Raw genomic sequence first — 56,407 nt, 5'->3', positions numbered from 1 at the left:
TACGATGGCCTCGATGTAGACGAGGATCTGCTGCCAGGGCACGAAGGCGTTGATCTCCACGCCCGGGATGGGCGTGCGGCCCATGCCACCGCCGACGAACACCTGGAAGCCCACCTCGCCGGCGGCGTTCCTCTTCAGCTGCAGGCCGATGTCGTGCCAGCCGATGGCGGCGCGGTCTTCGGTGGCGCCGCTGACGGCGATCTTGAACTTGCGCGGCAGGTGGGCGAACTCGGGATGCAGGGTGCTCCACTGCCGCAGGATCTCGCAGTAAGGCCGCGGGTCGACGATCTCGTCGGGGGCGATGCCGGCGAAGGCGTCGCTCGTGATGTTGCGGATGCAGTTGCCGCTGGTCTGGATGCCGTGCATGTCGACCTCGGCCAGCAGCTCCATCACGTCGGCGCTCTTGTCGAGCGGGATCCAGTTGTATTGCAGGTTCTGGCGTGTGGTGAAGTGGCCGTAGCCGCCCTGGCCCTTGAAGGGGCCTTCGGAGACCACGTCGTACTCGCGGGCGATGCGGGCCAGCTGGCGCAGCTGGCGGCTGGAGAGTTCGCCATAGGGCACGGCCACGCGCAGCATGGGCGCGTGGCGCTGGATGTACCAGCCGTTCTGCAGGCGCAGGGCGCGGAACTCGTCGGTGCCGAGCTGGCCGTTCAGGTGGCGTTCCAGCTGGTCGCGATATTGCGCGGCGCGGGCATGGACGAAGCGGCGGTCGAAGTCGGTGTACTGATACATGGTTAGTGGATGACCTTCCAGCCGGCCATCAAGAGAGAGGCGCAGAGCAGGCTGCGCACCACGCCGTCAGGCAGGCGGCGGGTGAGCTGCGCGCCCAGCCAGATGCCGGGCAGGGAGCCGATGAGCAGGGACAGGAGCAGGGCCCAGTCGACGTTGCCGAGACTGGCGTGGCCGAGGCCGGCGACGAAGGTCAGCGGCACGGCGTGGGCGATGTCGGTGCCGACGATGTCGCGGGCCTTCAGGCGCGGGTAGATCAGCAGGATGAGCGTGGCGCCGATGGCCCCCGCGCCGATGGAGGAGAGCGACACCAGCACGCCCAGGAGCACGCCGCAGGCGACGGTCAGGGCCGGCTTGCGGTTCTCCGGAATCCAGCGCTCCAGCCTGAGGCCCAGGGCCTGCCAGCTCTGCTTGAAGGCCACCACGGCGGCGGTCAGCAGCAGGGCGATGCCCAGGGACAGTGTCAGCGCCTGCGCCCAGCCCTTGGTGACGCCGCTGAGATGCATCAGCGCGATGGTGGCCAGGGACGCCGGCACCGAGCCCGAAAGCAGGCGCCGCACGATGGCCCAGTTGACGTGGCCGTGGCGGGCGTGGGCGACCGAGCCGCTGACCTTGGTCAGCGAGGCGAACCACAGGTCCGTGCCGATGGCGACGGCAGGGTTGAGCTTGAAGACGGACAGCAGCAGCGGCGTCATCAGCGAGCCGCCACCCACGCCGGTGATCCCGACGATCAGGCCCACGGCCGCTCCACTCGCAATCGCAATCCCGTCCAGCACTCCGGCTCCCAAAGGTGGCCCCTGCCACCCGAGGGCGCGACTCTAGGGAATGTTGCAGTGCCGCAGAACTACAGAATTTTTGGGGCCATATGCTCAGACCGAATAAGCAACCTCAATTTGTGGCGAGGAGCTTCAGGGCCGCGACCTGCTCGGCGATGCGGGGCGGGACGGGCTCGCGGCCGTCGAGGATGGCCTGAATCCATGCCGCGTTGTCGGCGGGTTCGCAGGCCGGGGACAGGGGCCAGTCGAGGTCCGCCGTGTCGGCGGGGTGCAGGGGCGCGGCGGTGCCGTCCTGGAAGCCGATCAGGTGGGCCTTGCGCCGCAGGTGGGCATAGGCCTCGCCCTCGCTGGCGCGCATCAGCAGCGCCCGGCCGCCACTGGCGGTGAGCGCGGGGAGGGCTTCGGCCATGCTGTCGAGGTACTCCGGGTGCGTGACGGCCACGACCCGCACGCCACGGCTGCGGGGGAAGGGATCGAGCAGCTTGGCCAGGCTGTGGGCGCTGTTGCGCACGCCCAGGCGGGGCCTGAGGGCCATCAAATCGTTCAAGCCTGGGTTCAGCAAACGCAAAGGCAGGACGGCCAGGCGCTCGTCGCGCAGGCGGCCTTCGGCGTCGGCCAGCGTCGGGCTGGCGGGCAGTCCGAGCGCATCGAGCAGCTCGAAGGGGCTGACGCGGCTGTCGAAGTCGTGCCGGCCGAAGACGAGCACGGGCACTCCCTCCCGGGCCAGCAGCCGGGCCACCAGCGGCATCAGGTTGGCCTGCTTGCGGGCGCCGTTGAAACTCGGCAGCAGCACGGTGCGCGGCCCCGCGGGCGCCTGCAGCGGCGCCGTGCGCACCTGCATGGCCGCCAGGAAGCCGGCCACCTCCTCGGCGCTTTCGCCCTTGACGCGCAGGGCGATGAGCAGGGCGCCCAGCTCCATGTCGGGCACCTGGCCGTCGAGCATGGCGCCGAACAGGGCCTCGGCCTGTTCGCGGCTCAGGTCGCGCGCACCCCGGGCGCCTCGGCCCAGCTCCTTGATCAATGACGGGTAGTCCATGGAGCGCGAGTGTAGGAACGACAAGGACCGCGCGTGGCCGAGAAGGCCGTGACGCACATGCCGTTCAGTCGGCAAGGTAAGGATTCACGCCCGGGGCTCCTGTGGGTGCCCACCGTTATCGCGCCCGCAGATACTCCACCCATGACGCGCCTCAAGCCCAAGACGCTCTACGTGACGCTGAGTCTGCTGATGATCGGCCTGGTGGTGCTGGTCTACGGCGTGCTGCTGCTGCACGAGCGCTCGCGCAGCGATGCGCTGATGCTGCAGCAGGCCGGCGCGGCGGCCCGGCGCATCGGGCGGGAAGCGGCGGCCGTGGTGGAGGCGGAGCTGCGGCCGGCACGGGTCAGCGTGGGCCTGCTGGCTGCGCGAGCGCCGGCCAGGGGCTCGACCGAGGCCGAGCGGCTGGCGGCCGTGCCGCAGCTCGCCGCGGCCCTGCACGGCAACGCCTCGGTGTCGGCGGTCTACGTGGGCTCGGCGGACGGCTCCTTCGTGCTGCTGCGCCGGCTCGACGACATGCCCACCCGGCGCCGCATGGATGCGCCCGCCGGCGCTGCCTACGCCCTGCAGAGCGTGGACCGCGATGGCGGCGCGGTGCACGGCAGCTACCGTTTCTACGACGCGGCATTGCGTGAGCTGCAGCGCGTGGACCGGCCCGAGTACGACTTCGACCCCCGCACGCGGCCGTGGTTCGAGCTGGCCCGGCGGGCCCGTGACGGCCGCGTCGTGCAGTCGGCGCCCTACCGCTTTTTCACTACGGGCGAGCCCGGCGTGACGCTGGCGCAGGCCCATGACGACATCGTCGTGGGGGCCGACGTCAGCCTGCACGCCCTCGGCGAGATGCTGGCCCGGCCGCAGATCAGCCGCTCGGCGGAGCTGTTGATCGCGACCCAGGGCGGCGAGGTGCTGGCCGAGGCCAGGCGCCCGGGCGATCTGGCCCTGAAGGACGGCCAGGCGCTGCCGCGGGTCGGCGAGGCGGCGTCGCCGTTGATGCGGGTGCTGTGGCAGCGGCGCGAGGCCGCGGGTCATCTCGCGCCGGTGCAGGAGGTCGACGGCCGCGAATGGGTCGGCCACGCGCTGCCGCTGGAGAGCGGCGTGCAGGCCGGCGCGCCGCTGGTGCTGCTGATGGCGGCGCCGCGCGACGAGCTCCAGGCCTTCCAGATCGAGAGCCGGCGCCACGGCTTCTACATCTCGCTGGCGCTGATGCTGCTGTTGCTGCCTGTGGTGCACGTGGTGGCCGACCGGGTGTCACATCCCTTGCGCGCGCTGGCGCGCCAGGCCGAGGCCATCGAGCGTTTCGAGTTCGACGGCCCCGACCCGCGGCGCAGCCTCATTCGCGAGGTCGACCGCCTGGCCATCGCCATGACGTCGATGAAGCATTCGCTGCGCCGCTTCCTCGACATCAGCGGCGCGCTGAGCGCCGAGCGCGACTTCGACGCGCTGATCGACCTCATCCTGCGCGAGACCATCGCCGTCACCGGCGCCAGCGGCGGGGCCGTGCACCTGCTGGCGGACGACGGCCGCACGCTGGAGCCGGCCTCGGCCCGGCTGCAGGGCCGGCTGGCGCCCGACGTTGGCCGCACCTGGGACCTGGCCGAGCCCGACAGCCTGGGCGCGCCGGTGCGGGCCTTGCGGGCCGACGATGCGGTCGAGTTGGAGCTGGGCTGGGAGGACCCGAGCCACCTCGCCGCCTACCAGCCGCTGTTCTCGGGCCTCGGCGTGGCGCGCCTGCGCCTGCTGTCGGTGCCGCTGAAGAACCGCCAGCACGAGGCCATCGGCACGCTGACGCTGAGCTTCGCGCTGCCCGACCAGGGCCGGCCCGAGCCCCTGGGCGCGGCCCACGTGGCCTTCGTGCGGGCGCTCTCCGGCACCGCGGCCGTGGCCATCGACCACCAGCGGCTGCTGCGTGGCCGCAAGGCGCTGCTGGAGAGCTTCATCCAGCTCGTGGCCGGCGCCATCGACGCCAAGAGCCCCTACACCGGCAGTCACTGCCAGCGCGTCCCCGAACTGGCCAAGATGCTGGCCCGCGCCGCCTGCGACGCCACCGAAGGCCCCTATGCGGCCTTCACGATGGATGCCGACCAGTGGGAGGCCCTGCACGTGGCCGCCTGGTTGCACGACTGCGGCAAGGTCACGACGCCCGAATACGTCGTCGACAAGGCCACCAAGCTGGAGACCCTCTACAACCGCATCCACGAGATCCGCACCCGCTTCGAGGTGCTCAAGCGCGACGTGCTGATCAGCCGGCTCGAGGCCGAGGCCGGGGCGGCCGCGGCGGCCCGTGCCCGCGAGGATGCCGCGCCGGCCCAGGCCGAGCTGGACGAGGAATTCGCCTTCGTCGCGGCGAGCAACCTGGGCGGCGAGCATCTCGACCCCGCCGCCGTGGAGCGGCTGCGCCGCATCGGCGAGCGCCGCTGGCTGCGCACGCTGGACGATTCGCTGGGCCTGTCGGCCGACGAACTGCGCCGCCAGCCCAGGCCCCGCCCGGCCCTGCCGGCCACCGAGGCGCTGCTGCAGGACCGGCCCGAGCACGTCGTGCCCCGGCCGCTTGGCGACCGGCTGGCCGAAGGCAACCGCTGGGGCCTGCGCATGCGCCAGCCCGAGCACCTCTACAACCGCGGCGAACTGCACAACCTGGCGGTGTCGCGCGGCACGTTGACGGACGAGGAGCGCTACAAGATCAACGACCACATCGTCCAGACCATCAAGATGCTGGACGAGCTGCCCTTCCCGCGGCACCTGCGCGAGGTGCCCGAGATCGCCGGCGGCCACCACGAGCGCATGGACGGCCGCGGCTACCCGCGCGGGCTCACGGGCGACCGCATGAGCCCCCAGGCCCGGATGATGGCCATCGCCGACGTCTTCGAGGCGCTGACGGCCGACGACCGCCCCTACAAGCCGGGCAAGCGCCTGTCCGAGGCGCTGGAGCTGATGCAGCGCATGGCCCGCGAGGGTCATCTGGACCCGGAGTTGTTCCAGCTCTTCCTGGACTCGGGCGTCTGCCTGGCCTATGCGCGGCGCTTCATGCCGACGGGCCACGTGGACGTGGCGGAGGTCTCTGCCTACAGGCCATGAAGTGCAACCTGAAAGGCAACCACAGAGGCACGGAGGCACAGAGGAAACACAGAGCTTTCCTCTCTGTGGCTCCGTGCCTCTGTGGTGGCACTTTTCCGCGTTCGCTTCATGCGTCTCTGGTGGCGCCCAGCGCCATGGACAAGTGAGATGGCGGGCTGCTTGGGGCCGCTTTCACGCAGCCTTCAGGGCAGCGTGCAACTGGCCCGTCAGGCCGAGTTCTCCGAAGAGGTTCTTGGGGTCGGCCATGCTCGGCACCAGGTCCAGCGGGGCGCCCAGGCCCAGCTGGGTGCTGAGGTCGTGCAGCAGGCGTAGGGCGGAGAAGTCCTCCAGCGCGAAGCCGACCGAGTCGAAGACGGTGACCTGCGCGGCGGACTCGCGCCCCGGCGCCTCGCCGGCCAGCACGCGCCAGAACTCGGTGACGGGGAAGTCGGCCGGCATCTGCTGCACGTCGCCCTCGACGCGCGACTGCGGCTCGTACTCGACGACGACGCGGGCCATCTCCAGCACGCCGCGGTGCAGCTCGGTCTTGCCGGGGCAGTCGCCGCCGACGCCGTTGACGTGCATGCCGGGCTCGATCAGGTCCGGCGTCAGGATGGTGGCCTGGGCCTTGTCCGCGGTGACGGTGGTGACGATGTCGGCGCCGCGCACGGCCTCGGCGGTGGAGGTGCAGACGGTCAGCGAGAGGCCCGGCGTGCCGTCGAGATGACGCACCAGGCGGGCGGTGGCGGCGGGGTCGATGTCGAAGAGGCGCAGCTCGCGGATGCCGAGCAGGTGGTGGAAGGCCAGGGCCTGGAACTCGCTCTGAGCGCCGTTGCCGATCAGGGCCATGACGCGGCTGTCGGGGCGGGCCAGCCGCCTGGCCACCATGACGGAGGTCGCGGCGGTGCGCATGGCGGTGGTCAGGGTCAGCTCGGACAACAGGGCAGGCGCGCCCGTGGCCACGTCGGCGAGCACGCCAAAGGCCATCACGGTCGGCAGGCCGACGCGGTGGTTTTTGGGGTGGCCGTTGACGTACTTGAAGCTGTAGAGGCGGGCGTCGGCGATGGGCATCAGCTCGATGACGCCGTCGGCCGAGTGGGCCGCGACGCGGGGCGTCTTGTCGAATTCGGCCCAGCGCAGGTAGTCGGCTTCGAGGTAGGCGACGAGGCGGCGCAGTAAATCGGGAAGTCCCACCCGCTGCACGAGGGCGGCGACGTCCTGGGTGGTCAAGAGCGTGGTCATGCGATGTCTCCTGGAAGGGTATGCAGCCGATTCTTCCGAGGCGGGCTGCCAAACAGAAGGTCAAAACCTGCGAAGTAATGGGGGCTGGTTTGACAAAACGGCAATGAAAATTGACGATCTGATCAATGGACGCCCTCGACCAGCAACTCCTCGCCCTGCTGCGTGCCAACGCGCGCGCCAGCGTCGCCACGCTCGCCGCCAAGCTCAAGGTCTCGCGCGGCACGGTCGCCAACCGCATCGCCCGGCTGGAGGACGGCGGCGTCATCACGGGCTACACCGTGCGCCTGCGGCCCGACGCCGTGCCCGACCAGATCACCGCCTGGATGAGCATCACCGTCGACGGCAACCGCACGCGCGAGGTCGTGTCCATGCTGCTCGGCGAGCCCGGCATCACGGGCCTCTTCGACACCAACGGCCGCTGGGACCTGCTGGCCGAGATCCGCAGCTCCAACCTGCAGGAACTGGCCGAGGTGCTGGAGCGGGTGCGCCTCATCAAGGGCATCGCGGGCACCGAGACCAGCATCCACCTGCAGAGCTACAAGCTCGGCTGAAGTGGAACTGCCCCCGGCCCAACCCCGCGCGCTGAACGCGGCGCGTGTCTGGTCCGCCCCCCGCGGGGGCGGCGATGCTTGCGGCATTGAGCCGCAAGCACATCGCCAGGGCGGGCCGGCTCGGGAGCGGCCCAGCGCTCGGCCCGCAATACCTCCGTTTCATGCGTCGCGGGTGCCGCGAACGCGGAATGGACAACTGAGATGATGCGCGCCATGTTTCGCCGCCTTGCCTTCCTTGCCTTCGTGCTGGCCCTTGCTGGCTGCTCGGTGCTGCCGACGTCCACGCCCCAGCCTCCCGTCGTCACCACGCCGCAGCCCGATGTCCAGCCGCCGCTGGTCAAGCCCGCACCCAAGCCCCCTCGCCTTGGCCTGGCGCTGGGCGGCGGCGCGGCGCGCGGCTTCGCCCACATCGGCGTCATCCAGGTGCTGGAGGAGAACGGCATCAAGGTCGACCTCGTCGCCGGCACCTCGGCGGGCAGCCTCGTCGCCTCGCTCTATGCCTCGGGCAAGACCGGCAAGGAGATGCAGGCCCTGGCCGAGGGCATGGACGAAGGCGCGATCACCGACTGGTCTTTCCCGCTGCGCGGCCTGATCCGCGGCGAGGCCCTGGCCCGCTTCATCCGCGACAAGACCGGCGGCAAGGGCATCGAGCAGATGGCCCTGCCGCTGGGCATCGTGGCGACCGACCTGTCCGACGGCTCTTCCATCCTCTTTCGCAGCGGCGACACCGGCACGGCCGTGCGGGCCTCCAGCGCCGTGCCGGCCGTCTTCCAGCCGGTGCGCATCGGCCAGCGCGAATACGTGGACGGGGGACTGGTGTCGCCGGTGCCCGTGCGCTTCGCCCGCGAGATGGGAGCGCAGTTCATCATTGCCGTCGACATCACCTCGCCGCCCGAGAAGGACCCGCCGGGGGACGCCTTCCGCATGCTGATGCAGACCTTCTCCATCATGGGCCGCAGCATCAACACCTTCGAGCTGCGCGAGGCGGACGTCGTCATCCGTCCGCGGCTGGACGGCGTCAGCAGCGCCGACTTCACCGCCCGCCGCCGCGCCATCCAGGCCGGCCGCGAGGCCGCGCTGCAGGTGCTGCCGCTGCTGCGCCAGCGCATCGCCGAGAAGACACGTTAGGCCATGGACGCCGCCGAGACCCCGCTGTTCCCGCTGCGCTCGGTGCTCTTCCCCGGCGGCTATCTGGCGCTACGCGTCTTCGAGCCGCGCTACCTCGACATGGTGCAGCGCTGCCACGCCCGAGGCCAGCCCTTCGGCGTGGTGGCCCTGACGGCGGGGCAGGAGGTACGGCAGCGCGAGGGCGAGGGCTTTCGCCGCGAGGCCTTCCACGAGATCGGCACGCTGGCGCGCATCGACGAACTGGAGCAGGCCGGCCCCGGGCTCATCCACCTGCGCGCCACGGGCACCGAGCGCATCCGCGTGCGTGAGCCGCGCTGCCTGAGCCATGGGCTGTGGCTGGCGCAGGCCGAGGCCCTGGCGCAGGACCCGGCCGTGCCGGTGCCCGAAGACCTGCGCCTGGCTGCCCGCCAGCTGCAGGACCTGCTCGCCGGCTGGGCGCGGGAGGCGGCGCCGCATGAGCTGCCCGTGCAGCCGCCTTATGCCTGGGAGGACGCCGGCTGGCTGGCCAACCGCTGGGCCGAGCTGCTGCCCATGCCGCTCGAGCAGCGCCAGCGGCTCATGGCCCTGGACAGCCCGCTGCTGCGGCTGGAATTGGTGGTGGACCGGCTCGACGCCCTCGGGGCGGCGGGCTGAATCCTGCCTCGACCGTGCATAGTGCCTCCCCGGCCCTTGATCCGGGGGGCGAGGGAGGTTACGGTGCCGCCGAAGATTGACAAGGGCCTGCGGCGCCGCACGGCTGCGCGCGAGCCGGCCCTGCGCGGAGGGGTACGGATGCAGGGCAGGCGGGCGGGGATCGCAGGCCGTTGGAGGGGCTGGATGGCTGGCTGGGTGGCCGGACGGTTGGTGGCCTGGCCGCAGCGCCTGTGGCTGTTCCTTCTGCTGTGGCTGGCACCGCTCGGTGCCTTCGCCGGTCCGGCGCGGCCGGACATCGGCGCGCCGCAGGACCGGGTGGAAGACGTCGCCCTCTTCATCGACGAGAGCGACGCGGCCACCATCGAGACGATCCAGGCCCGGGCCTTCCAGCCCGCCAAGCCGGACCTCTTCATCGGCAACCAGAGCCACCCGGTGTGGCTGAGGGTGAGGCTGCGCGCCGCGCCCGAAGGCACGCGCTGGCAGCTGTCCCTGTGGCCGCCTTTCATCCACGAGGCCACCCTCTACCAGGCCCGCGATGCCGGGCCGTGGCAGTCCACCACCATCGGCAGCCGCCATGCCTACGTCGACCGGCCCATCGGCTCTCTGGGCCTGGCCTTTCCGCTGGTCGTGCGGCCCGAGGCCGAGGCCACGGTCTTCATCCGGCTGCGCACGCCCACGCCGGTGGCGACGGTGGAGGTGGTCCAGCCCGAACAGCTCGTCGCACAGGAGCAGCTCGTGCTGGCCGTGTTCGCCGCCTTCATCGGCGCCGTACCCTTGCTCCTGCTCACGTCCGTGGTGGCGTGGTGGGTCACCGGCGTGCGGATCTGGCTGGTGTTCGCGGGCTTCGACCTGATGACCACGCTCAGCGTCGCCTTGCAGAGCGGCCTCGCGGCACGCTTCGTGTGGCCGCATGCGGAGGGCCTGCTCGACCAGCTCCATCCCGTCGGCGTGTTCGGCCAGGTGTTCTTCGCGGCGGCCGTCTTCGTGCAGTTCTGCCAGTTCATCGGCGCGCCGAAGTGGCTGGAGCGCGGTTTCCTCGCGGCCATGGCCGCGTTGCCGCTCAACCTGGCGCTGCTGGCTGCCGGCCAGCTGGTGCTGGCGCTGCGGCTCAACAACCTCACGGCCATCTTCCTGGTCGTGCTGTCCTTCCTGCTCGTCTTCGTGCCCAACCGTGGCGACCGCATCGTCGGCCTGGCCGTCAAGGTGGCGGGCGGCTTCTCGGCGGTCTTCCACGGCATGTTCTTCCTGCCCTGGATGCCTTTCGTCGAGCGTGAGCACGGCTATCTGTTCATGCGGTTCTCGACCATGCCGACCGTGTTCGTGACGGCCTGCATCACCCTCACCATCGCGCTGCGCCAGACCCAGCTCGCGATGCGGGAGCGACAGCTGCTGCAGGCCAAGGCCCTCGAGGCGGAGCGCCAGCGGGCCGCGGCGCTGGAGGCGAGCGAGGCCAAGTCGGCCTTCCTGGCCTACATGAGCCACGAGATCCGCAACCCGCTGCACGCGGTCATGGGGCTGGCCGACCTCGCTCGCGACCCCGACCTGCCCGAGGGCGTCCGCCGCGAGCATCTGCAGATGCTGTCGGCCAGCGCCCGCCTCCTGTCCCACACCATCTCCGAGGTGCTCGACTTCTCCAAGATCGAGTCCGGCAAGATGCGGGCGGATGTCGTTCCCTTCGACCTCGACGCCCTGCTGGCCTCGGTGTTCGCGGTCCACCTGCCGCTGGCCCGGCAGAAGGGCCTGGACTTGCGGCTGACGCCCACGCCGACGGCCTGCGGCTGGGTCCGCGGCGATCCGGGCCGGCTGCGGCAGATCCTCGGCAACTTCCTCTCCAACGCGCTGAAGTTCACCGACACCGGCGACGTCACGCTGACCGTCAGCCATGACGAGGCCCAGCTCTGGCGCTTCGAGGTGCGCGACTCGGGGCAGGGCATGTCCGCGCAGGAGACGGCCAGGCTGTTCAGCCCCTACGTGCAGGCCGGCGGCGTGGCGGAGCGTTCGATGGGTACGGGCCTCGGGCTGGCCATCAGCCGGGAGCTGGCGCGGCTGATGGGCGGCGACGTCGGCGTGTACAGCGAGCCCGGCCGGGGCAGCCGGTTCTGGGTGGACCTCCCGCTGCCCCAGGCCGTCGCCGCCGGCCCCGCGGAGCCCCTGGCTGCAGACGGCCTGCCGGGCGAGGCGAAGGGCGAGAAGAAGGGCGAGGTGAAGGGCGAGGCGAGCGGCAGCATGGCGGGCCGACGCATCCTGGTGGCGGACGACGTGGCGTCCAACCGCACCCTCATGGACGGATGGCTGCGCCGCCAGGGCGCCCAGCCGACGACGGTGCGCGACGGCGCCGAGGCGGTCGAGGCCGTGAGCCAGGCCTTCGGCTGCGGCCAGCCCTTCGACCTGGTGCTGCTGGACGTGCACATGCCCGTCATGGACGGCCTGGAGGCCACCCGCCGCATCCGCGCCCTCGGGCCGGCGGGCACGCTGCCCATCGTGGCCGTGAGCGGCGGGGTGTCCGTGGAGGAACGGGCCCGGGCCAAGGAGGCCGGCATGGACGACTTCCTCGCCAAGCCGCTGTCGCTGCGCCGCCTGTGCGACTGCGTCGCCGAGCTCCTGCCGGCCGACGCCGTCGCGGCGCCTAACGATTCAACCAGGCGATCAGCGTCGCGATGACCTCGGCCTTCTCGGGCTCGTTGAAGATCTCGTGATACAGCCCGTCCCAGGGCCGGGTGGCGACGACGTTGGCCGGCGCCGCCGCGGCGAAGGCCTCGCTGCCGCGTGGCGCCACGCAGCGGTCGGCGCCCGCCCACATCAGCAGCGTGGGCACTTGCCACCGCGGCGCATCGGCGATGGCGCGGTGGCCGGCGTCGACGATGAAGCGGGTGAGCCGCGCGGTGATGCGGTCGTGCACCAGCGGGTCGGCGGCATAGGCCTGCACCACGGCCGTGTCGCGGCTGATCCACTCGGGCTTCAGGCCGTTGCCCACGGCCAGGCCCGGGGCCAGCCGCTCCGCCACGGCCAGGGCCAGCTTCTGCGCTCCCGACAGGCCGGGATCGAGTGCCGGCGAGGACAGCACCAGCCCGTCCAGCGGCCGGCTACAGGCGGCCGGCCGGGGCGAGAGGGCTTCGGCGGCGAAGCGCGCGGCGACGGCGCCGCCCATGCTGTGGCCCAGCAGGACGAAGCGTCCGCCCGGGCGGCGCACGGTGTCGATGACGCGGGCGGTGTCGCGCAGCAGGGCGTCGTGGTCGGGGATGTCGCCGCGCGGCCCGGGGCTGCGGCCATGGCCGCGGTGGTCCCAGCCGTGAACGTCCCAGCCGGCGGCGTTGAGCGCGGCGGCGACGTGGGCATAACGCTCCACATGCTCGCCCAGGCCGTGCACCAGCAGCACCTGGCCTCGGGCAGATGCGGCAGCGGGCCAGTAGCGGGCGTGGAGGGGCAGTCCGTCGTCGGTGGTCGTCGTCATGACGCCATTCTGATGCGGCACGCCTGGCCGCAGGCGCCGGGTGGTGCGGGGCTTTCCCGGGGCGGGCATGAAAAAGCGCCCGGCGGGGCGGGCGCTCGAACGGCCGATCGGAACGCGCGGTTAGGGGCGAACGGCGATGTCGTTGCGCACGCCCTTCACGCCGGAGGTGTTGCGCGCCAGCTTCTCGGCCATGGCGCGCTCGTCGCTGCTCTTGGCGAAGCCGGAGAGCTGGACGACGCCCTTGAGCGTCTCCACGCTGATGGACATGGCCGAGACCGTCGGGTCGGCGGCGAACTTGCCCTTCACGCGGGTGGTGAGGGTGGCGTCGTCGACGTACTCGCCGACGCTTTCCTGGTCACGGGTCACGGCGCAGCCGGTGGTGGTCACGACGGTGAGCGCTGAAGCGAGGGCCAGCAGCACAGCGGAAGCTTTCATGGGTTTCTCCTGGTTGTTGAACGGATGTCTCGGGCTCTATCGGCGCATCGGCATGGCGTTCATGCATCGATGCAGAGAAGTGTGGCCAGCCGCGCCCCCGGTCTGCGTCAGCCAATGCCTACTCATGCTGCGGGCAACGCCTGACACGCTCAGCGCACCCGGGGCCCGTCGCAACGCCGCAGCGCCGCCACCCACAGCGTGGCCGCCTCCTCGGGGTCGAGCAGCCAGGTGTGGCGCCAGGCGACCATGCCGTGGTCCACGCGCTGGGTGAGGGTGAGCTGGGGTTCAAAGAGGGCCAGGCAGGCGGTGAAGGCTCCCAGCCAGCTGGCGTCGAGGGGCGGGGGGTGGCTCAGATCGATGGTCAGCATGGTGGCGAACTCCTGGCGGGTCGGGATTCACGCCCGCTTGTGGCGCACTTTGGCCGCGTGCGGCATGCCCCCGTGTAGGAGAGCTGGGCGCGGGGTCGTCGGCTCAGTTCCCGACCGCGGCGGAGCCGGCGGGTGTGTCCTGCCGCGAGCCCAGCACCCGCGCATAGGCCCAGGTGAACTCCGCGCCGAGCAGCAGGATCTGGGCGGAGAAATACACCCACACCAGCATGGCGACGACCGATGCCGCGGCGCCGAAGCCCGAGACCACGCCGCTGCGCTGCAGGTAGGTGCCGATGGCGTAGCGGCCCAGCGCGAACAGGCCGGCCGTGACCAGGGCGCCCAGCAGCACGTCGCGCCAGGCGATGCGGGCGCGCGGCATCCACTTGAAGATCAACGCGAAGACGGCCACGACCAGGCCCTGGCTCACCAGCGTGTTGACCATGCCGGCGATTTGCAGCCAGTCGCCGAACCAGGGCTGCCAGAAGGCCTGGGCGGCCGACAGCATGGCGTCCAGTAGCAGCGAGACCAGCAGCAGGAAGCTCAGGCCCAGGATGAGGCCGAAGCTCAGCATGCGGGCGCGCAGCCAGTTCAACCAGCCCTGTACCGGCCGCGCCGGCACGCGCCAGATGGTGTCGAGGGCGTCCTGCAGCTCGGCCAGCATGGTGGTCGCGCCCACCAGCATCAGCCCCAGGCCGAGCAGGGTGCTGAGCCAGCCGCCGGCCGGCCAGGACACCGTCCTGAGCATCTGCTCGATGGTGGTGGCCGCGGCCCTGCCGAGCAGGGCCTGCAGCTGGTCGACGAGTTCGCCGCGCACGGCCTCGCCACCCCAGACCAGGCCGGCCACCGAGACGACGATGAGCAGCAGCGGCGCCAGCGAGAACAGCGTGTAGTAGGCCAGGGCCGCGCCCATGCGCGGGCCCCGGTCGTCCAGGAAGCCTTCGACCGTCAGCCGCAGCACGCGGCCCAGCGGTTGAAGCGGTGCCAGCCGGTGCATCCACGCAGTCTGGCGGTTGGCACGGCCTGCCGCTGTAGGACGGCAGGCAGCGCGGCCTGGCCTCTGCTATCCATGTAGCCCGTGAGGCCGGCGTATTGCGGGCCGAGCGCTGGGCCGCTCCCGAGCGGGCCCGCGCTGGCGATGTGCTTGCGGCTTGATGCCGCAAGCATCGTCGTCCCCTCGGGGGACCGACCGGACTCGCTCGCGTTCAGCGATGCGAGGTTGGGCGAGGGGCAGTCAGAACAACAGCCGCGCGCCCATCCGGTACTGGCGGCCCAGCACGTCGTAGAGGAAGGGGTTGATGCCGTAGCCCGTGCCCGTCTGCGGCGCGGCCACGGGGTCGACGTTGGTGAGGTTGTCGATCTTGAAGTAGAGGGTCAGGTTCTTCGAGTACTTGTAGGAGCCGCCGAGGTCCCAGTAGAAGGCGCCCTTCATCTGGTTGTTCGCGATGGTCGGGTGGATGGCCGTGGACACCGCGCAGTTGGACTGGCACTCGATGTACTCGTTGCTGTAGACGCCGTCGCTGATCCAGCGCTGGGCCAGGGTCAGGTTGAACTTGTCGGTATCCCAGGACTGCGAGAACTGGCCCTTCCACCTCGGCGTGCTGCCGGCGTTGGGCACGTTGGCGACGTTGACGCCCGCGGCCTCGGTCGGGATGGTGCCCACCACGCCCGAGTCGATGAGGAAGCTGATCGTGCGCGTGGCCAGGGCGCGCAGCGTCAGCTTGCCGGGCAGGCCCGCGCCGCCGAGGTCGAAGCGGTAGACGCCCTCCAGGTCGAAGCCCTTGTTGCGCATGGAAGCGAGGTTGAAGGCCTGCACCGTGACGTACTTGGTGGCGCTGGTGAGGTCCATGGCGGCGCAGATCTCCTGGTTGCCGGCCACGCACAGGTCCACCTCCTGCTGGGGCGTCAGCGTGGAGATCACGCCCTTGACCTTGATGTCGAAGTAGTCGACCGAGGCACTGAAGCCCGGCGCCCAGCTGGGCTGCGTGAGCACGACGCCGAAGGTGGAGTTGCGGGCCGTCTCGGGGCGCAGATTGGTGTTGCCGATGGTGCGCTGCTGGATGGTGACCGTGGAGCCTTGGTAGTTGACCGTGTTGTTGACCACCAGCGGCGCGGCGTACAGCTCGCTGAGGTTGGGAGCGCGCACGTCCCTGGAGGTGACGGCGCGCAGGCGCAGGCCGTCGACGCCGGTCTTCCAGGTCGAGCCGAGCTTCCAGCTGTCCACGCCGCCCGAGGTGCTGTAGCTGGTGTGGCGGCCGGCGACGTTGAGGTTGGCTTCGCCCAGGGGCGTGCCCTTGAACAGCGGCACGTTGAACTCCAGGAAACCCTCCTTCACGTGATAGCTGCCACGGGCGTTGTGGTAGTTGCCGGCGTACCAGTTGTTGCCGATGGCGGTGTTGAGCAGCGGGTCGGCCGGGTACTCGGGCGTGTTGGGGCTGTCGGCCGAGACGCCGTTGCCGTAGGGGTCGCCGGTGACGTAGTACTGCTCGCGACGGGCCTCGGCGCCGAAGGCCATGGCCACGGGGCCGGCCCACAGCGAGAAGGGCTCGCCGTTGACGCTGAAGCTGGCGACGGACTGGCGCTGGCGCGAATGCTGGTGCGGCCCGTTCGCCGGCTCGATGTAGGACATGGCGGCGGGGTCGGCCGGCACGTCGCCGATGACGTTGAGCGGCACGCAGCCCGAGGCCGCGGCCACCGGGTTGCGGCAGACGATGCGGCCGTCGGCCAGGCGCACGGCGTCGATGGCGGCGTTGTAGCGGCTGTTCAGCGACATGTTGGCCACGTTGATGTCGATGGTGTTCTGGCCGTGCGTGGCGTAGGCGTCATAGGTCCAGTCCTTGCCGAAGGCGTCGAAGCGGCCATTGGCGCCCAGCACCAGGCGAGCCTGGGTGCGCACCGGGTTGACCTCGATGTCCTTGGGGAAGTTGGCGTTGGAGGTGCCGAACTTGAAGCTCGTGATGCCGTTCGTCGCGCAGGCCGCCTGGATGGACGCCGGCACGAAGGGGTTGTCGCACTGGATGGTGAGGTTGTCGTTCTTGAAGGCGCCGGGGTTGGGCGTGAAGCGCGAGTCGACGCGGCCGTAGTTGAAGGTGAAGAAGACCTCGTGGTCAGGCGTGAGCTCCAGGCTGCCGCGCGTGTAGGCCACCTGGCGGGTCATGTTCATGCCGAGGGTGGTGCCGCCGCCCACGGTGCCGCTGAGGTCGCCGCCGACGCAGAAGGGCGTGATGCAGCCCGTGACGGCGCCCGTGCCCGTGGGCACGCCGTTGGAGCCGTAGACGAACTTGAAGGGCACGCCGTCCTTGCCGAAGGCCGTGCCCTGCAGCGGGCCGTTGGTGATGAGGCCGTACTTGGCGTACTGGAACTGCTGGGCGTTCTCGATGGGGATGTACTGCGGCTTGCCGTCGTTGGTCTGGCCGATGGGGCGGACCTGGAAGGCCGGGTTCTTGAACCAGGTGCGGCCGTTGGCGCCGGCACCGCCGAAGCGGGGCGAGGGCACGCCGCCCTCGCGGCTGTATTCGACGCTGGCCGTGAGGTGGGCGCGCCCGTCCAGGAAGCCGCCGCCCCAGGCCGCCTGCAAGGTGTGGTTGCGGTCGTCGTGGTAGTTGGTCTCGCCGGCCTCGACGTTGGCCTTGAAGCCGGTGAAGCGCTTGTCGGTGACGAAGTTCACCACGCCGCCGACGGCGTCCGAGCCATAGGACGCCGAGGCGCCGCCGGTCACCACGTCGACCTGCTTGATCAGCAGTTGCGGGAACTGGCTCACGTCGGTGACGCCGGTGACGTTGGCGCCGATGACGCGCTGGCCGTCGATCAGCGTCAGCGTGCGGATGGGGGTGAGGCCGCGCAGGCTCAGCGAACTCAGGCCCTGGATGCCGCTGCTGGTGCTGTTGGTGCTGGTCGTGCGGCCGGTGCTGCCCTGCAGGGCGGGCAGCTCGGCCAGGGCGTTGAAGAGATTGGGCTTGGCGGCCTTCTCCATGTCGACGGCATCGATGCGGGTCGTTGGCGTCGGCTGGGTGAAGCCGCGGGCGTTGATGCGCGAACCCGTCACGACGACCGGGCTCAGCACGTTGGAACCGACCTCCTGCGGCGGGTCGGAGGCCGGCTGTCCGGGCGCCGCCGTCTGGGCGCGCGCCCCGAGGGCCAGGCCGGCGCAGGCCGCCAGGGCGGCGAGGTGGATCAGGGTCGGGCGACGGGAGGGGTGCATCAGAAGTCTCCTGGTGTGGCGGCTGCTGCGCCGCTTTTTGCTGTCAACGATGAAGCCGGTCCGGATGGCGTTGGAATTGGATAGCGCTATCCGAAAAATCCAAAAAAAGAGGGGTCAGGGCACCCCCGGGCACCGCCCCCGGCAAGGGCGCTCCCCACCCCGGCGAGGCCCGGATGAGTGGGCCGGTTTCATGGGTGGATTGCGCTATCCTAGAGCTTGGCCGAACCCCGCGATATGGGGGATAACATGGAGCCATGCCCAACTCGAAAGCCGCTGCCGCGCCTGCCCGTCGACCCCGCGCCACCGGCCGCGTGACCCTCGCCGACGTGGCCCGCGAGGCCGGTGTCAGTCCCATCACCGTGTCGCGTGCCCTGCGCGGCGAGCGGGCCGTGGCGGCCGAGCTGTGCGAGCGCGTGCACGCCGCCGCCGCCGCTCTGGGCTACGTGCCCGACCCCGCCGCCCGCGCCCTGGCCTCCAGCCGCAGCTCTCACGTGGCGGTGCTTATCCCCAAGCTCAGCAACACGCTCTTCGTCGAGCTGCTGGACGCGCTGCAGCGCTGCCTGACGGCCGCCGGCTACCAGACACTGATCGGGGTGACGCACTACGACCCGGCCGAGGAGGAGGCGGTGCTGCGCAGCTTCCTGGCCCACCGCCCGGCGGGGCTCATCGTCACGGGGCTGGACCACAGCCCCGCCGCCATGGCGCTGATCCAGAACAGCGGCGTGCCCTGCGTGCATCTCATGGAGCTGGCGGACGACCCGGGCTGCTACAGCGTCGGCTTCTCGCAGCGCGAGGCCGGCCGCGCCATCACCCGCCATCTGCTGGACGCCGGGCGCCGCCACGTCGTCTATGCCGCGGCCCAGCTCGACCCCCGCACCCTGCAGCGTGGCGAAGGCTACGAGGCGGCGATGCAGCAGGCGGGGCTGGAGGGGCAGGTCCGCAAGCTGCTGCGGTCCGAGCCGTCGTCGATGGCGCTGGGCGGCGAGATGCTGGAGCAGCTGCTGCGCGAGGCGCCGGACGCCGATGCCGTCTTCTTCTGCAACGACGACCTGGCCCAGGGCGCCTTGCTGGCCGCCCTGCGCCTGGGCGTGAAGGTGCCCGAGCAGGTGGCCATCGCCGGCTTCAACGACCTGCCCGGCAGCGACCAGATGCTGCCGCCACTGACCACCGTGGCCACACCGCGCTGCGAGATCGGCGAGCAGGCCGCGCAGATGCTCATACAACTGATGCGCGGCCAGCCCGTGGCCCGGCCCCAGCTGGACCTGGGCTTCGAGATCGTCAGGCGCGCGAGCGCCTGAGTGCAAGAGAACACAGCCACAGAGGCACAGAGACACAGAGGGGGCGTCATCCCGCCTTCTCTGTGCCTCTGTGGTTGCCTTTGAGGTTTCAGTTCAGGGGAGCTCCACCTCCAGCCGGTATTCGCGCCCGGCCTCGATGCCACGCACCCGGCCGTCAGGCAGGGGCTGGCCGTCGAGCCGCACCTGCATGGCCGGCACGCCGGTGCGCCGCACCTGCAGCCGGAAATGCGCGCCGCGGAACTCGCGCTCCGCCTCCAGCCCGTCCCAGCCCGTCGGCAACTGCGGCTGCACCCGCAGGCCCTCGGCATCGCCGCGCAGGCCGCACAGGCCCTCGATGACGCAGCGGTAGGCCCAGGCCGCCGTGCCGGTGTTGAACAGCTGGCTGGAGCGGCCGGCCGTGCGCGGGTACTGCCTGTGGGCACCGCGGTAGTAGTTGGGGATGAACACCGGCAACTGGCCGCGCTGCAGCAAATCGGCGGCGTCGGGGCCGGGAATCATCTGGCGCAGCAGCCGGAAGGCGCGGTCGCCGTCGCCGGTCTCGTACAGGGCATGGACGTAGAAGCTGGCCGCATGGTTGTAGACGGCGCCGTTCTCGGCCGAGCCGGGATGCTTCTGCGTGACGCGGCCGACGTCGTCGCGCATGCGCGAGTAGGGCGGGGCGAACATGGCCACGCCGTGGGGCGTCTCCAGTTCCTCCTCGATGGCCTGCACCATCAGCTGGCGTTGGGCATCGCTGGCGGCGCCGCTGAGCATGGCCCAGGCCTGGGGGTTGAGGTAGATGCGGCCTTCGGCGTCCGCCGCGACGCCGAAGGCGACGCCGTCGTCGGTGATGCCGCGGGCGAACCAGCGGCCGTCCCAGAGGTGGCGGTTGGCGGCGTCGTTCAGGGCCGCCGCCGCCGCATGCCAGCGGGCGGACGCGGCGGCGCGGCCCGTGTCGTCGCAGATGCCGGCCCACAGCCGCATCGCATGCGCCGCGGCCACGGTCAGCCAGCCCGACACGCCGCGGCCCTTGTAGCCCACCATGTTCATCGGATCGCACCAGTCGCCCTGGGCGATGAAGCTCAGGCCGCGGGCGTCGCGGTCCTGCTCCAGCCAGGCCATGGCGCGGTCGATGCGCTCGGCCACCGTTAGCTCGGCACCCGCGGTGTCGCGCACGGACTGGTCGAGCAGGGCGAAGTCGGCGGTCTCGTCGAGGTAGGCCTGCAGGCAGACCGGCAGCCAGACGCAGTGGTCGGTGTGCGGCACCTGGTTGATGTACTTCAGCTCGGCACCCTCGACGAGGAGGATGCCGTCAGGCATGGAGCCGTTGGCCGACTGCTGGCCCAGGGCATGCAGCAGCGCGCCGCGCGTCACCTGCGGGGCGATGTAGGCCATGCCGAGGCTGTCCTGCAGGTAGTTGCGCGTCTGCGGGTCGGTGCTGAGGCGGTTGACGTCGCCGTGATAGAAGACCTGGCGCGGCAGCCAGTGGTTGACGAAGTTGTCGAAGGCCGCGTCGGGTGTGCGGATGCGCAGGCAGCCCCGGCCGCGGTCGATGTAGGCGGCATAGGCCTGGGCGGCGCGGGCGAAGCCGGCTTCGCTCAGGTAGGCGGTTCGCAGCCGCGCGATCTCGGCGTCGTCCAGCGCGGGGCCGAACAGGAAGCGGCAGGTCTCGGCCTGCCCGGCCCCGAGCGCGAGGCGGTATTGCACGCAGGCGGCGGGGGTCTCGTAGCGGGCGTCGCCGCCGGCCAGGCGCTCGGCCTGCAGCGCGCTCGGGCGGTGCAGGCCGCCCTCGCCCTCGAAGGCCGCCTGGCAGGCCTCCCAGGCATCGGGCCGGCGCTCGCAGAGGAAATAGGTCTTGTCCTTGAGGTGCAGGTTCTTGAAGTAGTCGGCCACCTTCTGGTAGGGCGTCACGGAGCTGGCCACGATGCCGCCGAGGTCGTCGCGCCACTCGGCGGACTGGTTCATCCACGACATGTAGCCGATCGGGAAGTAGGGCACCACGCTGAGGCGCCGCGGCCGGCCCGACAGGTTGGTGACCTTGAGCGTCCACAGCTCGACGACGTCATCCGTGGGCAGGCCGAGCTGCAGCTCCACGCGCACGCCCAGGTGCTCCACGGTCCAGCCGAGGTCGTGCCGCCCGGCGCGGAAGGCGAAGGACGCCAGCGGTGCGCGCACCGGCTCGTAGGGGGCCGAGAACAGCTCGCCCGTGTCCTCGTCCTTCACGTAGACGAAGCGGCCGGGGTGGTGGGCGTAGTAGGCCTGCTCCGGCTGCATGAAGGTCTTGGCCTCCAGGTTGGGCGCATGCGCGTACTTGGCCGGTTCGGGCTGCATGAACTGCGCGGTGGCGTAGCCGCGGCAGGTCACCTGGATCATCATCCGGCGGTTCCAGAGGAAGCCGCCGGCCTGGGGCAGGGCGGTGGGGCTGGCGAGTTCGTAGCGCTCGCCGCCGTCGATGGGACCGAACATGGTGTCAGGAGGTCGAGGTGGAGGATTTGCGCGCGGCCAGGTCGGCCTGGATGCGCGCCATGGTCGGGTTGTCGAGGCTGTAGAAGACCATGATGACCGCGGCCAGCAGCGTGAAGGCGGCCGGAATGACGGACATCAGCCAGACGATGCCGCTCTGCGACTGCGCCGACTGCGTGGCATTGGGCACATAGCCCAGGGCCGAGAACAGCGCGCCGATGACGGCCACGGCCATGGCGGTGCCGAGCTTCTGCGCGAAGGAGCTGGCCGCGAAGGTCAGGCCGGTGGCGCGCCGGGCGTGGCGCCATTCGTTGTAGTCGGCCGTGTCGGCCAGCATGGCGAAGGACAGCGGCGACTTCGGGCCGAGGGCCAGGCCGAGGGCGACCTGCAGCACGTACATCAGCAGGATCTGGTCGCTCGGCACGAAGAGGAAGGCCGTCGACAGCACCGTGGACGCGAGCATCAGGCCGATCATCAGCCTGCGCTTGTCGATGAAGCGCGTGAGCAGCGGCGTGAAGGCCGTGCCGGCCGCGGCGGCCAGCAGATAGGCCGGCACGAAGCTGCCCAGCAGCTCGGGGCGGTTGACGACGTACTTGAAGTAGTAGGCGGCGCTGGTCATGCGCAGCGTGATGCCGCCCATGATGATGAGGGCCAGGAAGAACAGCAGGATCCACGGCCGGTTGTTGCGCAGGTCGGCCAGGTCCTGCCTCACGCTGGACGGCTGGGCCGGTGGCGGCTGCACGCGCTCGGTGGTGCTGGTGAAGGTGAAGGCGAAGATGAGGGCGGCCGCGAGGCCCCAGAACGCCATGGTCAGCGTCCAGCCCAGGGCAGGGTCGCTGCCGCCGAGCCAGGCGACCAGGCGGGGCGATGCCGCCGTGACGAGGGTGCCGCCGGCGAAGCCGCACACGAAGCGCGAGGCGTTGATGGCGTTGCGCTCGCGCGCGTCGCCCGACAGCACGCCCGACAAGGCGCTGTAGGGGAGGTTGGCGCCGGTGTAGAGCGTCATCAGCAGCAGGTAGGTGACGCCGGCCCAGGCCAGCTTGCCGGTGGGGCCGAAGTCCGGCGTCGAGTAGGCCGCCACGCCGACGACGGCCAGCGGCAGCGGCAGCACGAGCAGGTAGGGCCGGAACTTGCCCCAGCGCGTGCGCGTGCGGTCGGCCAGGGCCCCGATCATGGGGTCGGTGAAGGCGTTGAAGATCTTCACGACGAAGAGCATGCTGGCCGCCGCCGCCGCGGTGATGCCGAACACGTCGGTGTAGAAGATCAGCAGGAAGGTGGAGATGTTGGTCCAGTAGAAGTTGAACCCCATGTCGCCCAGGCCGTAGCCGACGATCTCGCGCCGCGTGAGGGGCGCAGGGCGGGCGGGCGTCATGGCTTCAGCCAAGGACCGAACCCAGGGGTTGCCGCAGCCACTGGCTCACCTGCTGGCGCAGCTCGTGCAGTGGGCGCTGGGCGTCCAGGCGCAGCACGCCCGGTTCGCCGAGGGGCGACTCCAGCGTCGCGAACTGGCTGTCGATGAGGCTGGCGCTGAAGAAATGGGTGCCGCGCGTCGCCACCCGGCGGGCGGCCTCGGCCTTGCCGATGTCCAGGAAGGCGAAGCGCAGCCCTGGCGAGGCACGGCGCAACTGGTCGCGGTAGCCGCGCTTGAGGGCCGAGCAGGCCAGCACCAGGCCGCCGGGGTGGAGCTGCAGCTGGGTGCCCAGGCTGGCGAGCCAGGCGGCGCGGTCGAGGTCGTCCAGCGGCTGGCCCTCGGCCATCTTGCGGCGGTTGGACTCGCTGTGGAAATCGTCCGCATCCACCCAGGGCCGCGCGACGTCGGCGGCCACGGCCGCCGCCAGCGTGGACTTGCCGCTGCCGGCCACACCCATGACGACGACGGAATCGGGCGCAAGAGGACTCATGGAGCGGGAGGCGAGGGCGGGCGGGAAGGGTGGCTGGCGAGGCGCGCGGGATGCATCGCCCAAGCTGGATAGCGCTATCCTAACTGCCGCGCGCCGAAGCGCCGCTCCGTGTTTTCCCGCCGAAACAGGCCGTACCGCCCCGGCGCGCTTAGAGCACCGCGCGCAGCCGCTCATAGCCGCTGCGGCTGACGGGGATGCGCTTGCCGCTCTTCATGCGCGCCAGGTGGGCGTCGCTGTCGGTCTTCTCCAGCCCGGCCAGGGCGGCCAGGTTGATGATGAAGGAGCGGTGCACGCGCACGAAGCGGCGGGGGTCGAGGGCGGCCTCCAGCTCGGAGATGCGTTGGGCCTTCAGGTGTTCGCGGCCGGCGCTGTGGAAGGCGACGTTGTCGGCCTGGGCCTCGATGTAGTCGATGGCGTCCACGGCCAGCACTTGCATGCCGCCGCTGCCGTCGCGCACCAGCACCCGGGCGAGGGTCGGCGCCGGCGCGACGAGGTGGTCCAGGCCCGGCGCCGGCTGGCCCAGCAGCCGCCGGGCGCGGTCCAGCGCGGCGTCGAAGCGCGCCTGGGTGAAGGGCTTGAGCAGGTAGTCCACGGCATGCAGCTCGAAGGCGCGCAGGGCATGCTGGTCGTAGGCGGTGGTGAAGACGACGCCCTCGCGCCGGCCCGTCAGCTCCAGCACTTCGAGGCCTGTGAGGCGCGGCATCTGGATGTCGAGGAAGACGAGATCGGGCTTGAGTTCGGTAAGGGCGCGGGCGGCCTCCAGGCCGTTGTCGGCCTCGGCGACGACCTCGATGTCGGCGTGGGCGGCGAGGTATTCGCGCAGCAGGCGGCGGGCCAGGATCTCGTCGTCGGCGATCAGGGCCCGCAAGGGCGAGGGCTGGGTCATGGTGGGGCCTCGGAGGTTTCCAAGGGAAGGGTGATCTCGACGGCGAAGCCCGCGGGCGTCGGCCCCCAGTGCACGCGCGCCCGGCTGCCGTACTGGGCCGCCAGCCGCTCTCGCAGGTTGCGCAGGCCATGGCCCAGGCCGCTCTGCGCGGCGGCCTGGGCGGGCACGGGGTTGCGCACCGTCAGGTGAAGCCAGCCGTCTCGGGCCATCACCTCGATGTCGAGCCGGCCGCCGTCCTCGCGCGGGCGCAGGCCGTGCTTGAGGGCGTTCTCCGTGAGCGGCTGCAGGGTCAGCGGCGGCAGCAGGGCGGTCAGGCTGTCGTCTGGCGCCTGGATGGCGAGGTCGAGCTTGTCGCCCAGGCGTTGCTGCTCGATGGCGAGGTAATGCCGCACCAGTCCGAGTTCTTCCTCGAGGCGGATGCGCCCGCGGCCGGCGAGGGCCAGGGTCTGGCGGAAGAACTCCGCCAGGTCGATGGCCATGGCGCGGGCTCCGGCGGGGTCGAAGTGGGTCAGCGCGCTGATGGAGTTCAGGCTGTTGAAGAGGAAGTGCGGGTCGATCTGCAGGCGCAGCAGCTGCAACTCCATGTCGCGGGCGAGCAGGCGCGCCTCGACCTCGCGGGCGGTCGCGGCCTGGGCGCCCTGCACGGCGATGAGCAGGTCGTGGGCCAGCACGGCCAGCACGAAGAAGCCGGCCACCAGCGCCAGCGTCAGTGCCCAGGCCGGCGGCGTCATGGCCACCAGCCCGGCCGGGCGGCCGGCGGCCAGGCCGACCGCGTTCCAGGCCGCGGCCACCGCCAGGCCCGTGCCCGACAGTACGCCGACCGCCGCCGCCCGTGCGGCCAGCGCCCGCTGCCAGCGCCGCACGGCCAGGGGCTGGCCCCGGCAGACGTAGTAGGCCGGCAGCGCCGCCACGGCGTGCAGCAGGGCCAGCGGCAACACCCAGGCCAGGGCCCAGCCGTAGGACGCCAGGCCCTGGGCGGCCGGCAGAGCCGCCAGGGCCATGCCGGCCAGGGCGGCCGTCAGCAGATAGGCCGCCAGGACGTGCCGGTGGGTCAGCAGCGGATGCACGCCGGCGGGTCAGTTCTTGATCTCGACGCCGCTGAACGTCGCGTCGCCGCGCAGTACCAGGCGTTGGGTGGGGTTCATCGGTGGCAGGGTCTGGTCCTCGACGCTGCCCAGCGTGGCCGTGATCTGCACGACGACGAGCCAGTCACGCGGCACGCGCAACTCGACGCCGCTGAAGCGGGCCGAGATGTCCAGCGTCGCCTCCGGCCCGTCCATGGCTGCCCGGTGCAGGTCCAGTTCCACGCCGCCGAAGTTCACGTCGATGCGTCCGCCCTTGAAGCTGCGCGAATCGTTCTGCTGCTCGATGGATGCGAAGCTCGCGTCGATGCTGACCTGTTCGCCATGTTCCAGCGTGGAGGTGTCGCGTGCCATGCCGAGGGCGTGGTGCTGTCGGTTCGGGAGCAGGCCGCGCAGCAGGATGGACAGGCCCGCCAGGATCACCAGCACCGGCCACCAGTCGCGCAGCTCCAGCCGCGTGTAGCCGAGGTTCTGCGCCGTCAACAGGGCGCCGACGGCGATCAGCGCCGTGCCGAAGAGCCAGCTGCCGGCATGGCGGGGCCAGATGAGGCGGGCCAGTCCCAACAGCACCAGGGCCAGCGGCCAGAAGGTGCGCAGCAGCGGCAGGCCGAAGACCTGCAGGTTGTCCAGCAGCGCCAGCACACCCACGCCGATGACGCCCAGGCCGAAAAGGATGCGGCGGCCGGCGTGGTGGGGGTGGTGGAAGCGGCGCGCGTGGCGAAGGCGCATGCGGTGCATGGGAGGCTCCGGGAACTTGGAGCCTGCAGTAGACCTCGACCTCGGCCCCGACGCTGTAGCCCGGCGGCGAATCGACGCCTCGCACCGACGAATCGACGCCGCGCGAGGCCGACGGGCTATCGTGTAGCCGACGCCCGTCATGCAGGACCGGCCCGGTGGATTTTGGCGGTCCGGATTCATGCCGCACTGAATCGCCGGCCAACGCGCGAAGTCCATCGCCGTCACGCAGCCAGCCTCGTGTACGTCCGTGTCAAGAACGACGCGAGACCCTGGGCAATTCACGCGTCGACACAGGAATGCCGCCGTCCCCAACCTTGAGGAGCACAGCTTGACGCAATGACGCTACCTTGAAGGCCGATCCATCATCGGGGAGGCATCCGTGGCCATCGACATCACCTACACCAGCGAAGGAGATCTGCTGATCACCTGTGGGAGCGAATCCCGGATCTGGCCTCTGGCGGCCCACATGAGCATGGCGAAGCTCATCGGGTGTGCCTTCCGCGACGTGGCTGTCGAGATCCAGATGAAGCAATCGGACGCGCAGGCGGCGCCTTCGCCCGCCTCATCGCCGGCGGGCGCCCCAGCTCCAGCCTCCGCGATCACGCCGGCGCTATCGCCCGCGCCGGTCAAGGGGGCTAACCCGGTCAGTGGTTGGCAAAAGCCGTGGCCGAGGGCCACGGCGTTTGTCAGCCAGTTGCCATCGGATCCCAGTGGGCCACCGACGACGATCGTGCAACTCGAGTTCGGCGAGATGGCGGACGCGGCGGATCTCTCCAAGCCAGGCAACCAGGCGCTGGCTGACCTGATCGATCAATCAAACTTGAACGTCGAACGATTGGCCGAGGAAATTGTCGCAACACTCCATCGGGGTCCTCGCCCTCTGGGGCGCCTCTCGCTCGCGCTGCCCCTTGATCCCTTGAAGTTCCAGCAAGTCGTGCGGGCCATCGACGCCAGCGTTCAAGACAAGGGAACGCGGGTGCTGGACAAGCTGCAGTTTGTCTTCCCGCAGGCTGGTGGTCCTTTCACACCGGACTGAACCATGGACGCTCCCGACATCTACGCGACCGCGAAGACCGCGCTGAGGGACAACGTCAAACTCGTGCTGTCGGCACTGGCAGGTGTGGCCAGCCTCCTGCTTGCCGGGACTCCGTTCTCGGGACTGGGCAGCCTGCCGGTGGACTGGCGTCTTGGGGTGGCACTGTTTTCGATCGGCCTGGCCTTCTGTTTGTTGTGCCTGATCTTCTGGCGACTGCTGAAGACGCTCGAACCCATGTTGGTGGGTTTCGAGGACCTGCTGGACTCGCTCGATCTGGACGGCATCAAGGAGCCGCGACGCCGTAGGGCCATCGCCGACCTCAGACGCGTGTTCGCCGATGAGCGAACCAGGCGCCTGCCAGACGGGCTTCCTAGCGTCGATGCGCTTGTCGAGCAGATTGGCCAGGACTGGGACCCGGTCGCGGGGCACCCTCGCCCGGAGCACAAGGAACGCTACGAAAAGAACCTGGCAATGCTCGAGGGGCTGAACGTCTGGGCAGCGTTCGTCACGCTCCAGCAACTGGTGTCGAAGGCGCTCAATCGGACCGTGCTTGCGGGCATGGTGGTGCTCGCTGCCATCCTCACCTTCGCATGGGCGGCCAACCCGCCCAAGGCCGGCGCCGAGGAGAAGCCCCCGGTCATCGTCTACGAAGGGGCCACGAAGCCGCCCCTTGAAGCAGGACAGATCAGTTTCGGCCCCATGCTGTTTGCCTCAGACAAATCCGACCTGGACGAAGCGGCGCGCAAGGTCCTCTCAGGGGCTCGCCTCCAGCTCCAGACGTGGCCGGACTCCGTGGTGCTGGTCCGCGCGAACACGGATACGCGCGGCACCTCGCGGAGGAATGCAAAGCTGGCCAAGGAACGCAGTGAGGCGGTGGCACGTGAACTGGCGAAAAGCGGCGGCATCGCCACCAACCGCATCTTCGTGGCAGCACTGGGCCTGGATGACTTGCCGGTGATCACCGCTGCCAACGTCGATTCCGCGCAGAACCGCAGCGTCGTGCTGATCGTGCAGCGCCAGAGGTGATGCCCACCGCTGCGCCAGCTGCGAAGACATGCCTGAGGTCCAGGACCTGCGGTCCTGACAGCCGCCGCAATTGAGTCAGCTGGAAATTGGCGTTCGCTGCTCGATGGCGGGCTGACGAAAAAAAGCCCGGTGCGGGTGCACCGGGCCTTTCAGGATTGAGGCTCGATCAGGCGGCCGCGCGCTTGGCGCCGCGGGTGGCCGTCTGGGTCGCCTTGACGGCTTGCGAGGTGGCGGCCTGGAAGTTGGCTTCGGCGACCTCGACGGCCTGCTTGGTGGCCTTCTGGACCGACTCGAAGGCGTTGTTGGCCGCGGCGACGGCGGACTTCACCAGGGCGACGGCGTTCTCGGTGCCGGCCGGGGCGTTCTTGGCGGCGCTGTCCACCAGGCTGCTCAGCGTGCGCTGGGCTTCGGCGAACTGGCCTTCGGCAACGCGCACGACTTCGGAGCCGGTGCTGGAGGCGATGTCGTAGAGGTGGCGGCTGTAGGAAGCGGCCTTCTCTGCGGTGGGTTGCAGCAGGGCGGCCTGCAGGGACAGCAGCTCCTGCGCGTCCTTGACGGACAGGGCGGCAGCCGTGGTGTCGGCGGCTTCGCTCAGCGCCGTCTTGGCGACTTGCAGGTTCAGCTCGACGAGCTTCTCGACGCCTTCGAAAGCCTTGTTGGTCAGGCCGAAGAGGGTTTCGACGTTGGCCTTGTGGGCGGCCAGGACTTGTTCAGCGGTCAGCATGGTGGAACTCCGATTTCAGGGGGGGGACCGATTGCCGTGCTGTTTTGCTGCACTGCAACATGACCTGAATGATAGGGGACGTCCGGCAGATTGCAAGCACTTTTTTGTGCACTGCAACAAATTAGGGGAGGCCGCGGAGTCAAGCCGGTCCCGCTATCGTTGCCGGCCCGATGCTCGCCTTCCATTCCGACGCCCACAGCCTGGCCCTCCCGCCGGGCCATCGCTTCCCGCAGTCCAAGTACCGGCTGCTGCGCGAGCATTTCGAGCGCGAGCCGGGCCGGCTGCGCATGCGCCCGGCGCCGGCCGCCACCGAGGGTGAACTGGCCCTGGCGCACACGCCGGACTACGTCGACGCGGTGCTGCTGGGCCGGCTGAGCGCAGCCCAGCAGCGCGAGATCGGCTTCCCGTGGAGCCCCTCCATGGCGGAGCGCTCGCGGCGCTCTGTCGGAGCCAGCATCGCCGCGGCGCGGGCGGCGCTGGAGGAGGGCGTGGCGGCCAACATGGCCGGCGGCACCCACCACGCCTATGCCGACAAGGGCTCGGGCTACTGCGTCTTCAACGACGTGGCCGTCGCCGCGCGCCTGATGCAGGCCGAATGGGGCCGGCGCCACCGCAGCCTGCTCAAGGTCGTGGTCATCGACCTCGACGTGCACCAGGGCAACGGCACGGCGGCCATCTTCCGCGACGACGACACCGTCTTCACCTTCTCCATGCACGGTGCCCGCAACTTCCCCTTCCGCAAGGAGCCGAGCGACCTGGACGTGGACCTGCCCGACGGCTGCGGCGACGCCGATTACCTCGCCGCCCTCGACCTCGCGCTGGCGCAGATCTGGCGCCGCTTCGAGCCGGGCCTGGCCTTCTATCTGGCCGGAGCCGACCCCCACGAGGGCGACCGCCTCGGCCGGCTCAAGCTGTCGCAGGCGGGGCTGGCGGAGCGCGACCGCCGCGTGCTGGCCGCGCTGCGCGAGCGCCGCATCCCGGTGGCGCTGAGCATGGCCGGCGGCTACGGGCACGACCTGGCCACGACGGTTGCCGTCCAGGTCAACACGCTGAACCTCGCCGCTGAAGCCTGGGCGACATGGCCGGGCCGGGCCGCGTGAAAGAATGTGCCGGATGTCCAGCCCCCGCCCCCAGCCCGACACCCGCGACGCCTACCCCCGCTTCGTGCCGCTGACCACGCGGTGGATGGACAACGACGTCTACGGCCACCTCAACAACGTCGTCTACTACAGCCTCTTCGACACGGCGGTGAACAGCCTGCTGATCGACGCTGGCGCCCTCGACCTGCATGCGGGCGAGGTCATCGGCCTGGTCGTCGAGACGCACTGCAACTTCTTCGAGTCGCTGGCCTTCCCCCAGCGCATCGAGGCCGGCGTGCGCGTCGCCCATCAGGGCCGCTCCAGCGTGCGCTACGAGATCGGCCTCTTCGCCGAAGGGGCGCCCACCTGCGCGGCGCGGGGTCATTTCGTCCACGTCTACGTCGACCGCGACAGCCGCCGCCCGGTGGCCGAACTGCCCGCCGCCTACCTCCAAGTCCTGAGCACCCTGACCCCATGAGCCGATTCGACACCCCGACGCCCGAGCAGACCGCCGCGGTCGACGCCGCCATCAAGAGCCGGCATTCGCTGCGCGCCTTCCTGCCCACGCCCGTGCCGCGCCAGACGTTGGAGGACATCCTCGAGGTCGCCTCCTGGGCCCCCTCGGGCACCAACACCCAGCCCTGGCAGGTGCACGTGCTCACGGGCGCGGCGCTCAAGCGGCTGTCCAGCCGCGTGCAGGCCGCCTACCTGGATCCCGAGCAGAACGCCGCCCACCGGGAGGAGTACGCCTACTACCCCACCGAGTGGCGCAGCCCCTACATCGACCGTCGCCGCAAGGTTGGCTGGGACCTGTACGGCCTGCTCGGCATCGCCAAGACCGACAAGGCCCGCATGCAGCACCAGCATGGCCGCAACTTCATCTTCTTCGACGCGCCGGTCGGCCTCATCTTCACCATCGACCGCGTGATGCAGCAGGGCTCGTGGCTGGACTACGGCATGTTCCTGCAGAACATCATGGTCGCCGCCCGCGCCCGGGGCCTGCACACCTGCCCGCAGGCGGCCTTCACGCAGTTCCACCGCCTCATCGCCGAGGAGCTGCAGCTGGGCGAGGAGCAGATGCTGGTCTGCGGCATGTCGCTCGGCTGGGCCGACCCGGCCGCGGTGGAGAACAGCCTCGTCACCGAGCGCGCGCCGGTGAGCGAGTTCGCTCGCTTCCTGGAGGACTGATGGCCTTGGCCGGTTCCGACCTCGGCCTCGCCTGGGTCCCGCCCTTCGCGGGCCTGCTCGGCGGCCTGTCCTCGGTGCTCGACAACGCGCCCACCTACCTCGCCTTCTTCAACCTCGCGGGCGGCGACGCCCAGCGGCTGATGGGCGAGGGCGCCGCCGTGCTGGCGGCCATTTCGGGCAGGGCCGTCTTCATGGGCGCCATGACCTACATCGGCAACGCGCCCAATTTCATGGTCAAGGCCATTGCCGAGGAGCGCGGGCTCAGGATGCCGAGCTTCGGCGGCCATGTGCCGTGGTCGGGCGCCGTGCTGCTGCCCCTGCTTTTCGTGATGGCGTGGATATGGATGCGTTGAAGAAGAAGGTGCTGGTGGCCCGGCGGGCGCCTGCCGCCGTGATCGAGCGGCTGGCGGCTCATTTCGAGATCGACGCCGTGCCGGACGACCGCGTCCTGCCGCCCGACGAGCTGCGTGCGCGGCTGCAGGGCAAGGCCGGCGCCTACATCACCGGCACCGAGCGCATCACCGCCGAGCTGCTCGACGCCTGCCCGGACCTGCGCGCCGTCTGCACGATGAGCGTCGGCTACAACCACATCGACCTGGCCGCCTGCACCGCGCGCGGCGTGCTGGTCACCAACACGCCGGACGTGCTGACCGAGACCACGGCCGACTTCGGCTTCGCCCTGCTGATGGCCACGGCCCGGCGCATGAGCGAGGGCGAGCGGCTGCTGCGCGACGGCGGCTGGAAGAGCTGGGCCTGGGACTTCCTCGCCGGCGCCGAGGTGCACGGCACGACCCTTGGCATCCTGGGCATGGGCCGCATCGGCCAGGCCATCGCCCGGCGCGGGCGCTTCGGCTTCGGCATGCAGGTCGTCTATCACAACCGCTCGCGGCTGGCGGCCGACACCGAGGCGGAACTCGGCGCCCGCTACCTGGCCAAGGACGAGCTGCTGCGCCAGGCCGACCACCTCGTCCTCGTGCTGCCCTATTCGGCCGAGGCCCACCACTGCATCGGCGCGGCCGAGATCGCGCTGATGAAGCCCACGGCCACCCTCGTCAACATCGCCCGCGGCGGCATCGTCGACGAGGACGCCCTGGCCGCGGCCCTGCGCAAGCGCCTCATCGCCGCGGCGGGCCTGGACGTTTTCGAGGGCGAGCCGCGCGTCAACCCGGCGCTGCTCACCCTGTCCAACGTCGTGCTCACGCCCCACATCGCCAGCGCCACGCTGCCCACGCGGCAGGCCATGGCCCTGCTCGCGGCCGACAACCTCGTCGCCGCCCTGACCGGCGCCGTGCCGCCGACGCCGTTGAACCCCCAAGTCCTGTCCGCATGAAACGCCGCCTGCTCACCCTCCTTTCCGTGTTGTGCCTGCTCCCCGCGCTCGCCGCGGCCCAGTCGGGGCCGAAGCGCCCCAAGCCACCGCAAGTGCAGCCCGATCCCGAACCGGTGGTCGAAGACAAGACGGCGCGTGATCCGAAGAAGTTCGCCGCGCTGTCGGTGTTGGGCGACAGCGTGCAGCTCATCAACCTGACCCCGGCGCGCGGCGACACGGCCCAGTCGGGCGAGTGGACGGCTTCTCCCGCCGGCGGCCTGGACAACGCCGTGCTGCAGGCCCTGAACGCCGCGGTCACCGCCTCCGGCACTGGACGCGAGATCAAGCTCTACACCTCGTCGACGCGCAGCCTCTTCGGCGACCCTGCCAACCTCTTCGTCGACGGCAAGCTCAGCCTGCCCGGCAAGCTCGGCGAGGCCGTGCGCCAGAGCGGCGCGGCGCGGCTGTTGCTGGTCACGCGCAGCCGGCAGGAGGCGGCGCTCGCCGCGGCCCTGCCGGCGCGCATCCTCGCCAGCCTGGAAGGCCCCGGCTTCGTGCTGGACCAGCGCCCCGCGGGGCAGATCGGCTTCGACGGCCAACCCGGGCTGCCGGTGCTCGCGCCCTTCGTGTCCATCCGCGTGGCGCTGGTGGACCTGGCCGACCTCAGGCTCAAGCGCGAGCAGTCCCTGGCCGTCGCCGGCCGCCTGCCGGTGACGCCCGAGGCCGCGGCCAACCCCTGGGCGGCGACGACGGCCGAGCAGCGCGTGAAGGCCCTCGAAGCCCTCATCGAGGCCGAGCTACCCAAGGCCGTGAAGTCTCTGGTGGCGCCCTAGGCCATTGCCCCGCGCGGGACAATCTCCGGCATGACCCTGTTCGACCTCCTGCTGCTGGCCCTGCTGGCCCTCATCCTCGTCCTGCTGGCCCTCATCTGGGCGCGGCAGAAAACCCAGGCGGTGCTGCCGCCCGAACTCTTCCTGCCGCTGCAGCAGGGCAACGAGCGGCTGGAGCGCGAACTGCGCGACGAGTTGGGCCGCAGCGCCAGCTCCACCCGCCAGGAACTGGTGCAGGGCCTGGCCCAGTTCCAGCAGGTGCTGACGCAGGGACTGCAGGGCAGCAACCAGTCCCTCGCCCAGCAGGCCCTGGCCGCCCGCGAGGCCCAGGACGCCGCCGCGCTGCGCAACGCGCAGGCCCAGGCCGAGGGCCTGCAGCGCCTGACAGAGTCCATGCGCCAGCAGCTGCAGGCCATGTCGGCCAGCCACGAGCAGCGCCTGGCCGAGATGCGCCAGACCGTCGAACAGCGCCTGACCAGCATCCAGCAGGACAACGAGAAGAAGCTCGAGCAGATGCGCGCCACCGTCGACGAGAAGCTGCACGCCACGCTGGAGCAGCGGCTGGGCGAGAGCTTCAAGCAGGTGGCCGAGCGGCTGGAGCAGGTGCACAAGGGCCTGGGCGAGATGCAGAACCTCGCCCGCGACGTCGGCTCCCTCAACCGCGTGCTCACCAACGTCAAGACGCGCGGCGTCTTCGGCGAGGTGCAGCTGGCCGGCCTGCTGGAGCAGGTGTTCACGCCCGAGCAGTACGCCTGCAACGTCGCCACGCTGCCGGGCTCCAACGAGCGGGTGGAGTACGCCATCTCCCTGCCGGGCCAGCGTGACGACGGCAAGCCGCTGTGGCTGCCCATCGATGCCAAGTTCCCCCGCGAGGACTATGAGCGCCTGCTCGACGCCCAGGAGCGCGCCGATGCGCCCGCGGCCGAGGCCTCGGGCAAGGCCATCGAGGCGCGGCTGCGCATCGAGGCGCGCACCCTGCGCGAGAAGTACATCGCGCCGCCCCACACCACCGACTTCGGCATCCTCTTCGTGCCCACCGAGGGCCTGTACGCCGAGGCCCTGCGCCGCCCCGGGCTGGTGGAGGGCCTGCAGCGCGAGTTCAAGGTCATGCTCTGCGGCCCGACCACGCTGCTGGCCACGCTGACCAGCCTGCAGATGGGCTTTCGCACCCTGGCCCTGGAGAAGCGCTCGGCCGAGGTCTGGGAGGTGCTGGGCGCCGTCAAGACCGAGTTCGGCAAGTTCGGCGACGTGCTGGCCAAGGCCAAGAAGAAGCTCGAGGAGGCCGGCAACACGCTGGACGCCGCCGAGGTCCGTACCCGCGCCATGACGCGCAAGCTCAAGACCGTCGAGGCCCTGCCTGACGATGCAACCCAGCGCATGCTGCAGCTGGGCGCGGGCGAGGACGTCGAGTGAGCGACGGCCCGCCGGCCCCCAAGCAGAACCTGCGCCACGCCTTCGTGTGGCTGATCGCCACGCTGATCTGCGTGCATGCCTGCATGGCCGTCACGCGCGTCACGGCCAGCCTGTGGGTGCTCAACCGCGGCTACGGCGAGGCCTCGGTCGGGCTGCTGCTCAGCCTCTTCGCCGTCGCCCCCATCGTGCTGTCGCTGTGGGCCGGCCGGCTGGCCGACCGGCATGGCTTCCACCGCCCGGTCGGCGTGGGGGTGCTGCTGGCGGGTGCCGGTGCGCTGCTGGCCCTGGCCGTGCAGCAGCTGTGGGCCATCGCCATCGGCTGCCTGCTGTGCGGCGGCGCCATCGCCGTGGCGGCCGTGGCCATGCAGCGCGAGGCGGGGCTGATGGCCGAAGAGCCCGGCCAGCTCAAGCGCGTGTTCAGCTGGATGGCCCTCGGCCCGGCCCTGTCCAACGCCCTGGCCCCGGTCATCGCCGGCCTGCTCATCGACCACGTCGGCATGAGTGCGGCCTTCGGCTTCGCGACGGCGTTGCCGCTGCTGGCCTGGGCGCTGGCGCTGAAGGTGCCGCGCCACCGGCCCGAGCCCGTCACGCGCAGCTTCCGCGAGCCGGCGGCCTGGCAGCTCTTTCGCATGCCGGCCTTCCGGCGGCTGATGCTGGTCAACCTCGTCATGTCGGCCTGCTGGGACGCGCACAGCTTCGTCGTGCCCGTCGTCGGCCATGCGCGCGGGCTGTCGGCGTCCAGCATCGGCATCGTGCTCGGCAGCTTCGCCGTCGCGGCGACCTGCGTGCGCCTGGCCATCGTGCGCTTCGCCGACGACCTGCACGAGGTCAAGGCCCTGCGCGCCGCCATGGTGGTGGCCATGCTGACCTTCCTGGCCTATGCCTGGCTGCCCGGCACAGCCGGCCTGATGGCGGGTTCGGCCGTGCTGGGCCTGGCCCTGGGTTCGGTGCAGCCCATGGTGCTGGCCATGCTGCACCGCGTGACGCCGCCGGAGCGCCACGGCCAGGCGCTAGGCCTGCGCATGCTCTTCGTGAACGGCGCGACGATGGCCATGCCCGTCGGCTTCGGCCTGCTCGCCGCCGCCACCGCCCTGGCCGCGCCGATGTGGCTGATGGCCTCGCTGCTGCTGGTGGCGCAGGCGCCGGCTCGTAAGCTCTGAGTGTGCCCCTGGCCCAGCCTCGCGCGCTGGACGCGGCCCGCAATGCCGCCGTTTCAGCACTCGCCGCTGACCGCACAATCGGACTGACCGAGCCACACGCCCCGAGAGGCAAGACATGATCTTCGACGTCGCCCACCAGGAGGCCACGGCACGTCAGCGGCGCACCGTGGCGCTGCTGTGCCTGGGTGTCGGCCTGTCGGTGCTGCTGGCCCTGCCGGTGGCCTCGCGGCGCCTGGAGTCCATGCCCCACATCGCGGGCATCTACGGTGCCAGCGCCGCCATGATCGACCTGGCCACCTTCTGGCTGCTGCTGTCCTCGCAGCGGCCGTCGCGGCCCTTGCGCGTCGTGGCGGCGGCCTACCTCTACGCGGGGCTCATGGCAGTGCTGCACGTGCTGACCTTCCCGGGCGCGCTTCTCCAGGAGGAGTCGATCCTGGGCAACGGCAACGTCGCGAGCTGGCTGTTCATCGCCTGGCGCACCGGCTTCCCCGCCTTCATCCTCTGGGCGGTGTGCTGCGAGATCCGCGTGCCCGGATCGGCGGCGGCAGGGGCCGCCAGGCGCGAGGCGCCGCCGGCCCTGATGGCGGTGGGCGTGGCGGCGGTCAGCCTGCTGGCGGCGTTGGCGGCCGCGGAGGTGCCGTCTCTGGTGCCCGGGCCGCTCGGCCCGCAGTTCAGCCTGCTCAGTTCGGCGGGTGCCTACGCGGGTGCCGTCGTGTCGGGTGTCACCCTGGCCCTGATCTATCGGCACGGCCTGACCTGGCGGGCCCTGTACGTGTGGCTGATGCTGGTGCTGGTGTCGGAGACGGCGGGCATCTGGCTGAGCACCTACAGCGGCGGTCGCTACACGGTGGCCTGGTACGGCGCGCGGGCCGAGGGGCTGCTGGCCAGCGCCATCGTGCTGGTGCTGCTGGCCTCGCACATCCGCGAGCTGCAGTCGCGCCTGAGCACCGCCGTCGTCGAGCTGAGCGAACGCACCGACGCCCTGCAGGCCGAGATCCAGCACCGCGAGCGGGCCGAGCGCATGCTGGTGCAGTCGCAGAAGCTCGAGGCCGTGGGCCAGCTGGCGGCGGGCCTGGCCCACGACATCAACAACTTCATGCAGGTCGTGGGCATCCGCGCCGAGCTGATGCGCCGCCGTGTGGGCGACGTCGTCGAGGCGGACGTGGCCGTCATCCAGCGCAACGTCCGCAAGGCCGAGAACCTGACGCGCCAGCTGCTGCTGTTCTCCGGCCGCCGCCAGCTGCAGTCGCGCACCGTCTGGCTGCAGCGCAGCCTGCCGGCCTTCCTGGAAGGCTTCAAGCCCGTACTGGGAGACCGGCTGGAGGTGCGGCTGGACCTGCCCGCCGCCGCCTGGCCGGTGTTTGTCGACCCGACCGAACTCGACATCGCCCTGGCCAACCTGCTCACCAATGCCCGCGACGCCACGCCGCCCGGCGGGCGCGTGACGGTGCGCGTCGCCAACCAGGCGGCCGAGGGCGTCCGGGGCGAGCAGGTGTGCGTGGAAATCCAGGATGAAGGCCAGGGCATCCCGGCGGCGACCCTCGAACGGGTGTTCGAGCCTTTCTTCACCACCAAGGAGCCGGGCAAGGGCAGCGGGCTGGGGCTGTCCCAGGTCTATGCCTTCGTGCGCGGCAGCGGCGGCGAGATCGTCATCGACAGCCTGGTGGGCCGCGGGACGACGGTGCGCATGAGCTTCCCCCGCCATGCCGTCGCCACCGAGTCCGGGCCCGACGAGCCGTCGGCCGCCACGGCGCCCTCGCCGGGCAGCGTGGTGCTGCTGGTGGACGACAACCCGGACGTGCTGGAGGCCACTTCGGCCCTGCTGCAGCAGGCCGGCCTCGCGGCGCGCACGGCGGCCAGCGCGGCTCAGGCCGTGGCCCTGCTCGACGGCGGCCTGCGCCCCGACATGCTGGTGTCCGACATCGTCATGCCGGGCGGCATGGACGGCCTGGGCCTGGCGCAGCTGGCCCGCCAGCGCCTGCCGTCGCTGCGCATCGTGCTGGCCACGGGCTACAGCTCGGCGGCAGCGGATGCCCGCGCGCAGGGTTTCACGGTGCTGCGCAAGCCCTACGAGTCGGCCCGGCTGCTCACGGCCCTGCAGGAGCCGGCCGGCGGCGTGACCGCGGCCTGACGCCCGCCATGACCATGGCCAAGGCGATGACGAGGAACATGCTCACGAAGGCCAACCATGCATAGGGACGCAAGGTGGGAATGCCGATGAGGATGAGGCCGTCGTTGGAGCCGGGGATCAGCAGGCTGCCCCAGGCCATCAATACGCCACCCCCGAGGCAACGCAGCAGTTTTGCGGACGCGGGCCGTGTCGAGCGCCAACGTCCGGCGGTGAGACCGCCGAGCAGAGCCCCAAGGTACAGCGTCGCCAGAAGGAAGAGTGGCAGCCATCCCGGCCGGTCCTGCGCCCTTGCCAGGTTGGCCAGCACATCGGTGTAGGCCCAGGGGCCGGCGGACAACAGCGTGATGACGAAGGTGGCGCCGATGACGATGGTCGCCGCATGGGGCGACCAGACTTTCTGCGCCAGGACCTGCAGCCGGCCTGGCTGCCGCAGGAGTGCGAGCGCCGGCCACAGCCGCCAGCAGGCGTAGGCCACGAACAGCGGCGCCAGCAGGGCGGCGCTACCTTCCACTGGCGAGGCGTGGGCCAATGCCATCGCAGCCGGCCGGGCGAACAGGGCCTGCGCGCTGAGGCAGCCGGCATAGAAGCCGATGGGCGTGGCGATGTAGGCCCAGTCGCCCGAGCCCAGACGGGCGATGGCACCGAACACACAGGCCTGGTTGACCCAGGCACCCAGGCCCAGCAAGGCTCCGCCCACCACCGACCATGCGCTTGCCGCGAAGCCGGGCGGCATGCTGCCCGCCAGATGGAAAAGCTGCGCCAGGGACAGGCCACCGGCGACCCACAGCGAAGCCTCCAGCATGGCGGCCAGGCGGTGGGCACGTCTGGCGTTGAGCACCTCTTCCACCGCGGCCACCATGCAGGTGCCGCCGCGCTGGATGGCGTAGCCCATGGCGCCCACACACACCAGGGCGGTGAACCAGGCGGCCGTCATACGTGCTCGACGACACCCTCAATGGGGTCGGTGGGTTCGCGCCAGGGCGAGCGTTCGATCATGCGCAGCGTGTCGGCATAGCCGGCCTCGCGGCGCGCCTTGACGCCGGCCGGCGTGAAGTCGATGTCCTTGGTGTGGTCTTCCCCCTCCAGGCGGGGGGCGAGCAGGTGGGCCACGTGCATGGTGGTGCCGCAGCCCCAGGAGGCGAGTTCCTTGATGGCCGGGTCGGCCTGCTTGCTCGCCGGCAGCTGCTGCGTGAGCTGGCGGATGACGTGGCGCAGGCGGTGGATCTGCTTCTGCCGCGCGATATGGCTGTCGGCGCGGCTGGCGTACTGGATGTCCTTTTGCCGGCCCAGCACCTGCCAGATGGACTCGGGCTCGGGCGCCGTCTGGTGCCACACGTTGACGGCGAAGATCAGCGAGTCGCGGCGGCGCCGGTCGTCCAGCACGGCCTCGATGGGTGTGTTGGAGTACAGGCCCCCGTCCCAGTACGGCTCGCCTTCGATGCGCACCGCCGGGAAAGCCGGCGGCAGGGCGCCCGAGGCCATCACGTGCTCCACGCACAGGGGCTCGTACTGGCTGTCGAAGTAGCGCATGGCACCGCTGCAGGCGTTGACGGCGCCCACGGTCAGACGCGTGGGGCCGTCTTGCAGGCTCTCGAAGTCGACGAGTTCAGCCAGTGTCCCGCGCAGCGGCTCGGTGCTGTAGTAGGCGGCGGATTCCACGCCCAGGTTGGCCCGCATGCCGCGAAGCGCCGCCATGCTGGGCTCGAAGAAGGCCGGGATGCCGCGCATCACCGTCGTCATGTTGGCCACCCAGTTGCCCATGCCCAGCCAGTCCAGCGGGCCGGCGGTGGTGACCGGCTGCTCCACATGCCGCCAGAAGGCGTTGAGCCTGTCCATGCGGCGCTCGGGTGGGTTGCCGGCGATCAGGGCCGCGTTGATGGCACCGATGGACGTGCCGATGACCCAGTCGGGCTCGATGCCGGCGTCGTGCAGCGCCTCGTACACGCCCACCTGGTAGGCGCCCAGCGCCCCGCCGCCTTGCAGCACCAGCACCACCTGGCCGGGCAGGCCCGGGGGCGATGCAGTGCGGGCTTTGCGAGCGGAGGTGGCGGTGGTATTCATCGGCTGTCTCGTTCGGGTTCGGTGAGGCAAGGGTCGTGGATGATGGCCGTGGCCTTACATCATCTTTTCCGTCGTGGGTGGGCTGGGCCCGGGTTCACTGCGCCGTCCAGCCGCCTTCGAGGGGCAGGATGGCGCCGGTGATGGACGCGGCGTCGTCGGAGCAGAGGAAGGCGGTGAGGGCCGCCACCTGCTCCACGGTGACGAACTTCTTGGTGGGCTGCGCCGCCAGCAGCACGTTGCGCACCACCTCGTCGGGCGTGATGCCGCGGGCCTTGGCGGTGTCGGGGATCTGCTGTTCCACCAGCGGTGTCAGCACGTAGCCGGGGCAGACGGCGTTGACGGTGATGCCGCCTTCGGCCACCTCCAGCGCCACGGTCTTGGTGAAGCCGGCCACGCCGTGCTTGGCCGTCACGTAGGCGGACTTGTAGGGGCTGGCCACCAGCGCGTGGGCCGAGGCGATGTTGACGATGCGCCCGAACCCCTTCTTCTTCATCGCCGGCAGTGCCAGCCGCGTGGTGTGGAAGCTCGCCGACAGGTTGATGGCCAGGATGGCGTACCACTTGTCGACGGGGAACTCGTCCACCGGCGCGACGTGCTGGATGCCGGCGTTGTTGACGAGCAGGTCGATGCAGCCGAACTCGGACAGGGCCTTGCCCATCATGTCCTCGATGGCTTCCGGGCGGCTCATGTCGGCGCCGTCGTAGCGCACCTGCACGTCGTATTGCTCGGCGAGTTCGTCGCGCAACCGTGCGATCGCGGCTGCGTCGCCAAAGCCGTTGAGGATGATGTTGGCGCCCTGAGCGGCCAGCGTGCGCGCGATGCCCAGGCCGATGCCTGAGGTCGAGCCCGTGACGAGGGCGGTCTTGCCGATGAACATGGTGGGGTGCTCCTAGGGTTGCGTGGGTCGGGCCGGCGGCGTTTCAACGTCCGTCGTGCGCGTGAAGCGCAGGTGGGTGACGTCGGCGGGAAAGAAGAGGCTCCAGGTCCACTCCACCCAGATGCGCACCTTGCGGCCCAAGGTGGGCATGCGCATCAGGTAGTAGGCGCGCCACAGCAGCCAGGCCGGCAGCCCGGCGAGCTTGATGCCGAAGACCTGGGCCACGCCGCGGTGGTGGCCGGTCGTGGCCATCATTCCGCGCGACACATGGTGGAAGGGGCGGGTGGATTCGCCCGCGATGTGGCGCAGCAGGTTGCGCGCCAGCTGCCGAGCCTGGGCCACCGCGAACTGCGCGGTAGGCGGACTCGGCTGGCCGCTCGCCAGATTGAGCGTGGCGGCGCAGTCGCCGAGGGCCCACAGGCCGGGGCGCCCGGATACCTGGCCATCGGGGTCGGTCACGATGCGGCCTCGCAGCGTCTGCACGCCCAGGCGCTCCACCAGCGGATTGGCGCGCGCACCGATGGTGCAGACCACGGTGGCCGAGGCCACGCGAGTGCCGTCGGCCAGGTCCACGCCGTCGGCGTGCACCCGGGCGGCGCGGGCACCCAGGCGCACGTCCACGCCGCGCTCGGCCAGGGACTTCGCGGCGGCGGCGCCCAGGGCCGCAGGCAACTCGGGCAGCAGGCGCTCGCCGTCGTGCAGCAGCGTGACGCGCAGCTCGCGAGCCTTCACACGGGGGTAGCAGCGGTGCGCGCTGCGGATGAAGTCGATGACCGCACCGGCCACTTCCACGCCGGAGAAGCCGCCGCCGATGACGACGAAGTGACCCAGCGTGCGCCGTTGCGCCTTGTCGGCGCTCAGCTCGATGTGGGCCAGGCGTTGCAGCAGCCGGTTGCGGATGTGCATCGCGTCGCCCACCAGCTTCAGCGGCAGCGCGTGATCTGCCAGGCCCGGGATGATGTCGAGGTTGGCGCGTTGGCCGAAGGCCAGCACCAGGTGGTCGAAGCGCATCTCGAGCGGCCCGGCCAACGTGGAGCAGCTCAGCGTCCTGGCCTCGTGGTCGACCCGCTCCAGCCGGCCCATGATGAAGCGCGTGACCGCCAGCATCTCGCGGATGGGGGCGATGACGTGCTCGGGGAACACGGCCGCGCCCACCACCTCGGCCAGCATGGGGTTGAAGGTGGTGTAGCTCTCCTCACTCAGCAACACGAGTTGCCAGCCCGGCGGCAGCGGCGCTTCCAGCGCGCGGGCCAGGGTGGTGCCGGCAAAGCCGCCGCCGGCGATCACGATGGTCTTCAGCGGCGGCGTGGAGGGCGGGGTGGAGGTGTTCATTGGGCTTCTCGGCAATGGGGAGAAGCTTAGGAATCGGGCCTCCAACGCGGAAATCGCAACAATTCATCGCGCCATCGGCGGCGGTTATCGGCGGCGTGCTTTTTCACTGAAAGGTTTTGCCTCCGGCCGCGACGCAGGTGCGCATGGAGCTCTACCAGATCCGCTATTTCCTGGCCGTGGCCGACACGCTGAACTTCACGCGCGCATCGGAGCGGTCCTTCGTGTCTCAGCCCGCGCTGACCAAAGCCATACAGCGGCTGGAGGAGGCGATCGGCGGGCGGCTGTTCGACCGCACCAAGAACTCGGTGCAGCTCACCGAACTGGGCCTGGGCATGCTGCCCAACTTCCGCCACATCTACGAGACGGCCAACCACGCCCGAGAAGAGGCCCGGCGCCTCATGCGCATGCAGCGCAAGGTGGTGCGCGTGGGCGTCATGTGCACCATCGACTTCCACCAGGTCCTGCCGGGCTTTGTCGAAAGCCAGGAGGGCCGCACCGAGGTGGAATTGAGCTTTCGGGAGGGCAACCTGGAGGCGCTGACCGATGCGCTGGACCAGGGCGACGTCGACCTGGGCATCATGTGCTCGCCCTACGAGATGCCCAAGCGCTTCGCCGCCACGCCCCTGTTCCGCGAAGACTATGTGCTGGCCATCGGCGACGACCACCGCTTCAGCGGCCGCACCAGCGTGGAGATGGCCGAACTCAACCGCGAGCGCTATTGCGAGCGCGTGATGTGCGAGTTCTCGACCTACATCGAGCGGCTGCTGCGCGACCGCGGCGTGCGGCTGGAGGTGGTGCAGCAGTCCTCCCGCGAGGACTGGATACAGGCCCTGGTGCGCGCCAATTTCGGCGTGGCCTTCATGCCCATCTCCATCGCCCGGGCCGCCCGGCTGGCGTATGTGACCATGTCGGACGTGCCCATCGTGCGGGAGGTCAGCGTGCTGACCCAGGCCGAGCGGCCCACCAGTGCGGCCCAGCAGGCCGTCATCGACTCACTGGTGAACCACGGCTGGGACGAGGGCCTGCCGGGGTGACCCCCTGGAGCCAGCCATCGGCTGCTGCTTGATCGCTGGGCAAGCTGCCGGCAAGCTGGCGCTTTGTAAACTGGGCCATCGCGACTGCCATGGGACACCATGACCGACTTTGCGCGCCAGGTCGAAGGCTTGCGCCCCCACTTGATGAGGTTTGCGCGGGCTCAGTTGAGGAACGATGCATGGGCCGAGGACGCCGTGTCCGAATGCCTGCTCGCCGCGCTGGAGCGCCCGCAGTCCTTCAGCGGCCAGTCCCAGCTCAAGACCTGGCTCATCGGCATCCTGAAGCACAAGCTCGTGGACCAGCTGCGTCGCAACACCCGCGAGGCGACCGTGCTCGTCGGCGAGGACGGCGAAGACCTCTTCGACGACCTGTTTCAAGCCGATGGCCACTGGCGCGAGGCGCCGCGCGACTGGGGCGACCCCGACGCCGCCTGTTGCCAGAAGCAGTTCTTCGAGGTGCTGCAGCTCTGCTGCGAGCACTTGCCGCCCACGCAGGCCCGCGTCTTCATGATGCGCGAGTGGCTGGAACTGGAGTCCGATGAGATCTGCCGCGAGCTGGCCATCACGTCGGCCAACCTGTGGGTGCTGCTGCATCGTGCGCGCCTGAGGCTGCGGGATTGCCTGCAGCTGCGCTGGTTCGACAAGGCGGAGGCAGCCGCCTCATGAAGAACACCCTGACCTGTCGCGAGGCCGCGCGCCTGCTGCTCGAAGACGAAGACCACGAACTGCCGACCGCGGAGCGCCTGGCGCTGCAAGTCCACGTGAAGATCTGCTTCGCCTGCCAGCGCTTCGTTTCTCAGCTGAACCTCATGCGCCGCGCGACACGAGCCTGGCGCAAGCACAGCGAGACCGCAGATGACGAGGCCTTCCCCGACTAGGGCCTGTTCACACGACGGCGACCCCTGCCGTCGTGGGAACAGGCCCTGGGGCATGCAAAGGCGCAGGCGGCCGTAGCGGCCGGACCTGCGGCCTGCGCGGGCCGCGCGGAAGCCCCGCGCCTGCGAGCTCGTCCCAACGGGCGCCCACGTGGTCGCCAGAGGTGCTGGCGCCTTACATCGACGTGCGTCACCGGTTCAGGGGGCGACGCGCCTCGTAAGGACCAGGCCCGTCGGCAGACCAAGCCCAGCGCCTTCGGCCACAGGACTCGAAAGCGCGCGCATCCACCGGGCCTGGCCCATTGCTCACCGAGGAACTCTCATGGACATGCAGAAGTCTTTCGTCTCCACCGTCGTCGGCGCGTTGTTCGCCACCGCACTCGCCACCGGCCCTTCCCTCGCCGCCGCGCACGACGACCGCGATCACGGCCTGGGCCGCGCCACCTTGCTGGTGACGAGCACCAACAACGCGACCTCCAACAACATCGTCGTCTTCCGGCTGGACACCGGCGCTGCGCCCTCGCTGCAATACGTGACCTCACTCGCCACCGGCGGCGCTGGTGGTGCCGGCGGCAATGCCGGCCTGGTGCAGTTCCACGACGGGGTCGGGGCGGTTGCCAACTACGGGTCGAACACGGTGACCCAACTGGTGCGCCTGGGCGACTTCGTCTACGTCGGCCGCAGCATCGGCCTTGCATCAGGCTGCACCAAGCCGGTCTCCGTCGCACTGAAGCATGACCACCTTCTTGTCGCTGGCGCCAACTGCGTCGAGGCTCACGACTGGCCGTCGGGCAAGCTGGATGGCGCGGCGGTGTCGCTCCCCAACGCGTCGGCGGCGCAGGTCGTGGCCGGGCGCAGCTGGGCGGCCGTGACGATGAAGTCGGGCTCGATCATGCAGCTGCCGTTGAACAAGCACGGGGCCCTTGCCGGTACCGGCACCGTGGTCGCCCTGCCCGCCGGTGCCAACGACACGCCGCTGGGCGCCGCCTTCTGGGGCGACATGCTGGGCTTCAATCCCGCCCACAGCCCCAACAGCCTGGCCCTGGTGAACAGCGACCGCATGGTCTACCCCATCGCCGGCCCGACGCCCGCCTTCCCCAACGGCAACGCCCCGTGCTGGCTCGTCAAGGGCCCGGGCAACCTCTGGTACTCCGGCAACACACCGGCCAAGGCGATCTCGATCTTCTTCAGCGACGGCGTGGGTGGCAGCTTCTACAAGTCGGTACCGCTGCCCGGTGCGCCCACCGACCTCACCATCTCCCCCGACGGCAAGTGGCTCGCGGTGATCTACACCGCCGCGGATGGCGCCCACATCGCGGCCTACGCGATCGACGCCTACGGCGACCTCACGCCGACCGCCAGCACGCCTGCCATCGGCATCGCGAGCTTCAACGGTGTGGCGTTCAGCCAGTAAGCGCTTGCGGGGACTCGGCGCCGGCGGAGATGGCCGGCCTGAGAGCCGGGGCTGAAGCGGCGGACGGGAGCCAATGCGGCCTGCTCAGCAGCCGCCGTGGTGCTCAGGCCTCCGCCGGACCTCCAGCCCGGAACGCCTGGCTCGGGAGGACGGCTTTGCAGCGTTGTCGGTCACTCGGGCGTAAAGGCCGAACTCACGCGGACTGGCATCAAGCGGTCGCTTGGCCCGGCGACCGCGAACAGCACGGAAGGTCAGCAGTACGAGGTGCAGCGGTCGTTGGACTCAAGCAAGCCCTCAGTGCCGCTCCGAGGACTGCTTCTCTCCGACCTGAACTTGCGGTGCCGACCCATTGCAGCCGTCCGACTCCCGGCCGGAACGGCGCGATCAACAGTTGAACGGACGCTTTGTCTCGCTCAGCACCTGAGGCAAGCCTGATGGCAAATAGGTCATCCAAGTGAAGAGGTCAATCTGGGAGCCATCACGACCGCCCTGCGAGAACAACCCGCGATTGGCGAATCGGCGGTAGACCAATGTGCGCTGGGTCGCTTCCAGATAGCCGTTCAGCGCGTCGCGTCGGACGAACAGGCCATTGCGTCGCTTCCCCTGGTGGCTCGTCGCTATCCCTGGCGCTCAGCGACAGCGCCACCCACTCTGCGCCGTCGTTCGAGGTACGAACGATGCAGTCGCCATGTGGCGTGAAGTCGTCGGTCCGCACCCACTGTTTGACGTCGCCCGTCCTGTCAGGGAAGGCGTACCTTGGCCCTTGGATGACCTCGTCGGGATAGTCTCGCGGCGGGGTGATGTCCCGGACATCGGTCAAGTCGGCCTTGCGGACATCGACAGACCACAAGTGTGCCGGGCCGGCCTTGCGACCCGAGTAGGAAGGCTTAGGCTGCACGTTGTCGGCCAGCACGCCCAGCAGTCGATGAAGCAGTGTCCAGTAATACTTCTTGCCGAGTCGGTCGGCGTACCCTTTGCGGCTGCGACCGTTCCCGAACTCGCCGCTGATGGCGCGGTCCGTCTTAAGAGCGCACTGGTTGCTGCCTGGGTAGCCGAGCCGAAGAACCTCGACCATCAGCCAGCAGGCGATGTTCTCGTGAGATATACCTGCGGCACCGAGGTCAAAGTCGCGAATCTTCGACTCGACTTGGTAGCGCCAGAAGTCGGGCAGCATGCCCGATCCCCAGAGCTCCATGTTCGTGGGCAGGTGCTCCAGGTCCAAGAGCGGCTTCCCTGCGAACGCGGACTCCAAGTTCCAACAACCGTTCGAGTTGCGGCGGAGGCGGTCCGGCCAAGGCGCTCATCGTTGAGCAACGGGCTTTGTGCCCCAGGGAAGACCGAGCCGCCTGCCGGCATGGTGGGTTGCGTCCTGAGCCCGCCGCACGCCGTTCACGGCGCAGCCCATGCCCCCAGGGTTCCGGCGAGGCAGGCGCGCGGCCCGTGCGCGGGATGGCGCGTCGGGCCTTGATGCGTTCTTGATAAGGGCGGCGCGAATCTTGTCGGCGTTTTGACGCCCGGTTTTCAAGAATGCCTCCCATCGAAGGAGGTGTCATGGACATCGTGTTTCCGGGCCTGGGCGCTGCCCTGGTTCTCGTGACGGCGCTGGCGGCCTGGGGCTGCGAGCGGCTTCGCGGTCAACGCAGTGGAGGCCGCGCATGAGTGCTTTTGATTGGGTGTCGGCCGGACTGGTGGGGGTGCTCGTGGCCTACCTGTTCTGGGCCCTGCTGTTCCCGGAGGACCTGACGTGAATGCCTCGGCCTGGATTCAACTGGTCGCCTTCCTCGTCGTCCTGCTGGCGCTGGCATGGCCGCTGGCGCGGTGGATGCACGCGGTCATGGATGGCCGTGTTCGATGGCTGCGTCGTGTCGAGCGGGGGCTGCTGAAGCGGGCCGGCGTCGATGCCGATGCCGATGCCGAGCAGGGGTGGCTGCGTTATGCGCTGGGCCTGCTGGTCTTCAATGCGCTGGGCGTGCTGGCCGTGTATGCGCTGCAGCGCCTGCAGCAGTGGCTGCCGCTGAACCCGCAGGGCCTGGGGCCGGTCGCGCCGGATTCCGCCTTCAACACGGCGGTGAGCTTCGTGACCAACACGAACTGGCAGGGCTACGGCGGCGAGACGACCATGAGCTATCTGACCCAGATGCTCGCGTTGACGGTGCAGAACTTCCTGTCCGCTGCCACCGGCATCGCCGTCGTCGTCGCGCTGCTGCGCGGCTTCGCGCGCCACTCGGGGCAGGCCATCGGCAACGTGTGGGCGGACTTGGTCCGCGCCACGCTGTGGGTGCTGCTGCCGCTGTCCTTCGTGTTCGCCCTGGTCCTTGCGGGCATGGGTGTCGTGCAGACGTTCAAGCCCTACCAGGACGTGACCACGGTCGAGGCCCAGAGCTGGCAGGAGCCCAAGGTGGACGCGGAGGGCCAGCCCGTCAAGGGCGCGGACGGCCAGCCCGTCGTGGAGGACAGGAGCGGCCAGAGCCAGAGCATCGCCCTGGGCCCGGTCGCCTCCCAGCTCGCCATCAAGATGCTGGGCACCAACGGCGGCGGCTTCTTCAACGCGAACTCGGCCCACCCCTTCGAGAACCCGACCGCGGCGACCAACGCGCTGCAGATGCTGTCCATCTTCCTGATCCCGGCGGCGCTGTGCTTCGTCATGGGGCGGCAGGTGGGCGACATGCGCCAGGGCTGGGCGCTGCTGGGGGCGATGACGGCGATGTTCGCCGTCGCCGTCGCCGTGGCCACGGCGGCCGAGCAGGCGGGCAACCCGCGCCTGGCCGCCCTGGGCGTGGACGACCAGGCGAGCGCCACCCAGCCGGGCGGCAACATGGAGGGCAAGGAGGCTCGCTTCGGCATCAACGCGTCCAGCCTGTTCGCCGTCATCACGACCTCGGCCAGCTGCGGTGCGGTCAACGCGATGCACGACAGCTTCACGCCTTTGGGCGGCGCCGTGCCCCTGGTCATGATCCAGCTGGGCGAGGTGGTCTTCGGCGGCGTCGGCGCGGGCCTGTACGGCATGCTGGTGTTCGCCGTCCTCGCCGTCTTCGTCGCCGGCCTGATGATCGGCCGCACGCCGGAATACCTGGGCAAGAAGATCGAGGCCCACGAGATGAAGATGGCGTCGCTGGCCATCCTGCTGACGCCGCTGGCGGTGCTCGTGGGCACGGCCATCGCCGTCGCCGTGGAGCCGGGCAGGGCGGGCATCGCCGCGCCCGGCGCGCATGGCTTCAGCGAGGTGCTGTACGCGCTGTCCTCGGCCGGCAACAACAACGGCAGCGCCTTCGCCGGCCTGTCGGCCAACACGCCCTTCTACAACCTGCTGCTGGCCCTGGTCATGTGGATCGGCCGCTTCGGCGTCATCGTGCCGGTGCTGGCCATGGCCGGGTCTCTGGCCGCCAAGAAGCGCCTGGCGCCGGGGGAGGGCACGCTGCCCACGCATGGCCCGCTCTTCGTCGTGTTGCTGATCGGCGTGGTGCTGCTGGTCGGCCTTCTGAACTATGTGCCGGCGCTGGCCCTGGGGCCTGTCGTCGAGCACCTGATCCTGTGGGGGGCGGCATGAGTCGCGAATCCTTGTCCCGCAAGGGCTTCTCGCTGTTCGACCCGGCGCTGACCCGCTCGGCCCTGGTCGACGCCTTCCGCAAGCTGGACCCGCGCACCCAGCTGCGCAACCCGGTGATGTTCGTCGTCTACCTCGGCAGCCTGTTGACCACGGCGCTGTCGGTGGCGCGGCCCGACGGCTTCGTCATCGCCGTCACCGTGTGGCTGTGGTTCACCGTGCTGTTCGCCAACTTCGCCGAGGCCCTGGCCGAGGGCCGGAGCAAGGCCCAGGCCGCTTCGCTGCGCGGCCTCAAGAAGGAGACCTGGGCCAAGGTCGTCGATGCCTGGAAGCCCGGCATGGGCCGCGAGGGGCTCAAGTGGCATCCGCGCGAGGCCAGCACCCTGCGCAAGGGCGAGGTCGTTTTCATCGAGGCCCACGACGTCGTGCCGGCCGATGCCGAGGTCGTCGAGGGCGTGGCGTCCGTGGACGAGAGCGCCATCACCGGCGAGTCCGCACCCGTCATCCGCGAGAGCGGTGGCGACTTCTCCGCGTTGACCGGCGGCACCCGCGTGCTGTCGGACTGGGTCGTCGCCCGTGTCGCCGTCAACCCGGGCGAGACCTTCGTCGACCGCATGATCGCCATGGTCGAGGGCGCCCAGCGCAAGCGCACGCCCAACGAGATCGCGCTGACCATCCTGCTCGTCGCGCTGACGCTGGTTTTCCTCGGCGTCTGTGCCACGCTGCTGCCGTTCTCGCAGTTCAGCGTGGCGGTGGCGGGCTCCGGCCGACCCGTGGGCATCGTGGTGCTCGTCGCCCTCCTGGTGTGCCTGATCCCGACGACCATCGCGGGCCTGCTGTCGGCCGTGGGCGTGGCCGGCATGAGCCGCATGCTGCAGGCCAACGTCATCGCGACCTCGGGCCGCGCCGTGGAGGCCGCCGGCGACGTGGACGTGCTGCTGCTCGACAAGACCGGCACCATCACCCTCGGCAACCGCCAGGCCGACGCCTTCTGGCCCGTGGACGGCACCAGCGAGGCCCAACTGGCCGACGCGGCTCGCCTGGCATCGCTGGCCGACGAAACGCCCGAGGGCCGCAGCATCGTGGCGCTGGCCGACCGCAAGTTCGGCAGCAAGGCCGCGCCGGCAGAGCAGGGCGTGTTCGTGCCCTTCACGGCGCAGACGCGCATGAGCGGGGTGGACCTGGGCAGCCGCCTGATCCGCAAGGGGGCCGGCAGCGCCGTGCGCAGCCACGTGGAAGCCCTGGGCGGACGCTGGCCGGCCAGCGTGCAGGCGGCGGTGGACGAGGCCGCGCGCCGCGGCAGCACGCCCCTGGTGGTGGCCGACGGCGTGCAGGTGCTGGGCGTCGTCGAGCTGAAGGACATCGTCAAGCCGGGCATCAAGGAGCGCTTCGCGCAACTGCGCCGCATGGGCATCAAGACGGTGATGGTCACCGGCGACAACCGCCTCACGGCGGCGGCCATCGCCGCCGAGGCCGGTGTGGATGACTTCCTCGCCGAGGCCACGCCCGAGGCCAAGCTGACGCTGATCCGCGAGCACCAGGCCCAGGGCCGCCTCGTGGCCATGACGGGCGACGGCACCAACGACGCGCCGGCGCTCGCCCAGGCCGACGTGGCCGTGGCGATGAACACCGGCACCCAGGCCGCCAAGGAGGCCGGCAACATGGTTGACCTCGACAGCAATCCGACCAAGCTCATCGAGGTCGTGGAGACTGGCAAGCAGATGCTGATGACGCGCGGTTCGTTGACGACCTTCTCCATCGCCAACGACCTGGCCAAGTACTTCGCCGTGCTGCCGGCGGCCTTCGTGTCGACCTACCCGCAGCTGGCCGCGCTGAACGTGATGCGGCTGCAGAGCCCGAACTCGGCCATCCTGTCCGCCGTCGTCTTCAACGCGCTGATCATCGTCGTGCTGATCCCGCTGGCGCTCAAGGGCGTGCGCTACCGCGCCATCGGCGCCGCGGCCCTGCTGCGCCGCAACCTCCTCGTCTACGGCCTGGGCGGCGTCGTCGTGCCCTTCATCGGCATCAAGCTCATCGACCTCATCCTCGGCGCGCTTGGCCTGGCCTGAAGCCCCGGCCGCAGCCCATCCTCGGAGTTCCATCATGTCCACCTCGCCTCCCGTTCCCGCCGCCACCGTGGCGCCCGCGGACGTTCCGCTGTGGCGCCCCGCGCTGACCCTCTTCGCCCTGCTGAGCCTGGTGACGGGCCTGGTCTATCCGCTGGCCGTCACCGGCATCGCGCAGACGCTGTTCCCCGAGCAAGCCAACGGCAGCCTCATCGTGCGTGACGGCAAGGCGGTTGGTTCGGCGCTGATCGGCCAGGCCTTCACCGACCCCGGCCACTTCTGGAGCCGCCCGTCGGCCACCGGCCCTATGCCCTACAACGCCGCCAACTCGGGAGGCAGCAACCTCGCGCCCACCGCGCCCGCGCTGGCCGACGCCGTGAAGGCGCGCATCGCGGCGCTGCGCGCGGCGGACCCCGGCAACGCGGCGCCGGTGCCGGTCGACCTGGTCACCACCTCCGCCAGCGGCCTGGACCCGCACATCAGCCGCGCCGCGGCCGACTACCAGGCGGCCCGCGTCGCGCGCGTGCGCGGCCTGCCGCCGGCCCAGGTGCAGGCCCTCGTGGAGCGCTACACCGAGGGCCGGGCGCTCGGCTTCATCGGCGAGCCTCGCGTGAACGTGCTCCGGCTCAACCTCGCCCTGGACGCCTTGGCGCCGCCGGCCGCCGGCAGGCGAAACTCATCCACTCCTTGAAGTGAAACCTTAAAGGCAACCACAGAGGCACGGAGGCACAGAGGAAACACGGAGCTTTTATCTCTGTGGCTCCGTGCCTCTGTGGTTGCATTTCTCCACCCGTGATCGAACCCCGCCGTGACTGACACCCGCCCCGACCCCGACGCCCTGCTGGCCAAGGTGCAGCAGGAGGAGGCCGCAGCCCGGCGCGGCCGGCTGAAGATCTTCTTCGGCGCGAACGCCGGCGTCGGCAAGACCTTCGCCATGCTGGCCGCGGCGCATGCGGCCAAGCAGCAGGGCCGCCCGGTGCGCATCGGCGTCATCGAGACGCACGGCCGCGCCGACACCGAGGCCATCGCCCGCGACCTCGCGCGCCTGCCGCTCAGGGAAGTGCCCCACCGCGGCCGGGCCCTGCGCGAGTTCGACCTCGACGCCGCGCTGGCCTGGGGGCAGGCCGAACCCGGCGGCGTGCTGCTGCTGGACGAGCTGGCCCACAGCAATGCGCCGGGCTCCCGCCACACCAAGCGCTGGCAGGACGCGCAGGAGCTGCGCGAAGCCGGCATCGAGGTCTGGACCACGCTGAACGTGCAGCACCTCGAGAGCCTGAACGACGTCGTCGGCGGCATCACAGGCATCCGCGTGCAGGAGACGCTGCCGGACCGGGTGTTCGACGAGGCCGACGAGGTCGTCGTCGTCGACCTGCCGCCCGACGAGCTGCTGCAGCGCCTGAAGGAGGGCAAGGTCTACCTGCCCGCCCAGGCGGAGCGCGCGGCGGCCAACTTCTTCCGCAAGGGCAATCTGCTGGCGCTGCGCGAACTGGCCCTGCGGCGCACGGCCGACCGGGTGGACGACCAGATGCAGGCCTACCGGCGTGAGCACAGCGCGGCGGCGGTCTGGCCCAACCGCGAGTCCCTGCTCGCCTGTGTCGGCCCGGGCGCGGCGAGCGACAAGGTGGTGCGCAGCGCCGCGCGGCTGGCCCAGCAGCTCGGCCTGGAGTGGCACGCCGTGCACGTCGAGACGGCCCGCGGGCTGGGCGAGGCGGCGCGGCAGACGGTGCAAAGGACGCTGGAGCTGGCCAAGTCCCTGGGCGCGCGCACGGCCGTGCTCTCGGCACCGGAGGTCGCCCCTGCGTTGGTGGGTTATGCGCGCGAGCACAACCTGTCGCGCCTCGTCGTCGGCCGGCGCGAAAGCGCCTGGCGCTGGCCGGGCCGCCAGGCGCTGGCCGAAGCGCTGAGCCGGCAGGCCGAGGACATGGACGTGCTGCAGGTGGCCCTGCCCGTGGCCCGGCGCGAGCCCGAGGCGCCGGTGCTGCAGGCGCGCGGCCTGCTGGCGCCGCATGCCCTGCGCGGCTATGCGGCCTCGCTGGCGGGCGTCGGCCTGACCTCCCTGCTGGCCCATGCCCTGCTGGGTTTCATGGCGCCCACCAACATCGCGATGCTCTACCTGCTCAACGTGGTGGGCGTCGCGCTGAGGTTCGGCCGCGCGCCGGCCGCGCTGACGGCCTTGCTGGGCGTGGCGGCGTTCGACTTCTTCTTCATCGAGCCGCGCTGGTCCTTCGCGGTCGGCGACGCCCAGTACCTGGTGACCTTCGCCGTGCTGCTGGTGGTGGGCCTGGTCGTCGGCCAGCTCGCCGCGGTGCTGCAGGCCCAGGCCCGGGCGGCCCAGGAGCGCGAGCGGCGGGTGCGCGGCCTGTACGCCATGTCGCGCGACCTCGGAGCGGCCCTCGTGCCCGCACAGGTCGCGGAGATCGCGGCGCGCTTCCTGCGTGCCGAGTTCGGCATCGCCTCGGCCGTGCTGGCACCGCCGCTGGTGCCCACGGCCGGGCGGGACGTGCTGGCCGTCCTGCCCGGGGCCACCGCCGAGCCGGACCTCGGCGTCGCCCAGTGGGCCTTCGACCACGGCCAGCCCGCCGGCTCGGGCACGGACACGCTGCCGGCCAGCGCCTGCCTGATGCTGCCGTTGAAGGCGCCCATGCGGCTGCGCGGCGTGCTCGCCGTCGACGGCCAGGGACGGCGCTGGCTGCCGGACGAGCGCGAGCTGCTCGACACCTGCGCTGCCTTGCTGGCCATCTCGCTGGAGCGCATCCACTACATCGAGGTGGCCCACCAGAGCACGCTGCAGATCGAGTCCGAGCGCCTGCGCAATTCGCTGCTGACGGCGATCTCCCACGACCTGCGCACGCCGCTGGCGGCGCTGGTCGGCCTGGCGGACGCGCTCAGGCTGGCCCCGCCGGCCCTGAGCCCGCAGCAGGCCGAGGTGGCCGAGGCCATGCGCCGCTCCTCCCTGCGCATGAGCGCCCTGGTGGCCAATCTGCTGGACATGGCCCGGCTGCAGTCCGGTGCCGTGCAGTTGAACCGTCACTGGCTGCCGCTGCAGGAGGTGGTGGGCAGCGCGCTCGCCGGCCTCGACGAGGTGCTCGCCGGCCGCGAGGTGACGGTCGACCTGCCCGCCGAGCTGCCGCTGGTGGAGATCGACGCCGTGCTGATCGAGCGCGTGCTCGTCAACCTGCTGGAGAACGCGGCCAAGTACACCCCGCCGGGCGGGCCGGTGGGCATCCAGGCCCGGGTGGCGGGGCGCCACCTCGAGATCGACGTGGTCGATGCGGGGCCGGGCTTTCCCGTCGGCCGCGAGGCGCGGCTGTTCGACAAGTTCGAGCGCGGCGACCGCGAGAGCGCCACGCCTGGCGTCGGGCTGGGGCTGGCCATCTGCAAGGCCATCGTCGAGGCGCATGGTGGGCGGATCAGCGCCCACAATGCCGCCCATGGCGGTGCTTGCGTGAGGGTCGAGTTGCCCCTCGGCGAGCCGCCGGCGTAGTTGGAGGAGCCACCCATGGGTGCGGCGCGTGTGCTGATGGTCGAGGACGAGCCGGAGATCCGGCGTTTCGTGCGGATGGCGCTGCAGAGCGAGGGCCTGGAGGTCTTCGAGGCGGCGACGTTGCAGCGCGGCCTGATCGACTCGGCCACGCGCCGGCCCGAACTGGTGGTGCTCGACCTCGGCCTGCCCGACGGGGACGGGCTGGACTTCATCCGCGAGTTCCGCGGCTGGTCGAGCGCACCCATCCTGGTGCTGTCGGCGCGGGAGGGCGAGGACCGCAAGGTGCAGGCCCTGGATGCCGGTGCCGACGACTACCTCGTCAAGCCCTTCGGCGTGGCCGAGTTGCTGGCGCGGGTGCGGGTGCAGCTGCGCCGCCGTGGCGGCAGCCAGGACGGCGAGCCGGTGCTGAGCTTCGGCGACATCGTCATGGACCGCGCCCGGCGCGAGGTCAGCCGGGGCGGCCAGCGCCTGCACCTCACGCCCATCGAGTATCGGCTGCTGCAGGAGTTCTGCGGGGCGCCCGGCCGCGTGCTGACCCACCAGCACCTGCTGAAGGCGGTGTGGGGGCCGGACCATGTCGACGACCTCCACTACGTGCGGGTCCACATGGCCAATCTGCGCAAGAAGATCGAGGCCGACCCCAACCGCCCGCGCTGGCTGATCACCGAGGCCGGCGTGGGTTACCGGCTCAAATTGCACGACTGAGCCTGCGCTGCATCGCATCTTTATGCGATCTTGATACGGCCACCGGACACTGCGGCTTTCCTCCTCAGGAAAGCACCGCATGAACCGCGAGACCTCAAGGAGCGGCCTGGCCGCCCTCACGCTCGGAGCCATCGGCGTCGTCTACGGCGACATCGGCACCAGCCCCCTGTACACGCTCAAGGAAGTGTTCCTGCCGGCCACGGGCGTGGCGCTGAACACCCACAACCTCATCGGCGCGACCTCGGTGATCGTCTGGGCGCTGATGTTCGTCGTGACGCTCAAGTACGTCGTCCTCATCCTGCGCGCCGACAACCGTGGCGAAGGCGGCGCGCTGGCACTGACCGCGCTGGCGGCGCATGCCGTGCAGCAGCGGCCCCGGCTGCGCAACGCACTGCTGCTGCTGGGCCTGTTCGGGGCGACGCTGTTCTACGGCGACAGCGTCATCACGCCGGCCATCTCGGTGATGGGCGCGATCGAGGGCCTGGAGGTCGCGACGCCGACGCTCAAGCCCTATGTGCTGCCCATCTCGACGGCCATCCTGCTGGGCCTGTTCCTCGTGCAGCGCTTCGGGACGGCGGCCGTGGGCAAGGTGTTCGGTCCCGTCATCGTGCTGTGGTTCGCCGTGCTGGCGGCCAGCGGCGCCGCCCACATCGCCCAGCAGCCCGGCATCCTCGCGGCGCTCAATCCGCTGGAGGCCTGGGCCTTCCTGAGCCAGCGCGGCTGGCATCTGTTCGCCGCCGTCGGCGCCATCGTGCTAGCGCTGACCGGCGCCGAGGCCCTCTACGCCGACATGGGCCACTTCGGCGCCCGGCCCATCCGCCTGGCCTGGACGGGCCTCGTCTTTCCCGCCCTGGCCCTGAACTATCTCGGCCAGGGGGCGCTGCTGATGGGCGACGCGAGCGCCATCGAGAACCCCTTCTTCCGCCTCTTCCCGGGCGCGCTGGTGCTGCCCATGGTGGGCCTTGCGGCGCTGGCCGCGGTGATCGCGTCGCAAGCCGTCATCTCCGGCGCCTACTCGATGACCCGGCAGGCCGTCCTGCTGGGCTTCCTGCCCCGCATGGGCATGCGCCACACCTCCGCCAGCGAATCGGGCCAGATCTACGTGCCCGCCGTGAACTGGGCGCTGCTGGCCGGCGTCGTCGGCGCGGTGCTGGTGTTCGGCAGCTCGTCGGCG

48 protein-coding genes and 1 pseudogene (2 of these 49 cut by a window edge) are annotated in these 56,407 nt (G+C 70.6%); 28 read left to right on the top strand and 21 right to left on the bottom strand.

The window, feature by feature from the left end; genetic code table 11:
• From LXT12_RS00770 to ybiB, 3 genes are all read right to left on the bottom strand, one after another.
• Positions 1-732 carry the start of a nitrite/sulfite reductase gene (locus LXT12_RS00770; protein WP_233388496.1) on the bottom strand. 990 nt of this gene lie to the left of the window's left edge, so only the first 732 of its 1,722 coding nucleotides appear in the window; its start codon is at positions 730-732; its stop codon lies beyond the left edge, outside the window.
• Between the two features lie 2 nt (positions 733-734).
• The gene (locus LXT12_RS00765) at positions 735-1,502 is read right to left on the bottom strand and encodes a sulfite exporter TauE/SafE family protein (RefSeq protein WP_255763439.1); all 768 of its coding nucleotides are present in this window, start codon (positions 1,500-1,502) and stop codon (positions 735-737) included.
• A gap of 115 nt (positions 1,503-1,617) precedes the next feature.
• A complete protein-coding gene (gene ybiB / locus LXT12_RS00760) occupies positions 1,618-2,541 on the bottom strand; it encodes a DNA-binding protein YbiB (protein ID WP_233388494.1) in 924 nt (307 codons plus the stop codon).
• A gap of 141 nt (positions 2,542-2,682) precedes the next feature.
• On the opposite strand from ybiB, the gene LXT12_RS00755 reads away from it, so the two are divergent.
• A complete protein-coding gene (locus LXT12_RS00755; protein WP_233388492.1) occupies positions 2,683-5,613 on the top strand; it encodes an HD domain-containing phosphohydrolase in 2,931 nt (976 codons plus the stop codon).
• 171 nt (positions 5,614-5,784) lie between these two features.
• Here the strand turns inward: LXT12_RS00755 and LXT12_RS00750 are convergent, their stop codons facing one another.
• Positions 5,785-6,834, bottom strand: coding sequence for an ornithine cyclodeaminase (locus LXT12_RS00750; protein WP_233388490.1), 1,050 nt, complete (start codon positions 6,832-6,834; stop codon positions 5,785-5,787).
• 125 nt (positions 6,835-6,959) lie between these two features.
• Between LXT12_RS00750 and LXT12_RS00745 the strand changes: the two genes are divergently transcribed.
• The 4 genes from LXT12_RS00745 (at position 6,960) to LXT12_RS00730 (ending at position 11,807) form a co-directional block, all read left to right on the top strand.
• A complete protein-coding gene (locus tag LXT12_RS00745; RefSeq protein WP_233388487.1) occupies positions 6,960-7,385 on the top strand; it encodes an Lrp/AsnC family transcriptional regulator in 426 nt (141 codons plus the stop codon).
• A 213-nt stretch (positions 7,386-7,598) separates the two neighbouring features.
• A complete protein-coding gene (locus tag LXT12_RS00740; protein ID WP_233388485.1) occupies positions 7,599-8,513 on the top strand; it encodes a patatin-like phospholipase family protein in 915 nt (304 codons plus the stop codon).
• A gap of 3 nt (positions 8,514-8,516) precedes the next feature.
• Positions 8,517-9,146, top strand: coding sequence for an LON peptidase substrate-binding domain-containing protein (locus LXT12_RS00735; RefSeq protein WP_233388482.1), 630 nt, complete (start codon positions 8,517-8,519; stop codon positions 9,144-9,146).
• Between the two features lie 183 nt (positions 9,147-9,329).
• Positions 9,330-11,807 (top strand): hybrid sensor histidine kinase/response regulator, encoded by a 2,478-nt coding sequence (locus LXT12_RS00730; protein ID WP_233388479.1) that lies wholly within the window; start codon positions 9,330-9,332, stop codon positions 11,805-11,807.
• Here LXT12_RS00730 and LXT12_RS00725 read toward each other — a convergent pair.
• The 5 genes from LXT12_RS00725 to LXT12_RS00705 form a co-directional block, all read right to left on the bottom strand.
• A complete protein-coding gene (locus LXT12_RS00725) occupies positions 11,773-12,597 on the bottom strand; it encodes an alpha/beta hydrolase (protein WP_233388477.1) in 825 nt (274 codons plus the stop codon). The two genes, LXT12_RS00730 and LXT12_RS00725, sit on opposite strands and share 35 nt — an antisense overlap.
• A 120-nt stretch (positions 12,598-12,717) precedes the next feature.
• Positions 12,718-13,032 (bottom strand): BON domain-containing protein, encoded by a 315-nt coding sequence (locus tag LXT12_RS00720; protein ID WP_233388475.1) that lies wholly within the window; start codon positions 13,030-13,032, stop codon positions 12,718-12,720.
• A 149-nt stretch (positions 13,033-13,181) separates the two neighbouring features.
• Positions 13,182-13,400 carry a hypothetical protein gene (locus LXT12_RS00715; protein ID WP_233388472.1) on the bottom strand — a complete coding sequence of 73 codons (219 nt, stop codon included), beginning with the start codon at positions 13,398-13,400 and terminating at the stop codon, positions 13,182-13,184.
• 103 nt (positions 13,401-13,503) lie between these two features.
• A complete protein-coding gene (locus LXT12_RS00710) occupies positions 13,504-14,394 on the bottom strand; it encodes a YihY/virulence factor BrkB family protein (RefSeq protein ID WP_233388470.1) in 891 nt (296 codons plus the stop codon).
• 237 nt (positions 14,395-14,631) lie between these two features.
• Positions 14,632-17,598, bottom strand: a complete 2,967-nt coding sequence (locus LXT12_RS00705) for a TonB-dependent receptor plug domain-containing protein (protein WP_233388468.1) — start codon at positions 17,596-17,598, stop codon at positions 14,632-14,634.
• Positions 17,599-17,852: 254 nt separating this feature from the next.
• Here LXT12_RS00705 and gntR point away from each other — a divergent pair, with 254 nt between their 5' ends.
• Positions 17,853-18,896, top strand: a complete 1,044-nt coding sequence (gene gntR, locus LXT12_RS00700) for an HTH-type transcriptional regulator GntR (protein WP_233388466.1) — start codon at positions 17,853-17,855, stop codon at positions 18,894-18,896.
• Positions 18,897-18,989: 93 nt separating this feature from the next.
• Here the strand turns inward: gntR and LXT12_RS00695 are convergent, their stop codons facing one another.
• From LXT12_RS00695 to LXT12_RS00670, 6 genes are all read right to left on the bottom strand, one after another.
• Positions 18,990-21,341 carry a GH36-type glycosyl hydrolase domain-containing protein gene (locus tag LXT12_RS00695; protein WP_233388465.1) on the bottom strand — a complete coding sequence of 784 codons (2,352 nt, stop codon included), beginning with the start codon at positions 21,339-21,341 and terminating at the stop codon, positions 18,990-18,992.
• A 4-nt stretch (positions 21,342-21,345) separates the two neighbouring features.
• Complete coding sequence (locus LXT12_RS00690; RefSeq protein ID WP_233388464.1) at positions 21,346-22,710, bottom strand: MFS transporter; 1,365 nt, start codon at positions 22,708-22,710, stop codon at positions 21,346-21,348.
• Between the two features lie 4 nt (positions 22,711-22,714).
• A complete protein-coding gene (locus LXT12_RS00685) occupies positions 22,715-23,239 on the bottom strand; it encodes a gluconokinase (protein WP_233388463.1) in 525 nt (174 codons plus the stop codon).
• Between the two features lie 148 nt (positions 23,240-23,387).
• Positions 23,388-24,125 (bottom strand): LytR/AlgR family response regulator transcription factor, encoded by a 738-nt coding sequence (locus tag LXT12_RS00680; protein ID WP_233388462.1) that lies wholly within the window; start codon positions 24,123-24,125, stop codon positions 23,388-23,390.
• Positions 24,122-25,192: a sensor histidine kinase gene (locus LXT12_RS26855; protein ID WP_349254998.1), complete on the bottom strand. Its 1,071-nt coding sequence runs from the start codon at positions 25,190-25,192 to the stop codon at positions 24,122-24,124. Before LXT12_RS26855 ends, LXT12_RS00680 begins: the two co-directional genes overlap by 4 nt.
• A gap of 9 nt (positions 25,193-25,201) precedes the next feature.
• Positions 25,202-25,945: a LiaI-LiaF-like domain-containing protein gene (locus tag LXT12_RS00670; protein ID WP_233388461.1), complete on the bottom strand. Its 744-nt coding sequence runs from the start codon at positions 25,943-25,945 to the stop codon at positions 25,202-25,204.
• A 379-nt stretch (positions 25,946-26,324) separates the two neighbouring features.
• Between LXT12_RS00670 and LXT12_RS00665 the strand changes: the two genes are divergently transcribed.
• A complete protein-coding gene (locus LXT12_RS00665; RefSeq protein WP_233388460.1) occupies positions 26,325-26,981 on the top strand; it encodes a hypothetical protein in 657 nt (218 codons plus the stop codon).
• A 3-nt stretch (positions 26,982-26,984) separates the two neighbouring features.
• Positions 26,985-28,007, top strand: a complete 1,023-nt coding sequence (locus tag LXT12_RS00660; protein ID WP_233388459.1) for an OmpA family protein — start codon at positions 26,985-26,987, stop codon at positions 28,005-28,007.
• 166 nt (positions 28,008-28,173) lie between these two features.
• Here LXT12_RS00660 and phaP read toward each other — a convergent pair whose 3' ends face one another.
• Entirely contained in the window at positions 28,174-28,731 is a 558-nt protein-coding gene (gene phaP, locus LXT12_RS00655; RefSeq protein WP_233388458.1) for a phasin family protein, read from the bottom strand.
• 170 nt (positions 28,732-28,901) lie between these two features.
• Between phaP and LXT12_RS00650 the strand changes: the two genes are divergently transcribed.
• From LXT12_RS00650 to LXT12_RS00610, 9 genes and pseudogenes are all read left to right on the top strand, one after another.
• Positions 28,902-29,831 (top strand): histone deacetylase family protein, encoded by a 930-nt coding sequence (locus LXT12_RS00650; protein ID WP_233388457.1) that lies wholly within the window; start codon positions 28,902-28,904, stop codon positions 29,829-29,831.
• Positions 29,832-29,844: 13 nt separating this feature from the next.
• Entirely contained in the window at positions 29,845-30,288 is a 444-nt protein-coding gene (locus LXT12_RS00645) for an acyl-CoA thioesterase (protein WP_327575057.1), read from the top strand.
• Positions 30,285-30,998, top strand: coding sequence for a nitroreductase (locus tag LXT12_RS00640; RefSeq protein ID WP_233388455.1), 714 nt, complete (start codon positions 30,285-30,287; stop codon positions 30,996-30,998). Before LXT12_RS00645 ends, LXT12_RS00640 begins: the two co-directional genes overlap by 4 nt.
• A gap of 59 nt (positions 30,999-31,057) precedes the next feature.
• Positions 31,058-31,351, top strand: a pseudogene (locus LXT12_RS00635) (sodium:proton antiporter); the annotation flags it as partial.
• Entirely contained in the window at positions 31,339-32,328 is a 990-nt protein-coding gene (locus tag LXT12_RS00630) for a 2-hydroxyacid dehydrogenase (protein ID WP_233388454.1), read from the top strand. The pseudogene LXT12_RS00635 and the gene LXT12_RS00630, both read left to right, overlap by 13 nt.
• Positions 32,325-33,140 (top strand): hypothetical protein, encoded by an 816-nt coding sequence (locus tag LXT12_RS00625; protein WP_233388453.1) that lies wholly within the window; start codon positions 32,325-32,327, stop codon positions 33,138-33,140. Before LXT12_RS00630 ends, LXT12_RS00625 begins: the two co-directional genes overlap by 4 nt.
• 30 nt (positions 33,141-33,170) lie before the next feature.
• The gene (locus LXT12_RS00620) at positions 33,171-34,550 is read left to right on the top strand and encodes a DNA recombination protein RmuC (protein ID WP_233388452.1); all 1,380 of its coding nucleotides are present in this window, start codon (positions 33,171-33,173) and stop codon (positions 34,548-34,550) included.
• Positions 34,547-35,710 (top strand): MFS transporter, encoded by a 1,164-nt coding sequence (locus tag LXT12_RS00615; RefSeq protein WP_233388451.1) that lies wholly within the window; start codon positions 34,547-34,549, stop codon positions 35,708-35,710. The genes LXT12_RS00620 and LXT12_RS00615 overlap by 4 nt, the downstream gene beginning before the upstream one ends.
• A gap of 115 nt (positions 35,711-35,825) precedes the next feature.
• Positions 35,826-37,841 carry an ATP-binding protein gene (locus tag LXT12_RS00610; RefSeq protein ID WP_233388450.1) on the top strand — a complete coding sequence of 672 codons (2,016 nt, stop codon included), beginning with the start codon at positions 35,826-35,828 and terminating at the stop codon, positions 37,839-37,841.
• On the opposite strand, the gene LXT12_RS00605 is transcribed toward LXT12_RS00610, so the two are convergent.
• The 4 genes from LXT12_RS00605 to LXT12_RS00590 all read right to left on the bottom strand — a co-directional run bounded on the left by LXT12_RS00605 (position 37,798) and on the right by LXT12_RS00590 (position 42,111).
• Entirely contained in the window at positions 37,798-38,775 is a 978-nt protein-coding gene (locus LXT12_RS00605) for a YeeE/YedE thiosulfate transporter family protein (RefSeq protein ID WP_233388449.1), read from the bottom strand. The two genes, LXT12_RS00610 and LXT12_RS00605, sit on opposite strands and share 44 nt — an antisense overlap.
• A complete protein-coding gene (locus LXT12_RS00600; protein ID WP_233388448.1) occupies positions 38,772-39,902 on the bottom strand; it encodes a patatin-like phospholipase family protein in 1,131 nt (376 codons plus the stop codon). The genes LXT12_RS00605 and LXT12_RS00600 overlap by 4 nt, the downstream gene beginning before the upstream one ends.
• Before the next feature lie 94 nt (positions 39,903-39,996).
• Positions 39,997-40,779: a 3-hydroxybutyrate dehydrogenase gene (locus LXT12_RS00595; protein ID WP_233388446.1), complete on the bottom strand. Its 783-nt coding sequence runs from the start codon at positions 40,777-40,779 to the stop codon at positions 39,997-39,999.
• A gap of 12 nt (positions 40,780-40,791) precedes the next feature.
• A complete protein-coding gene (locus LXT12_RS00590) occupies positions 40,792-42,111 on the bottom strand; it encodes an NAD(P)/FAD-dependent oxidoreductase (RefSeq protein WP_233388444.1) in 1,320 nt (439 codons plus the stop codon).
• 116 nt (positions 42,112-42,227) lie between these two features.
• Here LXT12_RS00590 and LXT12_RS00585 point away from each other — a divergent pair, with 116 nt between their 5' ends.
• The 4 genes from LXT12_RS00585 (at position 42,228) to LXT12_RS00570 (ending at position 45,434) form a co-directional block, all read left to right on the top strand.
• Positions 42,228-43,145 carry a LysR family transcriptional regulator gene (locus tag LXT12_RS00585; RefSeq protein WP_233388442.1) on the top strand — a complete coding sequence of 306 codons (918 nt, stop codon included), beginning with the start codon at positions 42,228-42,230 and terminating at the stop codon, positions 43,143-43,145.
• Positions 43,146-43,244: 99 nt separating this feature from the next.
• A complete protein-coding gene (locus LXT12_RS00580; RefSeq protein WP_233388439.1) occupies positions 43,245-43,811 on the top strand; it encodes a sigma-70 family RNA polymerase sigma factor in 567 nt (188 codons plus the stop codon).
• Complete coding sequence (locus tag LXT12_RS00575; protein ID WP_233388437.1) at positions 43,808-44,023, top strand: zf-HC2 domain-containing protein; 216 nt, start codon at positions 43,808-43,810, stop codon at positions 44,021-44,023. The genes LXT12_RS00580 and LXT12_RS00575 overlap by 4 nt, the downstream gene beginning before the upstream one ends.
• 325 nt (positions 44,024-44,348) lie before the next feature.
• On the top strand, positions 44,349-45,434 hold the full coding sequence (locus LXT12_RS00570) for a lactonase family protein (RefSeq protein WP_233388435.1): 1,086 nt from the start codon (positions 44,349-44,351) through the stop codon (positions 45,432-45,434).
• Positions 45,435-45,912: 478 nt separating this feature from the next.
• On the opposite strand, the gene LXT12_RS00565 is transcribed toward LXT12_RS00570, so the two are convergent.
• The gene (locus LXT12_RS00565) at positions 45,913-46,656 is read right to left on the bottom strand and encodes a hypothetical protein (RefSeq protein ID WP_233388434.1); all 744 of its coding nucleotides are present in this window, start codon (positions 46,654-46,656) and stop codon (positions 45,913-45,915) included.
• Positions 46,657-47,089: 433 nt separating this feature from the next.
• On the opposite strand from LXT12_RS00565, the gene LXT12_RS00560 reads away from it, so the two are divergent.
• The 7 genes from LXT12_RS00560 to LXT12_RS00530 form a co-directional block, all read left to right on the top strand.
• Positions 47,090-47,182 (top strand): K(+)-transporting ATPase subunit F, encoded by a 93-nt coding sequence (locus LXT12_RS00560; RefSeq protein WP_233388431.1) that lies wholly within the window; start codon positions 47,090-47,092, stop codon positions 47,180-47,182.
• On the top strand, positions 47,179-48,981 hold the full coding sequence (kdpA, locus tag LXT12_RS00555) for a potassium-transporting ATPase subunit KdpA (protein ID WP_233388429.1): 1,803 nt from the start codon (positions 47,179-47,181) through the stop codon (positions 48,979-48,981). The genes LXT12_RS00560 and kdpA overlap by 4 nt, the downstream gene beginning before the upstream one ends.
• Positions 48,978-51,047, top strand: coding sequence for a potassium-transporting ATPase subunit KdpB (gene kdpB, locus LXT12_RS00550; protein WP_233388427.1), 2,070 nt, complete (start codon positions 48,978-48,980; stop codon positions 51,045-51,047). Before kdpA ends, kdpB begins: the two co-directional genes overlap by 4 nt.
• A gap of 34 nt (positions 51,048-51,081) precedes the next feature.
• Positions 51,082-51,735: a potassium-transporting ATPase subunit KdpC gene (gene kdpC / locus LXT12_RS00545; protein WP_233388425.1), complete on the top strand. Its 654-nt coding sequence runs from the start codon at positions 51,082-51,084 to the stop codon at positions 51,733-51,735.
• A gap of 117 nt (positions 51,736-51,852) precedes the next feature.
• Positions 51,853-54,528, top strand: a complete 2,676-nt coding sequence (locus LXT12_RS00540; RefSeq protein ID WP_233388423.1) for a DUF4118 domain-containing protein — start codon at positions 51,853-51,855, stop codon at positions 54,526-54,528.
• A 15-nt stretch (positions 54,529-54,543) separates the two neighbouring features.
• Positions 54,544-55,233: a response regulator gene (locus LXT12_RS00535; RefSeq protein ID WP_233388421.1), complete on the top strand. Its 690-nt coding sequence runs from the start codon at positions 54,544-54,546 to the stop codon at positions 55,231-55,233.
• A gap of 79 nt (positions 55,234-55,312) precedes the next feature.
• On the top strand, positions 55,313-56,407 hold the 5' portion of the coding sequence (locus LXT12_RS00530) for a potassium transporter Kup (protein ID WP_233388419.1). It continues 783 nt past the right edge of the window; 1,095 of the gene's 1,878 nt are visible here — the first part of the coding sequence; it begins with the start codon at positions 55,313-55,315; its stop codon lies beyond the right edge, outside the window.

It is taken from the genome of Pelomonas caseinilytica (genome assembly GCF_021353235.1).
GTDB classification, from domain to species: Bacteria; Pseudomonadota; Gammaproteobacteria; order Burkholderiales; family Burkholderiaceae_C; genus Pelomonas; species Pelomonas caseinilytica.
Note: the sequence above shows the minus strand (reverse complement) of the source record. Positions and strands in the feature narration are given on the sequence as shown.

Excerpts from the sequence above, each read along its gene's own strand:
- ybiB (WP_233388494.1), bottom strand. The coding sequence starts at position 2,541 with ATGGACTACCCGTCATTGATCAAGGAGCTGGGCCGAGGCGCCCGGGGT.
- LXT12_RS00755 (WP_233388492.1), top strand. The coding sequence starts at position 2,683 with ATGACGCGCCTCAAGCCCAAGACGCTCTACGTGACGCTGAGTCTGCTG.
- LXT12_RS00750 (WP_233388490.1), bottom strand. The coding sequence starts at position 6,834 with ATGACCACGCTCTTGACCACCCAGGACGTCGCCGCCCTCGTGCAGCGG.
- LXT12_RS00745 (WP_233388487.1), top strand. The coding sequence starts at position 6,960 with ATGGACGCCCTCGACCAGCAACTCCTCGCCCTGCTGCGTGCCAACGCG.
- LXT12_RS00740 (WP_233388485.1), top strand. The coding sequence starts at position 7,599 with ATGTTTCGCCGCCTTGCCTTCCTTGCCTTCGTGCTGGCCCTTGCTGGC.
- LXT12_RS00735 (WP_233388482.1), top strand. The coding sequence starts at position 8,517 with ATGGACGCCGCCGAGACCCCGCTGTTCCCGCTGCGCTCGGTGCTCTTC.
- LXT12_RS00730 (WP_233388479.1), top strand. The coding sequence starts at position 9,330 with ATGGCTGGCTGGGTGGCCGGACGGTTGGTGGCCTGGCCGCAGCGCCTG.
- LXT12_RS00725 (WP_233388477.1), bottom strand. The coding sequence starts at position 12,597 with ATGACGACGACCACCGACGACGGACTGCCCCTCCACGCCCGCTACTGG.
- LXT12_RS00720 (WP_233388475.1), bottom strand. The coding sequence starts at position 13,032 with ATGAAAGCTTCCGCTGTGCTGCTGGCCCTCGCTTCAGCGCTCACCGTC.
- LXT12_RS00715 (WP_233388472.1), bottom strand. The coding sequence starts at position 13,400 with ATGCTGACCATCGATCTGAGCCACCCCCCGCCCCTCGACGCCAGCTGG.
- LXT12_RS00710 (WP_233388470.1), bottom strand. The coding sequence starts at position 14,394 with ATGCACCGGCTGGCACCGCTTCAACCGCTGGGCCGCGTGCTGCGGCTG.
- LXT12_RS00705 (WP_233388468.1), bottom strand. The coding sequence starts at position 17,598 with ATGCACCCCTCCCGTCGCCCGACCCTGATCCACCTCGCCGCCCTGGCG.
- gntR (WP_233388466.1), top strand. The coding sequence starts at position 17,853 with ATGCCCAACTCGAAAGCCGCTGCCGCGCCTGCCCGTCGACCCCGCGCC.
- LXT12_RS00695 (WP_233388465.1), bottom strand. The coding sequence starts at position 21,341 with ATGTTCGGTCCCATCGACGGCGGCGAGCGCTACGAACTCGCCAGCCCC.
- LXT12_RS00690 (WP_233388464.1), bottom strand. The coding sequence starts at position 22,710 with ATGACGCCCGCCCGCCCTGCGCCCCTCACGCGGCGCGAGATCGTCGGC.
- LXT12_RS00685 (WP_233388463.1), bottom strand. The coding sequence starts at position 23,239 with ATGAGTCCTCTTGCGCCCGATTCCGTCGTCGTCATGGGTGTGGCCGGC.
- LXT12_RS00680 (WP_233388462.1), bottom strand. The coding sequence starts at position 24,125 with ATGACCCAGCCCTCGCCCTTGCGGGCCCTGATCGCCGACGACGAGATC.
- LXT12_RS00670 (WP_233388461.1), bottom strand. The coding sequence starts at position 25,945 with ATGCACCGCATGCGCCTTCGCCACGCGCGCCGCTTCCACCACCCCCAC.
- LXT12_RS00660 (WP_233388459.1), top strand. The coding sequence starts at position 26,985 with ATGGACGCTCCCGACATCTACGCGACCGCGAAGACCGCGCTGAGGGAC.
- phaP (WP_233388458.1), bottom strand. The coding sequence starts at position 28,731 with ATGCTGACCGCTGAACAAGTCCTGGCCGCCCACAAGGCCAACGTCGAA.
- LXT12_RS00650 (WP_233388457.1), top strand. The coding sequence starts at position 28,902 with ATGCTCGCCTTCCATTCCGACGCCCACAGCCTGGCCCTCCCGCCGGGC.
- LXT12_RS00645 (WP_327575057.1), top strand. The coding sequence starts at position 29,845 with ATGTCCAGCCCCCGCCCCCAGCCCGACACCCGCGACGCCTACCCCCGC.
- LXT12_RS00640 (WP_233388455.1), top strand. The coding sequence starts at position 30,285 with ATGAGCCGATTCGACACCCCGACGCCCGAGCAGACCGCCGCGGTCGAC.
- LXT12_RS00630 (WP_233388454.1), top strand. The coding sequence starts at position 31,339 with ATGGATGCGTTGAAGAAGAAGGTGCTGGTGGCCCGGCGGGCGCCTGCC.
- LXT12_RS00625 (WP_233388453.1), top strand. The coding sequence starts at position 32,325 with ATGAAACGCCGCCTGCTCACCCTCCTTTCCGTGTTGTGCCTGCTCCCC.
- LXT12_RS00620 (WP_233388452.1), top strand. The coding sequence starts at position 33,171 with ATGACCCTGTTCGACCTCCTGCTGCTGGCCCTGCTGGCCCTCATCCTC.
- LXT12_RS00610 (WP_233388450.1), top strand. The coding sequence starts at position 35,826 with ATGATCTTCGACGTCGCCCACCAGGAGGCCACGGCACGTCAGCGGCGC.
- LXT12_RS00605 (WP_233388449.1), bottom strand. The coding sequence starts at position 38,775 with ATGACGGCCGCCTGGTTCACCGCCCTGGTGTGTGTGGGCGCCATGGGC.
- LXT12_RS00600 (WP_233388448.1), bottom strand. The coding sequence starts at position 39,902 with ATGAATACCACCGCCACCTCCGCTCGCAAAGCCCGCACTGCATCGCCC.
- LXT12_RS00595 (WP_233388446.1), bottom strand. The coding sequence starts at position 40,779 with ATGTTCATCGGCAAGACCGCCCTCGTCACGGGCTCGACCTCAGGCATC.
- LXT12_RS00590 (WP_233388444.1), bottom strand. The coding sequence starts at position 42,111 with ATGAACACCTCCACCCCGCCCTCCACGCCGCCGCTGAAGACCATCGTG.
- LXT12_RS00580 (WP_233388439.1), top strand. The coding sequence starts at position 43,245 with ATGACCGACTTTGCGCGCCAGGTCGAAGGCTTGCGCCCCCACTTGATG.
- LXT12_RS00575 (WP_233388437.1), top strand. The coding sequence starts at position 43,808 with ATGAAGAACACCCTGACCTGTCGCGAGGCCGCGCGCCTGCTGCTCGAA.
- LXT12_RS00570 (WP_233388435.1), top strand. The coding sequence starts at position 44,349 with ATGCAGAAGTCTTTCGTCTCCACCGTCGTCGGCGCGTTGTTCGCCACC.
- LXT12_RS00560 (WP_233388431.1), top strand. The coding sequence starts at position 47,090 with ATGAGTGCTTTTGATTGGGTGTCGGCCGGACTGGTGGGGGTGCTCGTG.
- kdpB (WP_233388427.1), top strand. The coding sequence starts at position 48,978 with ATGAGTCGCGAATCCTTGTCCCGCAAGGGCTTCTCGCTGTTCGACCCG.
- kdpC (WP_233388425.1), top strand. The coding sequence starts at position 51,082 with ATGTCCACCTCGCCTCCCGTTCCCGCCGCCACCGTGGCGCCCGCGGAC.
- LXT12_RS00535 (WP_233388421.1), top strand. The coding sequence starts at position 54,544 with ATGGGTGCGGCGCGTGTGCTGATGGTCGAGGACGAGCCGGAGATCCGG.